Genomic DNA, 53,033 nt, shown 5'->3' with positions numbered 1-53,033 from the left:
GCACTGGCCAGGCGCAGAATCTCGTTGGCTTTGCGCAGCTCGCGATTTTCGCGCTCCAGGGCTTTGATGCGTTCACGCTCGTCAGTGGTCGGCCCAGGACGTTGGCCGGCATCGGTCTGATGGCGACGAATCCAGCCATGCAGGGTTTGCGCTGCACAGCCGATCTTCGGGGCAATGGCCTCAATGGCCGCCCACTCGGAGGGGTAGTCGTTCAGGTGCTCCAGAACCATGCGCACGGCACGTTCACGGACTTCAGGGGAGTAGGTCGCAGTCTTTCTCATGGCCTCATCTTCTCAAGAGTTGAGGCCTCCACGAAACCCGGGGCGATTCACTAGCCATATCTTCCTGGCTTTGGATAGCGCATCCAAATAGCGTTGTACGGCGCTTTTGCGCTCCAGAGCGCTTTGCTCGCGATTGAGCTTGGCATTGCGTATGTCTGTTTCGAGCGCGCTTTGATGAGCAATCATCATTGCAAGCTGATCGGGGTTGCCAACCTCTCTCCAACCTCCAAAGAGTGCCGCAAGACGCTGATATAGGGCGGTGTTGTGCTTGCGGCTAAGCCTGACCAGCGTCGGCATCTCAAAGGGTGTCCTTGGGGGTGTGGAGGGTGCATGAAAGGTGCATCATGCTACAGTGCGAGAGTGCACATGGCGTGCACACGCCTCATCATAACGTCATGATTTATAAAGGGAAAAATTGCCTATCCATCATCGGCGCCACGGAGAAGCGGCGGGAAAGGGCAGGGCGCGTGGTGGGCTGGGGAGCGTTTAGAGCGGTCATCGGAAACGTCTGATTTGAACCTGTTTTGACCCCTTTCCGGCCATCTCGGCAGACCTGGTGCTGATTTTTAGCACTGGGTTCATGGGATTTAGCACTGCAGGAAAGCATGGGCGCGATCACGCGGCGAAGGAACAAGAACGGCGAGGTGAAATACACCGCTCAAATCAGGCTGCGCCGGCAAGGGCGCATAGTCTATCAGGAAACCCAATCCTTCGATTTCAAGCAGACGGCCCGCGTCTGTCTGCTGCGACGTGGGTCCGAACTGGCCGCGCCCGGGGTCTGGAGCGCGCCAAACGCAAGGAGTCCAAGGTGCGGCGAATGATCGGTCAGTCGATCCGCTCGGTCACCCGCCTACAACGCAGGCAATCGATGCGGCGCACTGGCACCTGTAGCAGAGCGCGTTGATCCAACAAACTCCGATCACGCACCCGGCGCAGTCGGCGCCCATGGTTCAATCGATAGCGACTGTATTTGGGCGCTTGGTCAGCTTGGGGCTCGAGTTCAGTCGGCAGAGTGCTGTCGGCGAATGGGCGACATGCATCAACCGCGTCGCTTGGTCAGAGTTGGGCAAGATCAATAGGATGCGCGACGGCAGCGGGGATCGGGGGGGAGTTTGGCGATTGCAAGCTAACCCGCAAATCGATCTTCCTCAAGACTCCGCGAAGAACCAAAAAAGAAGGGGGCACGCTTGTGGCGTGCCCCCTTTGCCGTCAGTGAATGATGGCCAACCGTCGAAGAGAAGAGTGGGCGGGGCCGCCCCGGTAAGGGTGGTCCGCCTGGAGGCAAGGCCTCCGGTGTTGCGACCGGCACCTGCCTTGTGAGCGGGTGCCGGGGTGGAACAATGTCGCTCCCGAGGGCGCGACGGGGTGTCAGCCGATGGTCATCAGGCTGGCGTTGCCGCCAGCAGCGGCGGTGTTGACGCTGATGGCGCGTTCGATCAGCAGGCGCTCCAGCGGGATCGCGGTCTCGCCCTGGGACAGGCCCTGGACGCCGATGATGGGACCCTTGCGGGAAGCGACCTGCTGGCAGATGGCGCTCAGTTGATCGGAGTCACCGTGGTGCAGTACGGCATCGAAGGCGACTTCGGGCTGGCTCCAGTCCGCAACCAGTTGGATGCGTGCCTGCACCGCTTTCGGCAGGGCGCCGCGCAGCTTGCCGGTCAGTTCGCTGGTGGCCCAGAGTGCGCTGCTGCCAACGGCCAGAGCGCCCGCCAGTTGAACGAGCAGGTCGGCTTCGTCGTCCGCCAGGCAGAGTACGGTCTCGCGCGGCAGCAGCACGTAGGTGTTGCGCTCGCCAGTCGGGCCAGGCAGGACGCGGGTCAGGCCGCTCTGGGACTGCTCGGCGAAGCTGTCGCAGAGGCTCGCCAGGCTGTCCTTGCCGTTCTTCGCGGCCCAGGCCTTGAGGGCTTCCAGGGGCTTGCCCTGACGTTCCTGCAGGGTGGTGCGCTGCTGGGTGTCGGCGACGCTTTGGCCATCCAGGCGTTGGAAGGTGCGGCTGACGCCGTCGACCGGGCGGGTGGCCAGCAGGCGGTACATGTACAGCGGGCCGCCGGCTTTCGGGCCGGTACCGGACAGGCCTTCGCCACCGAAGGGCTGCACGCCGACCACGGCGCCGACCATGTTGCGGTTGACGTAAAGGTTACCGGCGTGGGCCTTGTCCACCACCTTGGCGATGGTTTCGTCGATGCGGGTGTGCACGCCCAGGGTCAGGCCGTAACCGGTGCCGTTGATCTGGTCGAGCAGGGCGTCCATGTCCTCGCGCTTGTAACGAAGCAGGTGCAGCACGGGGCCGAAGATTTCGCGTTCCAGGTCGGCGAGGCTGTCCAGTTCGATCAGGGTCGGCATCACGAAGGTGCCGCGCTGCATCACATCACCGTCGGTGCGGGCGATCTGGAACACGCTGCGGCCTTTGCTGCGCATGGCCTGGACGTGCTTGTCGATGTTGGCCTTGGCCTCGGCGTCGATGACCGGGCCGATATCCACGTTCAGGTGCTCGGGGTTGCCGATGCGGCACTCGGCCATGGCGCCCTTGAGCATCTCCACCACGCGGTCGGCCACGTCTTCCTGCACGCACAGCACGCGCAGGGCGGAGCAGCGCTGGCCGGCGCTGTCGAAGGCGGAAGCGATCACGTCGGTCACCACCTGCTCGGCCAGGGCCGAGGAGTCGACGATCATGGCGTTCTGGCCGCCGGTCTCGGCGATCAGCGGGATCGGGCGGCCTTGGGCGTCCAGGCGGCCGGCGACGTTGCGGGCGAGGATGCCAGCCACTTCGGTGGAGCCGGTGAACATCACGCCTTTCACGCGCTCATCGCTCACCAGGGCGGCGCCCACGGTGTGGCCGAGGCCTGGCAGCAGTTGCACCACGCCTTCCGGAATGCCGGCCTGGAGCAGGATGCGCACGGCCTGGGCGGCAATCAGCGGGGTCTGTTCGGCGGGCTTGGCCAGCACGGTGTTGCCGGCGGCCAGGGCAGCGGCCACTTGGCCGGCGAAGATCGCCAGGGGGAAGTTCCACGGGCTGATGCACACCACCGGGCCCAGCGGGCGGTGCGTGTCGTTGGCGAAGTCGTGGCGGGCCTGGGCGGCGTAATAGCGCAGGAAGTCCACGGCCTCGCGCACTTCGGCGATGGCGTTGTTGAAGGTCTTGCCAGCTTCGCGGACGAGAATGCCCATCAGCGGCTGCATCTCGGCTTCCATCAGGTCGGCGGCGCGATCCAGGGCGGCGGCGCGCTCCACCGGCGGGGTGGATTGCCAGATCGGTGCGGCGGTGATGGAGGCCAGCACGGCATTGCCGACGTCAGCGGTGGTGGCGTTCTGCACGTGGCCGACCACGTCGCGGTGATCCGCCGGGTTCAGTACGGGCTCGCTCGGGCCTTCGCTGGTTGGGCAGCCGAGCATCGGCTGGGCGCGCCAGTCGGCGTGGCCGCTGCTCAGCAGGGCGCTGGACAGGGACGCCAGGCGGTGTTCGTTGGCCATGTCGATGCCGCTGGAGTTGACTCGGGCGTCGCCGTACAGGGCCTTGGGCTGCGGGATGCGCGGGTGCGGGAGGCCCAGGGCGCCTTCGACACTGGCCATGGCCTCGGCGCTGGCAACCGGATCTTCCACCAGTTCTTTGATGGAGATGCTGTGGTCGGCGATGCGGTTGACGAACGAGGTGTTGGCGCCGTTTTCCAGCAGGCGGCGGACCAGGTAGGCCAGCAGGGTTTCATGGGTGCCGACCGGTGCGTAGATGCGGCACGGACGGTTCAGCTTGCCGTCGGCGATCTTGCCCACCACTTGCTCGTACAGCGGTTCACCCATGCCGTGCAGGCACTGGAACTCGTACTGGCCCGGGTAGTAGTTCTGGCCGGCGATCTGGTAGATGGCCGACAGGGTGTGGGCGTTGTGGGTGGCGAACTGCGGATAGATGACTTCCGGTACGCCCAGCAGCTTGCGTGCGCAGGCGATGTAGGAAACGTCGGTGTAGACCTTGCGGCTGTAGACCGGGAAGCCTTCCAGGCCATCGACCTGGGCGCGCTTGATCTCGCTGTCCCAGTAGGCGCCTTTCACCAGGCGGATCATCAGGCGGTGCTGGCTGCGGCGGGCGAGATCGATCACGTAGTCGATCACGTACGGGCAGCGCTTCTGGTAGGCCTGGATGACGAAGCCGATGCCGTTCCAGCCCTTCAGGCTCGGCTCGAAGCAGAGGCGCTCGAGCAGGTCGAGGGAGATTTCCAGGCGGTCGGCTTCTTCGGCGTCGATGTTCAGGCCGATGTCGTACTGCTTGGCCAGCAGGGTCAGCGACAGCAGGCGCGGGTACAGCTCGCCCATCATGCGCTCGTACTGGGCGCGGCTGTAGCGCGGGTGCAGCGCGGAGAGCTTGATTGAGATACCCGGGCCTTCGTAGATGCCGCGGCCGTGGGAAGCCTTGCCGATAGCGTGGATGGCCTGCTCGTAAGAGGCGTAGTAGCGCTGGGCATCTTCCTCGGTCAGCGCGGCTTCACCGAGCATGTCGTAGGAGTAGCGGAAGCCCTTGGCTTCGAAATTGGTGGCGTTGGCCAGGGCCTCGGCGATGGTTTCGCCGGTGACGAACTGCTCGCCCATCAGGCGCATGGCCATGTCCACGCCCTTGCGGATCACCGGCTCGCCGCTCTTGCCGATGATGCGGTTCAGCGAGGACGACAGCCCGGCTTCATTGTGGGTGGATACCAGCTTGCCGGTGATCAGCAGGCCCCAGGAGGCCGCGTTGACGAACATAGACGGGCTCTGGCCCAGATGCTGCTGCCAGTTGCCGGTGCTGATCTTGTCGCGGATCAGGGCGTCACGGGTGCCCTTGTCCGGGATGCGCAGCAGGGCTTCGGCCAGGCACATCAGTGCCACGCCTTCCTGGGAGGACAGGGAGAATTCCTGCAGCAGGCCCTGGACGATACCGGCACGGCCGCCAGCGCTCTTCTGGTTGCGCAGTTTCTCGGCGATGCCATAGGCCAGCTTGTAGGCGGCGTCAGCCATCTCGGCGGGCAGGCGGGCCTGCTCCAGCAGCATGGGCACGGCTTCCTGCTCGGGGCGGCGGTAGGCGGCGGTAATGGCCGCGCGCAGCACGGACTGCGGCAGGATGCTTTCGGCGAATTCGAGGAACGGCTGGTGGGTAGGCTCGGGGAGGGCTTCGAGCGCGTCGTGGTCACCTTCGGCCAGGCGCTGGGCAATGCCTTGGAGTTCCGGAAGGGTCATGCCGCTTTCCAGGGCCTCGAGGTAGCTGAAGATCGCTTGCTTGATCAGCCAATGCGGGGTGCGCTCGATCCTGCGCGCAGCTTCCTTGAGACGATCACGGGTAGCCTCGTCCAGTTTCACGCCAAGGGTGGTGCTCGTAGCCATTTCTTGTCCTCTTTTCAGCCGTGGTCGTACGGCAGTAGCGGCGCAAAGATTAGCGATGTCCTACAAGGGGTGCAACCGGGTGCAACCAAAGGTCGTATATCTGGCGACGATCAGCGGATGAAAGGTCGCCTCAATGACTCGAAAAGGTTGCACCTGATTGGTGCGAAGGCTCGAATATACGGGCGTTTCGTGAGGCGTGGCCGGCTTGGTGAGGGAGGGTGCAACCCAGGTGCAGCCGGTTTTGGCCCTACCTGGAAAGCATAGGCCGCCCTCGCTGAATGCCGAGGGCGGCGACGGATGGTGGTGCAGTCAGGCCTTGGCGGCTTGTGCAGCCTCGACCTGGGCGAGGAGGGTTTGGCGGGTGCTGTCGAGGATGCGGTCGGACAGTTCTTCGCTGGCCACGCTGCGGGCCAGCGTCAGCGCACCCACCAGGGTGGCGAGCATTGCCAGACTCTGTTCTGCGCTGCCGGTTTCCTTCTCCATGAGTTCCAGCAGGCCGGTCAGTACGCCATCGGTGATGGGGCTGGCATTGCCGCGCTGGCCCATTTCGGCCGACATGGTCGGCAGCGGGCAACCCTGCTCGGGGTGGGCGCGGTGCTGAGGCGAGAGGTAGCGCTCGAAGAAGGTTTTCAGCGGTTGTTCCTTGGAGAACGCCTTGGCCCATTGGGCATTGGCGTCATTCGCTGCTGCCTGGAGAGCCTCTTCCACCAGGGCATCCTTGGATTTGAAGTGCGCATAGAAGCCGCCATGGGTCAGACCGAGCGCCTTCATCAGCGGTTGCAGGCCGGTAGCGTCGATACCGTCGGCGCGGAAGCGACGAGACGCCTCGGCGACGATGCGTTTGTGGGTTTCTGCCTTGTGGTCTTCGGGGTAGCGCATGGCGGTCACCTCGTGGGGAAGATTGATATTGCGATTGTAATTCACATCCCCTGTCGCGCGAGCGGAAATTGGCCACGGCGCCGAACCGGGTGCCGTGGCTGAACGATCACATGCCATGGCTTCCTGGTCGACGTGGGAGATGGCGCAATAGCCGTACGACAAAGTGGCCAGGGGCGTGATCGATCAGCCGGAAACCTGGGCCTGTTCGGCTTTCACCGCGCTGATGAAGGCTTGCATGGCCGAGGACTTGATGCGGTGGCGGCGGGTGATCAGGCCAAAGGGCGGCAGGCGCGGTTCGAAGGCGATGGGCAGTACCGCCAGCAGATGGCGGCCGGGATAGTCCTCAACCACTGAACGCGGGGTGACACCGATCATGTCGGTCTGCTGCAAGAGGGAGAGCAGGGTCATGATGGAGGTGGTTTCGACAATGCTGCTGGGGATGTCCACGCGGGCGTTGTGGAAGGCCTGGTTGACGATGGCTCGCATCGGGCTGGGGTGTTGCTGGAGCACCCAGGTCATGCCTTGAAGCTCGGTCCAGGACAGGCTCTGTGCGTCGGCGATGGGATTTTGCGCGCCAGCGATCACGCACAGTTCCTCCTCTCCCAGGCTGTCGAACAACAGGTCGTCAGCACGCGCGCCGGTGGGGATGCGTCCCAGGACCACGTCCAACTGATCTTGCTGCAGGGCCTGGACCAGGACGTCGCTGGTGTCCACCTGGATGCTCATGGACAGGCGCGGGTGGCTCTTCTTCAGGGTTGCGATGGTACGGGTCAGCAGGCCCGAGGCCAGGGCCGGAATAGCGCCCACGGTCACTCGTCCCAGGTTGCCGGATTCCAGGGCGGCCAGTTCTTCGCGCATGCCCGACAGCTCGGCGAAGACCATCCGTGAGTAGTAGATCACCGTCTCGCCAAAGGCCGTGGCACGCATGCCGCGGGGCAGGCGCTCGAACAGTTCGACCCCGAGCAGGCCTTCGGCCTCGTGGAGCATCTTGGTCGCTGCTGGTTGGGTCATACCGATCTCGTCGGCGGCGCGGCGCAGCGAGCCAAACTCTTCCAGGGCCAGCATCAGGCGCATTTGCCGCAGGCGCAGACGGCTGTGGATGAGGGCAGCTTCGGGGATGCGCGACATGGGCAGTGCTCGGCAGTGAAAGAGGGGCAAGCCTGACAAGAAACGCCAGGCCTTGCCAAGGGGAGAAGGTTGTACCGAATCGATGGAGGGACCGTAGGAGCCAGCTTGCTGGCGAAAAGCGTTTCGCGAGCAAGCTGGCTCCTACGGAGCGGCTGGGACTACGGCATGGATCGCCGCACCTTGGCGCATTTCAGCCCGGCCAGGGCCTTTGCACCGCGTGCCAGCAAAGGCCAGAACAGCATCAGCAAGGCCGCCGTGGTCAGGCTGCCCACCAGCGGGTTGGACCAGAAGATGGAAAGCTCGCCGTTCGAGAACAGCATGGACTGGCGGAAGGCATCCTCGGCCTTGTCCCCCAGCACGGCCGCCAGGACCAGCGGCGCGATGGGGTAGCCGAGCTTCTTGAACAGATAGCCCAGAGCGCCGAAGCCGAGCATCAGGACCACATCGAACATCGAGTTGTGCACCGAGTAGGCGCCGATGGCACAGACCATGACGATGATGGAGGCGATGATCGAGAAGGGGATGCGCAGGATCGAGGCGAACAGCGGCACGGTGGCCAGCACCACGATCAGGCTGACGATGTTGCCCAGGTACATGCTGGCGATCAGGCCCCAGACGAAGTCGTGCTGCTCGACGAACAGCGTCGGTCCGGGATGCAGGCCCCAGATCATCAGGCCGCCCAGCATCACCGCAGCGGTGGCCGAACCAGGAATTCCCAAGGTCAGCATGGGCAGCAGGGCGCTGGTGCCGGCGGAATGGTCGGCGGTTTCCGGCGCGATCACACCTTCGATCTCGCCCTTGCCAAAGTTCTCGCGGTTCTTCGAGAAACGTCGGGCCAGGCTGTAGCTCATGAAGGAGGCCGCAGTTGGTCCACCGGGGGTAATGCCCATCCAGCAGCCCACCAGGGCACTGCGCAGCCAGGTCAACCAGTAGCGCGGCAGCTTGGCCCAGGTGCGGAAAATCACCATGGGCGTGATGCGTGCTCGCTCGCCACGGAAGACCAGGCCTTCCTCCACCGTGCAGAGGATTTCGCCGATACCGAACAGCCCGATCACCGCCACCTCGAAGCTGATGCCCGACAGCAGCCAGGGTTGGTCGAAGGTCAGGCGCAGATCACCGGACACGGTGTCCATGCCGACCGCGGCCATGGCGAAGCCGATCATCATTGCCACCAGCGTTTTCAGCGGCGGGTTCTTGCTCATGCCGATGAAGGTGCAGAACGCCAGCAGGTACACCGCGAAGAACTCCGGCGAGCTGAACGCCATGGCGAACTCGGCGATGCGTGTGGAGAGGAAGGTCAGCAGCAGCACGCCGACCAGCGCACCCAGCAGCGCCGAGGTGAAGGCGGCAGTCAATGCCTCGGCGGCCTTGCCCTGGCGGGCCATGGGGTAGCCGTCGAAGGTGGTTGCCACGGATGAGGGCTCGCCCGGGATGTTGAACAGGATCGAGGTGATCGAGCCGCCAAACAGCGCCCCCCAGTACATGCAGGAGAGCAGGATGATCGCTGACACCGGCTCCATGGTGAAGGTCAGTGGGAGCAGCAGGGCAACCCCGTTCGGTGCGCCGAGGCCGGGCAGGACGCCGACCAGAATGCCCAGCAGCACGCCCACCACCATCAGGCCGATATGGCCGGGGGTCAGGATCAGGTTCATGCCCTGCATCAGGGAGTCGAACTCGCTCATTTCAGCAGCCCTCCCAGCATGGCCAGAGGGCCTGCCTGCAGTGGCACCTTGAACCAGAGCGCGAAGACCAGGTAGCTGGCAAGCGCCGCGCCACAGGAAACCGCTGCGATGGTCAGGAAGCCATAGGGCTTCTCGCGTTGGCGGTCGCGCCACATGAACCAGGCGATGAAACCGGCTGAGGCCAGGTAAATGCCGGTGAAGGGCATGCAGGCGACGTAGAGGACGATAGGGAGGAACACCGCCAGCACTTGGCGGAACGCACCGCGGCTGACGAAGGCCTCGGCCAGGGAGCGCCAGCGCGCGATTGCCAGCATCAGGTTGGCCAGGCTGGCGGCGCTCAGTAGCAGGCCGATGTAGAAGGGGAAGTAGCCCGGCTCGGGGCCGGCATCACCCCAGCCGATGCCGCCGGCATGGCTGCCGTACATGACCACGGCGCCGACCAGGGCTGTAAAGAGCGCAAGACCGGCTTCCACCCAGCGGGTGCCGACGAGCGCGGACGAATCAAGGTTTCTGGACATGGTTTCACCCCACTGGCGGGCGCCGCACAGGACGGCGCCCGCGCTGGATCACTTGCGCAGCCAGCCGGCTTCCTGGAAGACCGGGGTCACCCGGGCAGTGTCCTTCTCGATGTAGGCGGCCAGTTCATCGCCGGCGAGGAAGGTCGGCACCAGCGCATTGCGCTCGACGTACGACTTGAACTCCGGGGTCTGGCTGACCTTGCGCAGCAGTTCGACATAGAAGGCGCGCTGCTCGGGGGTGACATCCCCTGCCATGAATACCGTGCGCGGGAAGCGATACTGGTCGACGCCCAGGCCCTGTTCCTTGCAGGTGGGCACATCGGCCCAGGATTTCTCACCGGCGACTTTCTCGGTGTAGGCCATGCGCGTCTGGCTGAACACGCAGAGCGGCTGCACCTGATCGCCGCGCCACTGGCTGAGGCTCTCGCTGGGATTGTTGACGTTGGATGTGATGTGCTTGCCGGCCAGTTGGGTGGCCGCTTCGCTACCGCTCTTGAAGGGGATGTAAGTGAGCCTGGTACCGGTGGTCTGGTTCAGCAGCAGGGTCAGGGTCTGGTCCACGTCCTTGGATTGGCTGCCGCCCATGCGCATGTTCGCCGGGTCCGTCTTGATCTGTTCGTAGTAACCCTTGGCGTCCTGCCAGGGCGCGTCTTTGTAGGTCCAGAGGATGAAGTCGTCCTCGGCCACCGCAGCCACCGGGGTCAGGTCGGTCCACTGGTAGCCCAGCTTGGCCACCAGCGGCAGCAGGTAAATGTTGTTGGTGCCGATCACCAGGCGCTCGGCCTCTCCCTTGGACAGCTTCATGTCGAGGAAGGCTTCGGCGCCGTTGCCGCCGCCCTTGTTCATTACCACGGTGTTCACGTCCAGCAGCTTGTGCTGGCTGATGATCGACTGGATCAGGCGACCCAACTGGTCGGTGCCGCCGCCGGGGCCGCCAGCGACCAGGATTTCTACGTTCTTCTCGGGCTGCCAGGTGGCAGCGAAGGCGGGGAGGGTGCTGGCGCAGACCAGGGCGCAGCCGGCGAGCAGGCGAGCGATATGACGAACGGGAACAGTTCGCATGGTGGACCTCTTCTTGTGTTTGTTATGGGTGGGGCCGAGTGTGTGAAGCGGGCGCTAGCGCGTCTACTCAATTAATCGCATACAGCGATAGCCAGGGGTTATCGCTAAGCGCGCCATCGCTCTAGGCTGGCATATCAGGCTTTCGAGAAGCCTTCACGCTTGCGAGTTCGAACTTGCGATATCCCCAGGGAATAGGTCTATGAGGACTTTTGATTAGACGGTTATTGATCCGGGTTGGGATAGTTCGTCCACACCCTCAGCGCCCAAGGACTGCAGGGATGCCTAACAAGAACGATAAGAACGAGGTCAGAGCCATGAGCGCAGTGCACCGACTGCCCCCTTTACCTGTCTCCACCGATCAAACGGTGGCAATGCGTCCGTCCCGTGTCCGCTGGCGCATCTTCGCGATCATCTTTGCCCTCACGGTGATCAACCTGATCGACCGCGTTTCCCTGTCCATCGCCATGCCCACCATCGGCAAGGAGTTCGACCTGTCGCCCAGCATGCAGGGGCTGATCCTCAGCAGCTTCTTCTGGGCCTATGCGCTGCTGCAGATTCCTGGCGGCTGGCTGATCGACCGCTACGGCCCGCGCCGGGTGATCGGCTGGTCCACCGGTCTCTGGGGGCTGTTCCAGACCCTCGCGGCCTTCGCCACCGGTGGCTTGTCGCTGCTGTTCGCCCGGGTCGCCCTGGGCGCCGCCGAAGCGCCGCTGTTCCCGTCCGGCGGCAAGCTCAACTCGCTCTGGCTGGCGCCCAGCGAGCGCAGCCGCGGCGCGGTACTGATGGATTGCGGTGGTCCGTTGGGCGTCGCCCTGGGAGGCTTGATCATCGCTTACCTGATTGCCGTGCTCGGGTCCTGGCGCATCGCTTTCTTCGTCGCCGGTATCGCCACCCTGGCCATGGCCTGGCTGGCCTGGCACTACCTGCGCGACGATCCGGCACAGCACCCGGACGTCAACGAGGCGGAGCTGGAGCGCATCAACGCCGGTCGCGTGACTTCCATCGCCGAGGCGGCACGGGCGCCGGTGAAGGGCCTGGGCATCGCCGCCCGCTCGCTGACCGGCATGCTGCTGGGGCGCGCCAGCTGGGCCATGGTGTTCTTCGGCCTGCTGACCTGGGGGCCCAGCTACCTGGCCCAGGCCCGGGGCTTCGACATCAAGGGCATCGGCGCTGCCACCTTCATCATCTTCCTCTGTGGCGCACTCGGCTCGCTGTGCGGCGGTTTCCTCTGCGACACCCTGATCCGCAAGGGCGTGCGCCGTGGCCTGGCGGCCAAGGGCCTGCTGGCGGTAGCCGGCCTGGTGGCACTGGTGGCCTTCCTGCTGCTGCCGACCCTGCACGATGCCTACGCCGCCGTGGCGCTGCTCTGCCTGACCGCCTTCTTCCTCATGTGGGGCAGCCTCTACTGGAGCTTCCCGGCGCTGCTCGCCGCCCCGGCGCGGGTCGGCCTGATCGGCGGGGTGATGAACCTGGCCGGCAGCCTCGGCGGCATCCTGGTGCCGATCCTGGTCGGGGTGATCCTCCAATACTTCGGCGGCTATGCCGGCGTGCTCAGCTTCTTCGCCGGCTGCTCGGCCCTGTTCGTCGCCGGCACCCTGCTCATCGGCCTGGACAACGACGAGGTGAAAGATGCCTGAGCAAAGGCTCTACGACGGCCCGATCATCGATGCCCACCACCACTTCTGGGACCCGCAACTGAACTTCCATCCCTGGTTGTCCGGCGGTGAGGCCATCCCGTTCCGCTATGGGGACTACAGCGCCATCCGGCGCCGCTACTTCCCGGAGGACTATCTCGCCGATGCCGGTGAGCACCAGGTGGTCGCCACCGTCTACGTGGAAACCGAGTGGGACCCGCGCGACCCCGTCGGCGAAACCCGCTTCATCCACGAGGTGGCGGCCCGCTACGGCGCGCCGAATGCGGTGGTTGCCCAGGCCTGGCTGGATGCCCCGGACGCCGCCCAGGTGCTCGCCGCCCAGGCCGCCTTCGAGCGGGTACGCAGCGTGCGCCACAAGCCGGGCGGCCCGGCGCGCCCCGAAGAGGTCGGCCAGTGCCGCTGCCTGATGAGTGACGAGGCCTGGCGCCGGGGTTATGCCGAACTGGGTCGACACGGCTTGCACTTCGACCTGCAGACCCCCTGGTGGAACCTGCCGGAGGCCGAGGCGCTGGCGCGGGACTTCCCCGCTACCCGGCTGATCCTCAACCACGCCGGCCTGCCGTCGGACCGCAGCGAGGCCGGGCTGGCCGGCTGGCATGCGGCCATGGCGCGCTTCGCCGAGCTGCCCAACGTCGCGGTGAAGATCTCCGGCATCGGCCTTGCCGGGCGCCCCTGGTGCGCCGAGGACAACGCCTGGATCGTCCGCGAGACCGTCGCCATGTTCGGACCGGAGCGGGCCATGTTCGCCAGCAATTTCCCCGTCGATGGCCTGTGCGGCTCGTTCGACACCATCTACAGCGGCTTCAAGCGCATCGTCGCCGACCTGCCGTATGCCGACCAGGAGCAGCTGTTCTGCGGCACCGCGCGGCGCATCTACCGTACCCAGCCCACGGCCTTCCGCCTGCCGCAGGGCATCACCGACATGAGGACTTCCGCATGAACCAACCCCGTCTTCCCCGCATCGCCATGGTCCTGGGCGACCCCGCCGGCATCGGCCCGGAACTGATCGCCCGGCTGCTGGCCGAGCCCGAGGTACGGCGGCAGGCCCATGTGCTGCTGATCGCCGACGAGGCAGAGATGCTCAAGGGCATGCAGATCGCCGGGTGCGAGTTCCCGTACCGGCCGGTCGCCTCCCTGGATGAGCTGGCATTCACGGATGAGGTGCCGCTGTTCTATCACTACCGTGGCGCGGCTAAAGGCCCGTTTCCGCGCAGCGAGGCCAGCGTGGTGGGGGGGCGCTACAGCCTGGACACCCTCGAAGTGGCCCTGCGCCTGACGGCCGACAAGACCACCGACGCCATCCTCTTCGGTCCCCTGAACAAGACCTCCCTGCACATGGCCGGCATGGCCCACAGCGACGAGCTGCACTGGTTCGCCGAGTACCTCGACTTCCAGGGGCCGTTCTGCGAGTTCAACGTGCTGGACAACCTCTGGACCTCGCGGGTGACCTCCCACGTGGCCCTGGCCGACGTGCCGGGGCTGATGAATCAGGACCGGGTGGTGGAAGCCATTCGCCTGATCGATACCGCACTCAAGCGCAGCGGGCTGGAAAAGCCGCGCATCGGTGTCTGCGGCCTCAACCCGCACAACGGCGACAACGGCAGCTTCGGCCGCGAGGAACTGGACATCATCGGCCCGGCGGTGGCCCGCGCGCAGGAGCAGGGCATCGACGCCCAGGGACCGTTCCCGGCCGACACCATCTTCCTCAAGGTGCAGGGCGATGCGCGGGCCTTCGACGCGGTGGTGACCATGTACCACGACCAGGGGCAGATCGCGATCAAGCTGATGGGCTTTTCCCGCGGGGTGACGGTGCAGGGCGGCCTGCCCATCCCCATCACCACCCCGGCCCATGGCACCGCCTTCGACATCGCCGGCCAGGGCAAGGCCAACGTCGGCGCCACCCGCCAGGCCTTCGAGATCGCCTGTCGCATGGGGCGCACCCGGGGCTGAGTCCCTAGCTAACCCTCAGGCCCTCCCTCGCTTTCACCGCGCCACCCAATGGGTGAGCGCGGTTTTTGTGCTGCATGCTCGACAGTGGATCGATAACCACCTCGGCGTCGCGTGGCTTAGACGTATTTCCTGTGGTTATCACCGAATGAATACAAGTGATTATTCGCCAAGCCACCCGCTGGCTAGAGTCGGCCTCAACGAACGCGCCTCGCGTCTCGTTGAAATACCTACAAGAAGCCCGCCTTGTTGCCTCGCAAGGCAATTACCGGCAACAGAAGGACCTCACAATGACAACTACGATTTCCCTGCCCGAGGCACTTGCCTCCGCCATCTCCAGAAGTCGCCTGCGGCTGCTGCCATTCCTCATCCTGATGTACGTGCTGGCCTTCATCGACCGGGCCAATGTGGGGTATGCGCGCACCTTCCTGCAGGCCGATACCGGTCTCAGTGACGCCGCATTCGCCTTCGGTGCGAGCATTTTCTTCATCGGTTATGCCTGCTTCGAAGTGCCCAGCAACCTGATGCTGCACCGCCTCGGCGCCCGCGTGTGGCTGTGCCGGATCATGGTCACCTGGGGCCTCGTCTCGGCTGCCATGATGTTTGCCGACAGCGCTACCGCCTTCTACGTACTGCGCTTCATGTTGGGCGTGGCGGAAGCCGGCTTTTTCCCCGGCATCATCCTGTACCTCACTTACTGGTTCCCGGCGCAGAGCCGCGGCCAGGCGTTGGGAATGTTCTACTTCGGCCTGCCGCTGGCGCTGGTGCTGGGTGGGCCGCTGTCGGGCTGGCTGCTGGAGTTCCACGGCATCTTCGGCATGACCAACTGGCAATGGCTGTTCGTGGTCGAGGGCCTGATGGCGTCGGTGGTGGGGATCGCCGCCTACTTCTACCTGGTGGACCGCCCGCGTGATGCCCGCTGGCTGAGTGCGGAGGAGAAGGCCGCGCTGGAGGACAAGCTGGCCGAGGAGGACGCGCAGAAGCGCGGCCACAGCCCCCATGGCTTCCTCAGCGCGCTGCGCAGTGGCCAGGTGCTGAAGTTCTGCCTGGTCTACTTCACCGTGCAGATGAGTGTGTACGGCGTGGTCTTCTACCTGCCCACCCGCATCGCGGGCTTCCTTGACGGCCATGTCGGCTTGAGCGTCGGTCTGCTGACCGCCATTCCCTGGGCCTGCGCCCTGGTGGTGACCCGTCTGGTCACCCGTCACGCCGACCGCACCGGGCAACACCGTAACCTTGCCGCCCTGATGTTGGCGATGGCGGCCGCAGGTATCGCCGCATCGGCGCTCAGCCCAAACCTGACCTTCGCGGTGATCGCCTTCTGTTTCGCCGCCTCCGGATTCGTTTCGGTTCAGCCGTTGTTCTGGACGATTCCCACCAGCTACCTGAGCGGTGCGGCGGCGGCCAGCGGCATTGCCCTGATCAACTCCCTGGGCAACCTCGGCGGCTTCGTCGCGCCGAATCTCAAGACCTTGATGGAAACCCTCTTCGGTGACCCCCGCGCGGGCATGTTCGCCCTCGCGGTAGTCGCCGTGATCGGCGCCCTGCTGATCCTCCGCCTGAACACCCGCAAAACCGCTGCCGAGCAGGCCCTGGAGCCTGCCCGCGCGAACTGACTGCAGCCATAGGAGCCATGCACATGAAGATCAAATCCGTCCGTACCCGCGTATTCGAGTGGAAAGGCAAGGTGGTGCCGCCCCAGGCGCACTTCTGCACCAATGCCACCGACATCCTCTACGAGCGTGGCGATGCCATGGGCTCGTTCCGCTTTCACGGCTGGCTGGTGGTGGAGGTGGAGACCGACACGGGCATCGTCGGCATTGGTAACTGCGCCCTGGCGCCACGCGTGGCCAAGGAGATCATCGACCTCTACCTGGCCCCCATTGCAATCGGCGAAGACCCCTTCGACTACGAATACATCTGGCAGAAGATGTACCGCCGCAGCCACGCTTGGGGCCGCAAGGGCATCGGCATGGCCGCCATCTCGGCGGTGGACCTGGCCATCTGGGACATCATGGGCAAAGCCGTGAACAAGCCGGTGTTCAAGCTGCTGGGCGGACGTACCAAGGAAAAGATCTGGACCTACGCGTCCAAGCTCTACGCCAACGACAACCTCGACCAGTTCCTGGAGGAGGCCCAGGGCTACCTGAACCAGGGCTTCACCGCGCTGAAGATGCGCTTCGGCTACGGTCCCAAGGACGGCCCGGCGGGCATGCGCAAGAACATCGAGCAGGTCCGCGCCTTGCGTGAACTGGCCGGCCCGGATGTAGACATCATGCTCGAGTGCTACATGGGCTGGACCCTGGAATACGCCCGCCGCATGTTGCCCAAACTGGCGGAGTTCGAGCCGCGCTGGCTGGAAGAACCGGTGATTGCCGACGACATCGAAGGCTACGTGGAGCTGAAGAAGATGGGCATCATGCCGATCTCCGGCGGTGAGCATGAGTTCACGTCCTACGGCTTCAAGGACCTGCTGGAACGCCGCGCTGTCGACGTGATCCAGTACGACACCAACCGCGTTGGCGGCATCACCGCCGCACGCAAGATCAACGCCATGGCCGAAGCCTGGTCGGTGCCGGTGATTCCCCACGCCGGGCAGATGCACAACTACCACCTGACCATGGCCAGCACCGCATCGCCCATGGCCGAGTTCTTCCCGGTGTTCGACGTCGAGGTCGGCAACGAGCTCTTCTACTACGTATTCAAGGGCGAGCCGCAGCCGGTCAACGGTTACATCCAGCTGGATGACAACCTGCCGGGCCTGGGCCTGGAAATCTCCGAGGAGTACCTCAAGGACTTCAACATCATCGAGTGATGGGCGTGGGCGCTGCCCTCGCGGCGGCGCCGTGCAAGGCCAACAGGAGGCCCAGACATGCGGTTGATTCAATTCGAGAACGGCGTCGGCGAACGCCAGGTTGGTGTGGTCGAGGGCAACCAGGTCCAGGTGCTGTGCAATACCCGTAGCACCCGCGAGTTGGCCCTGGCGGCCATTCGCGCAGGGCGTTCGCTGCGGGATGAGGTCCTCAAGCGCGGCTGTGAGCCGGGACCGGACTATTCACAGCTGCTGGAGGCTCACCGTGTCCTGCCGCCCCTGGACCATGAGGACCCAGCCCATTGCCTGGTCAGCGGCACCGGCCTGACCCATCTGGGCAGCGCGTCCACCCGCGACAAGATGCATCAGCAGGCCGGCCAGGCGGAGTCCGCCATGACCGATACCATGCGCATCTTCAAGTGGGGTGTGGAAGGCGGCAAGCCAGCAGCGGGGCAGGCGGGCGCTCAGCCGGAGTGGTTCTACAAGGGGGATGGCAGCATCGTCGTGCGGCCGGGCGCGGCGTTCCCGGTGCCGCCCTTTGCCGAGGATGCGGGCGAAGAGCCGGAACTGACCGGGCTCTATGTCATCGGTGACGATGGCCAGCCCTACCGGCTGGGCTTTGCCTTGGGCAACGAGTTTTCCGACCACGTCATGGAGCGGCGCAACTACCTCTACCTGGCGCATTCCAAACTGCGATTCTGCGCTTATGGTCCGGAGCTTCGAGTTGGTGAGCTGCCGCGCCACCTGGCGGGTACCAGCCGCATCCTGCGTGACGGCGAAGTGCTCTGGGAGCGGGAGTTCCTCTCCGGCGAGGACAACATGTGCCACAGCCTGGAGAACCTGGAATACCACCACTTCAAGTACGCCCAGTTCCTGCGTCCTGGCGATGTGCATATCCACTACTTCGGCACCGCCACCCTGTCGTTCGCCGACGGGATCCGGACGCGTCCCGGCGATACCTTCGAGATCAGCCTGGCGGAGTTTGGCGAGCCGCTGCGCAATGGCATCGGCGAAGCGTCGCAGCCGCTGCCGGCAGGCGCCGTGCAGGCCCTCTGAGCTGTACCTCGCGCCTCAGTCGCCCGTTCACGAGACGGGCGCTGCGCGGGTTTCCCTTCTTTCCAGGGCCGCTTGGCCCACATCCTCAACCCACGAGGTCAAGGAGTCATAGATGTCAGCGTTACTGGGTCTGAATTACATCGGCGGCACCCGCAGCGGCGCGGGCGAGGTGCTGCTGCACAGCCTCGACGCCACGACGGGCGAGGCGCTGCCCGGCGCCTTCCGCCAGGCTACCGCTGCCGAGGTGGACGCCGCCGCGCGCGCCGCCGAAGCGGCCTATCCGTCCTATCGGCAGCTGTCGGCCCTGCGCCGCGCGGAGTTCCTCGACGCCATCGCCGCTGAACTGGACGCGCTGGGCGAGGACTTCATCGCGACTGTCTGCCGCGAAACCGCGCTGCCGGCCGCACGCATCCAGGGTGAGCGTGGCCGTACCAGCGGCCAGCTGCGGTTGTTCGCCCAGGTGCTGCGCCGGGGCGATTTCCACGGTGCGCGCATCGACCGCGCACAGCCCCAGCGCCAGCCGCTGCCGCGCCCGGACCTGCGCCAGTGCCAGCTGGGCCTTGGCCCGGTGGCGGTGTTCGGTGCCAGCAACTTCCCATTGGCTTTCTCCACCGCCGGCGGCGATACCGCTGCGGCCCTGGCGGCTGGCTGCACGGTGGTGTTCAAGGCCCACAGCGGCCACATGGCCACCTCGGAATGGGTGGCGGACGCCATTCTCCGTGCGGCAGAGCAGACCGGCATGCCGCAAGGCGTGTTCAACATGGTCTACGGCGGTGGCGTTGGTGAGTGGCTGGTCAAGCACCCGGCGATCCAGGCGGTGGGCTTCACCGGTTCATTGAAGGGCGGCCGCGCCCTCTGCGACATGGCAGCGGCGCGACCGCAGCCGATCCCGGTGTTCGCCGAGATGAGCAGCATCAATCCGGTGATCCTGCTGCCCGAGGCCCTCGCGACCCGTGGCGAGCAGGTGGCGGGCGAGTTGGCCGCCTCAGTGGTGCTCGGCTGTGGCCAGTTTTGCACCAACCCGGGCTTGGTCATTGGCATGCGTTCACCAGCCTTCAGCGCCTTCATCGAGCAATTCGCCGCGCGCATGGCCGACCAGCCGACGCAGACCATGCTCAATGCCGGCACCCTGAAGAGCTATGTCGCCGGTCTCACCCGGTTGCACGCCCATCCGGGTATCCGCCACCTGGCCGGCCAGCCACAGCAAGGTAACCAGGCGCAACCGCAGCTGTTCCAGGCCGACGTCGGGCTGTTGCTGGAGGGGGATGAACTGTTGCAGGAGGAAGTCTTCGGCCCGACCACGGTGTTGGTGGAGGTGGCCGACCTGGCGCAACTGCGGCAAGCGCTGAACAGCCTGCATGGCCAGCTCACGGCGACCCTTATCGCCGAGCCGGGCGACCTGGCCAGCGCTACCACGCTGCTGCCACTGCTGGAACAGAAGGTCGGGCGATTGCTGCTCAACGGTTACCCGACCGGGGTGGAAGTCTGCGATGCGATGGTCCACGGTGGCCCCTATCCGGCGACTTCGGATGCTCGCGGCACGTCCGTCGGCAGCCTGGCCATCGCCCGATTCCAGCGTCCGGTGTGCTACCAGAACCTGCCGGACGCCCTGCTGCCAGCGGCGCTGCAGAACGCCAACCCACTGGGGATCCAGCGTCTGGTGGATGGGGTGAATACGCGGGAGGCGTTGGACTGAGCGGGAGGACATCCCGATTCGCCCGGGCAGTGCCGGGACTCTGTCCGGGTTGAGCTTGTGGCGCGGGGGCAGGCTGAAGCGTGAGCCTGATCGGCCAGAACGCCGATCAGGGTTCCGCGTAAAGGGTTGGAGCCCGAATCCCTTGCAGGAGCCCGGCGTAGATGTGACTGGACCGGATCAGCGTCAGCTACATGTCCTGGACCTGCTCGTCGGCAGGCCGATTGTTGAAGATCGACTACAGGCCATGCGCGGACCCGACCGTGCATATCTGCTCTAGCCTGCCCCTTGAGTCACGCCAGGTAAGCCGATATCTTGAGCCGCCTAATCATTAGTCTGCTACCTAGGCTCTGTGCGAAATGTGCCTGCACTCAACGACGTTTCGTGCACAACCTGGCCCTCCCTGGCAGACCTTCCGGACCTTTCCATGAGTGCCCAGAGCCACTTGCCGCAGCGCATCGACCAGCCCCTGAAAGGCATTGTGCTGGTCTGTCTGGCTACCTTTCTGTTTTCCAGCCACGACGCCATCTCCAAGTACCTGTCGGCCTTCTATCCCATCGTGATGGTGGTGTGGGTGCGCTACCTGGTGCACACCTTGCTGATGGCGGGGTATCTGCTGCCGCGCGAAGGTGGGCGTGTACTGCGGACCAAGCGGCCGCTGCTGCAGGTAGTGCGGGCCCTGTGTCTGATAGGCGTCAGCCTGTTGTTCACCACCGGGCTGCGCTACATCCCGCTGGCGGAGGCGACGTCGGTGATCTTCCTGGCACCGCTGCTGGTCACGGCGCTGTCGGTGCCCTTGCTGCGTGAGCGGGTGTCGCGTGGGCAGTGGGCGGCTGTACTGGTGGGGTTCGGAGGCGTGCTGTTGATTGTGCGGCCGGGCGGTGCGCTGTTCACCCCGGCCATCCTTCTGCCGCTGGCGGCGGCTGTTTGCTTCGCCTTCTATCAGCTGACCACGCGCATCCTCAGCCGCAGCGATAGCGCCGCGACCACCAACTTCATCACCGGCCTGACCAACACGCTGATTATGAGTGCTCTGGTGCCGTTCTTCTGGCATCTGCCCGACAGCCTCGGACACAGCCTGCTGATGCTGGCCCTGGGCGCCTGCGGCATGGGTGGGCACATGCTGCTGACCCAGGCCTTTCGCCATGCGTCGCCACCGTTGCTGGCGCCTTTCGGTTATGGCCAGATCGTTTTCGCCGGCCTGCTCGGGTTGTTGCTGTTCAACCACGCGCCGGACCAGGTTGGCCTGTTGGGCATCGCCATCATCGTCGGTAGTGGGCTGTTCATGGCTTATGCGCAGAAGCGTTGAGACGCTAGGGCTTTCCATCTCGAGCGCTAGTCCCCGTTCACGCTTGCCGGTGGGCTGAAGCCCACCCTACGCGCTTTCCACCTCGCGCGAATCCACATACTCCTTCAGCCACCTCAGCACCTGCACCGGCTCCCAACGGGACGGATCGAACAGGGCATAGGCCTGGCCCTGATAACCCACCACGTCCAATTGCCGGTGATAGCCGGCGCGCTGGAACAGGGCCTCGATCTCTGCCAGGCAGGTATTGAAATGCAGGCGCCCGAACGGCGTCTTGCCGTCAGTCACCAGGCCTTCCAGGCGCAGTTCTTCAACCGCTTCACGGATTTCTTCCGGGGCCATGCGGCTCACCGTGTACTTCAACTGGCGTACATCCAGCATCTTGGGCGTCCTCGGGCGGTTCAATGCAGCTGCCGGCCGGCGAGCAGGGGCTGCACCTGGCCACGGGGCGGGAAGGGCAGTGGCAGCTGGTAAGGCAAGGGAACGTTCGGTGGAACAGGTTGCTCGGGCATCGGCAAGCGGATAGGTGCTGATACAGGCATAGGACTTTTCCTGAATTACTGTATATTTATACAGATAGCAGTTGCCGCGGTCTGATGGCAACCAAACCAAAGGAAAAATCTGCTGTCAGTCATTTCCCCTTGACGCAGTACCGGGAATTAGAAGCCTGATGATTCGCTCTATCTTGCTGTTTTGCCTGCTGTTCTCCGCCGCCACCGAAGCCGCTGCACCCCGCACCTTCAATGAAGCCAAGAAGGTTGCCTGGAAGCTCTATGCCACTCACCCGGTGGAGTTTTATTGCGGCTGCCGTTACGAGGGTAACCGCGTGGACCTGAAGAGCTGCGGCTATGTGCCGAGGAAAGCGCCGCAACGGGCCAAGCGCATCGAGTGGGAGCACATAGTGCCGGCCTGGGTGATTGGCCATCAGCGCCAGTGCTGGCAGAAAGGCGGGCGCAAGAACTGCACGGAGAACGACCCGACCTATCAGCGCGCCGAGGCTGACCTGCATAACCTGGTGCCGAGCATCGGCGAGGTGAATGGCGACCGCAGCAACTACAGCTTCGCGTGGCTACCACAGAAGCCCAGTCAATACGGAGCCTGCCCCATGGTGGTGGACTTCAAGGCGCGCAAGGCGATGCCGCGTCAGCAGATCCGCGGGATGATCGCGCGGACCTATTTCTACATGAGCGACCGCTACGGCCTGCGTATTTCCAGCCAGGACCGCAAGCTCTACAACGCCTGGAACCGCCAGTACCCGGTGGAAGCCTGGGAGCGCAACCGCAACCAGCGCGTGGCTTGTGTGATGGGCTATGGCAACCCGTTCGTGGGGAAGGTGGATATGGGCGCCTGCAGGCGATAGGGCAGGGCCGGCGGCGCGTCGAAGCGCGCTTCGCCGCTGCAGGCTATGCGCTATCGACGGACCACCAGCTGGGTAGCAGCCGCTGCACGTCCGGTCGGGCGAAGCGGTCGTCGATCAGGTGGACCACGCCCCTGTCTTCGGTCGTACGGATGACCCGTCCGGCCGCCTGCACCACTTTCTGCAGACCGGGATAGAGATAGGCGTAGTCGTAACCGGCGCCGAACAGTGCGGCCATGCGCCGCTTCAGTTGCTCGTTCACGGGGTTCAGTTGCGGCAGCCCAAGGGTGGCGATGAAGGCGCCGATCAGTCGCTCGCCGGGGAGGTCGATCCCTTCACCGAAGGCGCCGCCGAGCACGGCGAAGCCAATGCCCTGGCCGCCGACTTCGAAGCGCTGCATGAAGGCGTGGCGCTCGGCCTCGTCCATCTGCCGGCCTTGTAGCCAGATGGGTACGTGCGGCTGTTGACGGGCGAACAGGCTGGCTACCTGGTTGAGGTAGTCATAGCTGCTGAAGAAGGCCAGGTAGTTGCCGGGGCGTTCTGCGAACTGCCGGGCCATCAGGTCGGCGATGGGGGCAATTGACGCGCTGCGGTGCTGGTAGCGCGTGGAAACGTCGGCAGTTACCCGCACCTGGAGTTGTTCGGCGCTGAAGGGGGAGTCCACTTCCAGCCAGGGTGTATTGGGGGCCAGGCCCAGCAGGTCGCAGTAGTAATGGCGCGGGTTTAGGGTGGCCGAGAACAGCACTGTGGAGCGGCTGGCCGCGAAGCGTGGGCCGAGGAACGGCGCCGGCACCAGGTTGCGCAGACACAGGCGGGACAGGCTGCTCGAGCCTTTTCCGGGGCGCTTGCTGAGGTCGAATAGCGAGTGACTGTCGAACTGCTCGGCCATGCGGCTGAATTGCATGGCCTCGAAATAGAAGTCCTGCAGGGCGGCGTCCATGGCCGTGGGATTGTCGGTGAGGTAATCGGTAATGGCTGTGACTACCGCCTGGAGCGCATTCAGCAGTTTTGCAGGGGGCGCATCGTAGGCGCGATAGTCCTCGACCTGTTCCTTGTTCAATTCGCTCCAGGTGCGGCCGACCCGCTCCAGGGATTTCTTCAGTACCGCAGGAGCGTGCTTGCGCAGGGCCTTGAGGCTCGCCTGGTCGAGTTCGGCCGAGTACATCTTGCGGGCTCGCTCCACCAGGTTGTGGGCTTCGTCCACCAGCACCGACACGCGCCACTGGTTGGCAGTGGCCAGGCCATGAAGCAGGGCACTCGAGTCGAAGTAGTAGTTGTAGTCGCCTACCACCACGTCGCTCCAGCGCGCCATTTCCTGGGCCAGGTAGTAGGGACAGACCTGGCGGGCGAGGGCGACGTCGCGAAGGGCGTTTCGGTCCAGCCAACGCCGTTGTGCTGCTGCTTCGCGTGCGGCTGGCAGGCGGTCGTAGAAACCTTGGGCGAGGGGGCAGGATTCGCCATGACAGGCGTTTTCCGGGTACTCGCAGGCCTTGTCTCGGGCGACCAGTTCCAGCACCCGCAGCGGGCCACTGTCGAGTTGCTGCAAGGCGTCCAGGGCCAGTTGGCGGCCTGGAGTCTTGGCGGCGAGGAAGAACACTTTGTCCAGGCCCTGGCGCGCAAAGGCCTTGAGCAAGGGGAACAGGGTGCCCAGGGTCTTGCCGATTCCGGTGGGGGCCTGGGCCATCAGGCAGCAGCCGGTGCTCACGGCCTTGTAGACGGCTTCGGCAAGTTGGCGCTGGCCATGGCGAAACCGGGTATGGGGAAAGGCGAGCGCTTCCAGCGCAGTATTGCGCGCCTGCCCATGGATCAGCTCCTGCTCGGCCCAGGCGATGAATCGCTGGCATTGCTCTTCGAAGAAGGCGCGTAGGTCCTCGGCCCGATAGTGTTCGGTAAGCAGGGTTTCCTTCTGGCTGCCGATGTCGAAGTAGACCAGCGCCAGTTCGATCTCCTGCAGTTCCTGCTGCTGACAGAGCAACCAGCCATAGACCTTGACCTGTGCCCAGTGCAGGTGGCGGTGGTTGGCCGGCATGCGCTGAAGGTCGCCGCGGTAGGTTTTTACTTCTTCCAGTCGGTTGAGATGCGGGTCGTACCCGTCGGCGCGACCACGCACCCGCAAAGGGCCGAACTCGCCATTGAGGCAGAGTTCGGCCTGGTAGTCCGCGCCTCGTCGGCTGGTGACCAGCGAGTGGCCGGCGATGCCTTCCAGGGCGGTGGGGGCCGGGGTGAAACGCAGGTCGAGGTCGCCACCCTTGGCGGTGAACTCGCAGAGCGCGCGCACGGCGACGCTATAGCTCATGGTCAGTCCTGCGCCCACTGCACGTAGCAGACTTCTACCGGGATCTCGTGTGTGGCGCAGAACTCCAGCCAGCGCAGTTGGTTGTCTTGGAGGCGGTCACCGGGGCCCTTCACTTCGATCAGGCGGTAGCGACGTTCTTCCGGCCAGAACTGGATCAGGTCCGGCAAACCGGCGCGGTTGGCCTTGATATCGGCCAGGATTCGCTGGAAGCAGGCTTTGAGCTGCGTTGCCGGCAGGCAGGTCAGCGCCTGGTCCAGCAGCGCTTCATCGAGGTTGCCCCAGTAAACGAAGGGCGACAGCAGCCCTTGCTTGGCGGCGTAGGTGCGACGAATGCTGGTTCGGTACTCGTCGCCATCCAGTTGCGCCAGGCAGGCGTCGAACAGCGTCGCGCGGCGCACATGGAAATCCGGGCTGAGCAGGTCCGCTGGGCCGTTGTGGAAGGGATGAAAGAAGGCGCCCGGCAAGGCGGCGAAGATGGCATCCCAGCAGAGCAGGCCGAACAGCGAGTTGAGCAGGGTGTTTTCCACGTAATGCACAGGGGCGTCGTCCTCGTGCAGATGCAGTTGCACCGCGTGCTCCACCGATAGCGGTTCTGGCGGCTGCGGCAGGACCAGGTCGATACGCCGCACTGGCGTGCTGGCGGCGGGAGGCACTTTGGGCAGACCGAGTTTGCGGCGCAGGCGAGGCAGAATGCGTGCCAGGTGCTGTTGCTCTTCCTCGCTGTCTGGTGCGGAGCTGGCTGTCTGGGCCAGATCGAACGCGTCGTCGTGGGCACCGAGACGCTCCAGAATACGGATGCGCCGCACGCGCGCTCCCGCGTAGTCGCTGAGGCCATACAGGCCAAGCGCCGCGTCCAGCAGTCCGCCGCGTTCGCAGTGCTGGCCGACCTGGAACAACAGCTTGCGCCGACGTGCGTCCAGCCACGGGTTGCCATGGGTTTCCAGGGGGAGTTCGGGCAGCAACTGATCCAGTGCTTCGCCCGCATCGAAGCGTTCGCGCCAGCGATGCAGCAGCAGGTAGAACTCGAGATCGGCACGGTCGCGAAAGCCTCGCGCAGAGGCATCGATCTCGATTTTTTCGTACTGGTAGATGCCGAGGTCGGCGAGCACGAACTCCGACCAGTCCTGATAAAGATTGCCGAAGAACATCAGTCGAAGACGGTCGCATATCTCCATCAGGCCGACGGCGTAGATGCAATCGTCGCTGGTCGGGTACCAGTCGGAGAACGGACGAGGTTCGGGGTTCTCGACGAGCAGGGCCGCCAGGCGCTCGGTTTTCCGCCCGGGTGAGCGGCCGAAACAGGCGTCCACCTCGGCCAGGGTGAGCAGGCCGAAGAGCTGCGCGAGGTCCAGTTCCGGCGTTGCATCAACCCAGCCAAGGGCAATCAGGGGCGCCGCCGCTTCCTGTGTATTGCCGATCTCGGCGTAGTTCAGCTTGCTGGCGCGGAACAGATTGCCCTTGCGCATCACCATGCGTACCAGCAGCGCCCTGGAGGCGCGGGGCAGGGCGCGGAAGTCGTCGATGAAGTCCCGCTCTTCGGTATCCAACAGGTCGCTGTAGCGCTCGCTGATCCAGTCGATCAGCGTGTGGAAGTTGTGCAGGTAGTAAAACGGATCTTCGAGGGCGGCGGGCATGGAGAGGGAACTGGGTTGGGCTTGTACTGTGGATTTATACAGATATCAGGCGCGGCTGGTGTGCGGCAAATGGATTTCGATCAGTGGGGCTCAGTCGGCTCCGGCCAGCACCCGACTTCGCAGCCAGGCGAGCGCGGGGTCGCCGGTGCCACGTTGACGCCACGCCGATTCCGCGGGCGCCGTAAACGTCGAGAAGCCATTTAATTTGTCGCGTCTGAAACTAAAAAACCTATAGCCAAAGCCTTATGCCACGCGGGCCGCGCACTTTCAGTGCAGGCAGCTTTTTCCTAGCCAGCGACTACAAAAATCATAATTTCGCGAATCCCTCGCTCTGAACAGAATGCGGCCAACCCCCAACAGATAGCCGCAACAGCAGAACAACAATGATCAGAATCAGAGGAGGCAAGCTATGACCGACCTGAACCAACCTGCGTTTCAGAAGTGCGCGGACAGGCCAGTTGAGAACATTGAAATCGATACGCTTGTCGTTGGCGCCGGTCAGGCCGGCGTGGCCATGAGTGAGCACCTGAGCAAGCTTGGGGTGCCGCACCTTGTCCTGGAGCGCAATCGCATCGCCGAAGCCTGGCGCACGGGGCGCTGGGATTCGCTGGTTGCCAATGGCCCGGCCTGGCACGATCGCTTCCCGGGACTGGAGTTCGACCTCGATCCCGATGCCTTCGCCCCGAAAGAACAGGTTGCGGATTACTTCGAAGCCTATGCCAAGCAGTTCGATGCCCCCATCCGCACCGGCGTGGAAGTGAAGTCGGTAGTACGCAATACCGACCGTCCGGGTTTCACCATTGAAACGTCCGAGGGCGTGATCCAGGCAAACCGTGTGGTGGCCGCTACCGGACCTTTCCAGCGCCCGATCATCCCGCCGATCGCACCCACCAATGCGAAGGTCACGCAGATCCACTCCGCCCAGTACCGCAATCCGCAGCAACTGCCAGAGGGCGGCGTGCTGGTGGTGGGGGCCGGATCGTCGGGCGTGCAGATTGCTGATGAGCTGCAGCGCGCCGGCAAGCAGGTCTATCTGTCAGTTGGCCCGCATGATCGTCCGCCGCGTGCCTACCGCAACCGCGATTTCTGCTGGTGGCTCGGCGTGCTTGGCCTGTGGGATGCGGAAGCCGCGCAGCCGGGCAAAGAACACGTGACCATTGCTGTAAGCGGTGCCCGTGGCGGCCATACGGTCGACTTCCGTGGCCTGGCCCATCAGGGCGTGACGCTCGTTGGTCTGACCAAGTCGTTCGATGGCGACCTGGTGGCATTCCAACAGGACCTGGCGGACAACATCGCCCGCGGTGACGAGAACTATCTGTCCTTGCTGGATGCCGCAGATGCCTATATCGCGCGCAATGGTCTCGATCTCCCGGAGGAGCCCGAAGCCCGCGTTACCTACCCGGATCCGGAATGCGTGAGCAACCCGATTCTCGAGCTGGACCTCGCCAAGGCCGGCGTCACTTCGATCATCTGGGCGACCGGTTATGCAGTTGATTACAGCTGGTTGAAGGTCAACGCCTTCGACGCCAAGGGCAAGCCGCAGCATCAGCGCGGTGTTTCTAGCGAGCCGGGTATCTATTTCGTCGGCCTGCCGTGGCTGTCGCGTCGTGGCTCCACATTCATCTGGGGCGTTTGGCACGATGCGAAGCACATTGCTGACCATATCGCCACGCAGCGCAAATACCTCGCTTACCGCGACCCCTCGCAGCGCCAGGCAGAAGACTGATCGATAGAAAAGTCCTGATGGCACGCGCCCTGATTCGCAGGTTCAAACAGTCAGATTAATGGAAGTAAATCGATGCCTACTCATACCCGCATCCGCATGTTCAACACCAAAGATACGTATCCGAACCAGTCGCTGGACAATGACCTCTGCCAGGCCGTGCGCGCCGGCAATACCGTCTATGTCCGCGGACAGGTCGGGACCGATTTCGAAGGTCGCCTGGTAGGGCTCGGCGACCCGCGTGCTCAGACCGAGCAGGCGATGAAGAACGTCAAGCAACTGCTGGAGGAGGCGGGCAGCGACCTGTCTCATATCGTCAAGACCACCACCTATCTGATCGACCCGCGTTACCGCGAGCCGGTCTATCAGGAGGTGGGCAAATGGCTGAAGGGCGTGTTCCCCATTTCCACCGGCCTGGTGGTGTCGGCCCTGGGCCAACCCCAGTGGCTGATGGAGATCGACGTGATCGCGGTGATTCCGGATGACTGGCAGCCGGCGAAGGCATAAGGAGCAAGGCTATGACGTTCTCCATCATTGGGCGCTGCTCTGAGACGGGCCAGCTCGGAATTGCCATCAGCTCATCGAGCATCGCCGTTGGCGCCCGTTGTCCGTGGGTTCGTGCCGGCGTGGGAGCGGTGGCGACGCAGAACGTCACGCTGCCGGCCCTGGGGCCGCAGATTCTCGATCTGCTGGATGGTCAGCTGGAGCCGGCGGCGGCCCTGGATCGCGCGCTGAGCAGCAATGGCTGGAGCCAGTACCGGCAGGTGACGGTGATCGATAGCCAGGGCCGCGTCGCGCTGTTCAGCGGCAGCGAAGCCTTGGGCGTGCACAACGCCGAGGCAGGCGAGCAATGCGCTGCAGCGGGTAACCTGCTGTCCGGTCGTCATGTCATAGAAGCCATGGTGCAGGCCTTTGAGTCTGCACCGGGGATGCTGGCCGACCGGCTACTGGCGGCGATGCATGCCGCGATGTCGGCGGGCGGTGAGGCTGGGCCTGTTCATTCGGCGGCGCTCAAGGTGGTGGGGGATCTCACTTGGCCGATCGTCGACCTGCGAGTGGACTGGGCTGATGAGGACCCCATCGGGCAGTTGGACGGGCTATGGCAGGCCTATCGGCCGCAGATGCAGGACTACCTGACTCGGGCGCTGGACCCTACCGCCGCACCCAGCTACGGGGTGCCGGGTGATGAGTGAGTCGGGCAGTCGCGCATTGCTGGAGCGGCTGGTCGGATTTGCGACCGTCAGTCGGGATTCCAATCTGGAGCTCATCGCCTTCATCAGGGATTACCTGGCGGAGTTGGGGGTGGAGAGCGAGCTCTTCTACAACGCGGAGCGGACCAAGGCCAATCTGTTTGCCACCATCGGTCCCCGGGATCGGAGTGGCGTCGTGCTTTCCGGGCATACCGACGTGGTGCCGGTGGACGGGCAGGCCTGGACGGTCGACCCATTCCGCCTGACCGACAGGGAAGGGCGGCTGTATGGGCGCGGCACGGCGGATATGAAGGGGTTTATCGCCTCCGTGTTGGCGGCGGTGCCCGGCTTTCTTGAGCGGCCGCTGCAGATGCCGGTGCATCTGGCTTTCTCTTATGACGAGGAAGTCGGTTGCCTGGGTGTGCGGCCGATGCTCGCTGAGCTGGAGAGCAGACCGCACAAGCCGTGGCTTTGTCTGATTGGCGAACCTACTGAACTGAAGCCTGTGCTCGGGCACAAGGGCAAGCTGGCGATGCGCTGCCAGGTGCAGGGTGCCGCCTGTCATTCGGCTTATGCGCCTCAAGGTGTCAACGCCATCGAATACGCAGCAAGGTTGATCGGCAAACTTGGAGAGATCGGTGCCGAACTGGCGCGACCGGAGCGCCATGATGAGCGTTTCGACCCCCCGTTCTCTACCGTGCAGACTGGCACCATCAAGGGCGGGCGGGCGCTGAACATCGTGCCGGCGGAGTGCGAGTTCGATTTCGAAGTGCGGGCGCTGCCGAATTTCGATGCAAGGCAAGTAGCCGACGAGCTGCAGTCTTTCGCTGAAACGGAGCTGGTGCCGAAAATGCGCGTCGTTCAACCTGACACTGGCATTCGCCTCCAGCCGTTGAGTGCTTATCCAGGGCTGGCGACATCGCCTGATAGTGAAGCAGCACAGTTGTTGGCATTAATCAGTGGTTCGGCGGAATTCGGAACCGTTGCCTTCGGTACCGAAGGCGGGCTGTACGATCAAAGCGGTATTCCCACTGTGGTCTGCGGCCCCGGCAGCATGGATCAGGGCCACAAGCCGGACGAATTCATCAGCCTCGAACAGTTGGCTGCCTGTGACGCCATGCTGCACCGTCTGGCGCTTTATCTACAGGGCGCGGGCGCTCTGCTGTAGACTGCCGCACCCTTACGAAATGCCTGAGGGCCTGGAATTGACGGGCGTCAGCCCCGTTGCTACCATTCCAGCCCTTATATCGGCTCGATTCCTCCGTTTTGAGGTCGAAAAAGCCGGTGTCAACCCCTAGGATTTGCGTCACTACCAGCTTCGGTTGGAAAGGGCGCCACTGGGGCAGCGCGGGATACCAGCTTCGATCCCCGCTGCCTCTATTGATGACTTGACCGCATTGGCTGGAGTGCGGAATAGGGCCTTTCCTGGCCTTTGACTACAGGTATGAACATGAGCGAAAGCTTTGCAGAACTTTTTGAAGAAAGCCTGAAATCCCTCGACATGCAGCCGGGTGCAATCATCACCGGCATCGTGGTCGACATCGATGGTGACTGGGTCACCGTCCATGCTGGCCTGAAATCCGAGGGCGTCATCCCGGTCGAGCAGTTCTACAACGAACAAGGCGAGCTGACCATCAAGGTGGGTGACGAGGTCCACGTTGCGCTTGACGCTGTGGAAGATGGCTTCGGTGAAACCAAGCTGTCCCGCGAGAAAGCCAAGCGTGCCGAGTCCTGGCTGGTTCTGGAAGCAGCCTTCAACGCCGAGGAAGTGGTCAAAGGCGTTATCAACGGCAAGGTCAAAGGCGGTTTCACCGTCGACGTCAGCGGCATCCGCGCGTTCCTGCCGGGCTCCCTGGTGGATGTGCGCCCTGTGCGCGACACCGCCCACCTGGAAGGCAAAGAGCTCGAATTCAAGGTCATCAAGCTCGACCAGAAGCGCAACAACGTTGTCGTTTCCCGTCGCAGCGTCCTGGAAGCCGAGAACAGCGCCGAGCGCGAAGCTCTGCTGGAATCCCTGCAGGAAGGCCAGCAAGTCAAAGGTATCGTCAAGAACCTCACCGATTACGGTGCGTTCGTTGACCTGGGCGGCGTAGATGGTCTGCTGCACATCACCGACATGGCCTGGAAGCGCATCAAGCATCCGTCCGAGATCGTCAACGTTGGTGACGAGATCGACGTCAAGGTCCTGAAGTTCGATCGCGAGCGCAATCGCGTTTCCCTGGGTCTGAAGCAGCTGGGCGAAGACCCATGGGTCGCCATCAAGGCGCGCTACCCGGAAGGTACTCGCGTTACTGCTCGCGTTACCAATCTCACCGACTACGGCTGCTTCGCCGAGCTGGAAGAGGGTGTGGAAGGCCTGGTGCACGTTTCCGAAATGGACTGGACCAACAAAAACATCCACCCGTCGAAAGTCGTTCAGGTTGGCGACGAAGTGGAAGTTCAGGTTCTGGACATCGACGAAGAGCGTCGTCGTATCTCCCTGGGCATCAAGCAGTGCAAGTCCAACCCGTGGGAAGACTTCTCCAGCCGCTTCAACAAGGGCGATAAGATCTCCGGCACCATCAAGTCGATCACCGATTTCGGTATCTTCATCGGCTTGGAAGGCGGCATCGACGGTCTGGTTCACCTGTCCGACATCTCCTGGAACGAAGTTGGCGAAGAAGCCGTTCGCCGCTTCAAGAAGGGCGACGAGCTGGAAACCGTCATCCTCTCCGTTGATCCGGAGCGCGAGCGCATCTCCCTGGGCATCAAGCAACTGGAAGACGATCCGTTCTCCAGCTACGCCTCCATGCACGAGAAAGGCAGCATCGTTCGCGGTACCGTGAAAGAAGTTGACGCCAAGGGCGCTGTTATCAGCCTCGGTGGCGAGATCGAAGGCGTTCTGAAAGCTTCCGAAATCAGCCGTGACCGCGTTGAAGACGCGCGCAACGTGCTGAAGGAAGGCGAAGAAGTTGAAGCCAAGATCATCAGCATCGACCGTAAGAGCCGCGTAATCAGCCTCTCCATCAAGTCCAAGGACGTTGATGACGAGAAGGACGCCATGAAGGAACTGCGCAAGCAGGAAGTCGAGTCTACCGGCCCGACCACCATTGGTGACCTGATTCGTGCTCAGATGGAGAACCAGGGCTAATCACCCTCTCCATTAGCAAAAAGGGCGGCCTAGGCCGCCCTTTTTGTTATCTGCGTTTTCCCTTCTGGCGTTTGGGCTGTTCAAAGCTCCGTCGGCGTGCTAAAAACTCAGTGAGCTGATCTAGCCGCTTGAATTAGAAGGGAAAACCATGACCAAGTCGGAGTTGATCGAACGAATTGTCACCCATCAGGGCCAGCTGTCGTCCAAGGATGTCGAGCTTGCTATCAAGACCATGCTGGAGCAGATGTCCCAGGCCTTGGCGACAGGGGATCGGATAGAGATTCGTGGCTTCGGCAGCTTTTCCCTTCACTTCCGCGCGCCGCGAGTTGGGCGAAACCCCAAGACCGGCGAGTCTGTGCGTCTGGATGGCAAGTTCGTGCCGCATTTCAAGCCGGGCAAGGAATTGCGCGATCGAGTCAATGAAGAGGGTTAAAAGGGAGTCTTGAGGTCCCTGTGTGATAGAACGAGCCTTTCCTTAAGGAGGGCTGCGTTGCTCCTTCTATCCATACTGCTCTTTACAGTCGTGGGGCATGAGCGAATCGTTCTTAATTGTTCTCGAATAGCCTTGATAGCAGTGCTGTGGCGCAGAGCGCTTTCTTGTGGTGGCTAATGTTGCTTATCACCTGCTCTGCTCAATGGTTTCAGGTAAGGCGGCCCGTGCGGCTTCGATTTAAAGTCTCGAGTTGCGTTCTTAGGCGTCTGGGGTGGCCATTAGTAGAAGTTACCGGAAAGTTACGCTGCACCTTCTGATGTCGGGGAGTTTAGTTGATACCCTGAAGCTTTAATTTTTATTGATTGGTCTGTGCTGCGGGATGTGGTGAGATCAGTTCTGTTTATCTCGAGTGGCATCGTTGGAGAGGTAAATGGATTTATGAAAAGTATCTAACGTATGAAGATTTTGATCGTTTCTCAGTATTTTTGGCCGGAGAACTTCCTGATAAATGATTTCTCGAGGAAGTTGGTTGAGAATGGGCACGAAGTAGTTGTTGCAACAGGTAAGCCAAATTACCCAGACGGTGAGATTTTTAGTGGCTATGAAAGGTCAGGTGTTCAGGTCGAAAGCTACTTGGATAAAATCGAGGTGGTTCGGGTGCCTCTGCGTCCGCGCGGAAAAGGCGGCGCATTAAATCTCGCTCTGAATTATCTTTCTTTTGTTGCTTCGGGTGTCTGGTATCTGCCGCGATTGCTTAGAGGGAGAGACTTTGACTTTATCCTGGTATTTGCAGTTTCGCCAATAACGCAAGCAATCCCGGCAATTCTATTGAAGTGGATAAAAGGAGCACATTTGGCGGTCTGGGTTCAGGATCTTTGGCCTGAAAGCCTCTCCGCTACGGGGTTTGTCAAGAAAGGCGTTGCACTGAAGCTTGTTGGGAAGGTAGTTCGTATCATCTACTCCTGCTGCAATACTGTTCTGATTCAATCGCGTGCTTTTTTTGAGCCCGTAAAAGCATATACCTCTGCTTCAAAAATAATCTATTTCCCAAACTCCATTGATCCAGAGTCCATTACTGGAGCGGGTGGAGCGATTCCGCTAGAGCTCTCCAGGGAGCTTGAGGGATGCTTCGGGGTTGTTTTTGCCGGGAACGTTGGAAGTGCTCAGGCAATAGAAACGATCGTTGATGCAGCTGCTCTTTTGCAAGACTGTAAAGACATAAAAATATTTGTGGTCGGCAGTGGTAGTATGTCCGGTTGGCTCAAGGCCCAGAAGGAATTGCTGGGCCTGAGCAATCTTGTGATACCAGGACGGTTTGCAATGGAGTCCATGCCTCATATCTTCAAGGTTTCCTCCGCATTGCTGGTTTCTCTGAAAGACCAGAAGATATTCTCCTCGACCATTCCAAGTAAGGTACAGGCCTATTTAGCCGCCGGAAGACCGATAGTTGCCTCGCTTGATGGTGAAGGGGCGCGGGTAGTGGCAGAGTCTGGCGCGGGAGTTGTATGTCCTCCCGAGGATGCGCACTCGTTAGCTGGCTGCATTAGGATTCTCTACAATATGACTCCAGAGGACCGAGAGTCTATGGGGGTTTCAGGTCGTAGGTATTTCGAGGAGAACTTCGATATGAATAGTCAAGTTGAAAGGCTGATCGAGATACTGGCCTCTCGCGCAGGTTGACTTAGTATATAAAATACTTTATTTAATTTATTTTATAATGATTTTATATTCAGGGATGGTTCTAGTGGTTAAGATTAATAAGAACTTGATTCTTAGCAAGGTAATAGTGCATTGCGCAGGGAATAGGCGTGGCTAGATTGGATTCACTAGTTGTAAAGTTGCTCAAGGGAGGTATGTGGGCATTCGTTTTTCGCCTGCTGGCGTCCTTGTCTGGATTCATTACTAGCGTACTATTGACAAGGATTCTAGATCCCGCAGAAGTTGGGGCGTACTTCCTGATTCTAAGTGCGGTTTCAGTTGCTTCCGCTCTCTCCTTGTTTGGTCTAAATTTTTCTCTGGTCAGATTGATTTCTGAGTTTCTGGGTAGGGGGGAGCAAGATCAGGCCAAGAGAGTCATTGGGGAAGGGCTCTGTATTTCATTGTTTTTTTCGTTCTTTGTTGCTGTCCTGGCTTTTTTTATATATAGAGAGGGTTTTTGGGGGGTGGGTGGGGCGGCTTCCTCATCTGGCTATCTACCGGTGCTAGTTGGTGGGTGGATATTTTCTGCTGCGATTTTGATGGTGCTCTCCGAAATTTTCAGAGGTCTCCAGGACCTTTTTAAGGCATCTGTGTTCAGTGGGTTTCTGGCAAGCTTTTTATCGGTTACTGGCCTTGCGGCCTATTTGGTATGTATCGGTCGTGGTGGTCTTTCAGAGGTTGTCGGGGTAGTAGTTCTTTCCACTGTGGTCTCGTGTTCAGTCGCATTCTTGGGGGTGGCACGTAACTTCAGAGGGGGCTGGATTACCGTCGGCTATGGGTGGAAGAAGTTGCTTTTCATTTCCGCCCCGCTCTGGGTCACCAACTTAATGTTGATTGTCTTGATGCAGGTAGATGTTTGGATATTGGTATATAAAACTGATAGCGCTACAGTCGGATTGTATGGGGCTGCTTCCAGAATGATTCAGTTTTTAACTTTTCCTATGCTGGTCATTAACTCAGCGTTAATGCCTGTTATAAGTGAGCTTTTTGCCAAGGGTGAGCATGCTAGGCTTGAGAAAATTTTGCGGGGTGCGGCTATGCTTGGGTTTGTTCCCGCAGTCCTGGTTTTCATGTGTTTTCTATTTTTTGGTGAAGTGTTGCTTGGGTATATTTATGGGGAAGAATATTCCCGCGCTCACGTCGTTCTGGTTTTCTTGGCGGCTGGACAGTTGGTTAGTATGGTGTGTGGAGCCGCTGGATACACGTTGATGATGACTGGGAGACAAAAGGCAATGATGTGGATTACCGTAAGTGCGGGTCTAGTCTCGGTAATCTTGAGTCTGGCTCTTGTTTCCCGGTATGGCGCACTTGGGGTTGCTGCGGCTACTTCGGCAGGGCTGTCTCTGCAGTGTATCGTAATGTGGTCATGGGTCTATCGTGCCAACGGAATATGGACTCATCCATCTTTTGATCTTCTGCTGCATCCGTATGCTTATCTGAAGAGCTTGAAATGAATTTTGAAAGTAATAAATTTGAGTTTTCTGATTTGAGTGATCCGTTAGTATCGCTGGTTGTACCTGCCTATAATGCTGAGCTTTATCTGGCGGAGACTATTGAAAGTATTCTTGCTCAGAGCTATGAAAATATTGAACTGATCGTGATTAATGATGGTTCGACAGATGGTACTCAAAGCATTATGTCTGCCTATGCGGACCGTTGTAAGGTGGTCAGCCACGAGAATTGTGGCCAGGCAGCAACCCTGAATGTTGGTTGGCAGATAAGCAGCGGAGTGATACTGGGTTATTTGAGCGCTGATGATAAGCTTGAACCAACGGCTGTTGAATGCCTGGTTTCTGCTCTAAAACGGAGCAAAAGCGCTTTGCTAGTCTATCCGGACTACCGTTTGATCGATGAGCAGTCACGACACATTCGAGACGTTATTGCGCCTGAATTTGATCATCGTGACGTGGTGTTGCAAGGAGCGTGTCCGGTTGGGCCAGGCGCATTGTTCAGGCGGGAACTCTTGTCGTGTGCTGGTGGTTGGGACGTCTCGTTGAGGCAAATACCTGATTACGATTTCCTGTTGCGCGTGGGATTGTTTGGTGAGGTAGTAAAAGTCTCAGGTGTCTTGGCATGTTTTAGGGTCCATGGGGGGTCTCAGACATTTGCTCCTTCGGATGAGCGGAAGACCGATGAGTATCGATACGTACTGAAAAAATTCTTTGACCGATCTGATATTCCTGATTATTTGCGCGCGGCGCGTCCTGAGGCAGAGGCCAATGCCAGTGTGTTGATGGCTCGACTTCATTTGCGAGCTGGTAGATATCTTGCTGCGTTGCGTTGCTTGAAAAATTCAATCGAACTCAGTGCGTCATCCGTTTTTAGTGTTCAAACTCTTCGACTTTTATTGAATGGGCTATTTGGTCGTTATCGCCACTGGCTTATGATGAAAATAAAATAATGAATGATGTTGGCTGTCCAAGGAGCTCTCAGATGGGACAGATTTTGATGCCTGGATTTAGTGGTAATCCCCTTCTTGGGTTGATTTTGCGTTGCGCTCTGTTTCTTCTAGCTGGTGTTCTGTGTTATTTGGTGAGTTGGTCGTTCATCCAGCACTCGGGTGATGTGGCTGTATTGGCGATTTTTCATTCTTCTTTCTTTTTCCTTCTTGTCGTTTCCTTGCTAAGACCGCGTTTTGATACATATTTCTTTTTAACGCTATTCTTGGTCTTGGGGTTCTGGGTAAAGTGGCTTTCACATCGGTTTTTCGACTATCCATTTGTTGAGCCAGTAGGCCAGTTTTCCGGAGATCCCGGGCAGGTGGATCTGGCTCTTAAGGTTGCTTCGGTTGCGGCGTTAGGGGTTGCTTCGTGCAGGCTGTTGATCTTTTTTGTCGGGCGATTCAAATTCGTTAATTTTTCAGTGAATGATTGCTCTGGCTATCCCCGCGTGTACTCAAGATTTCTGCCATACGTGTGGGGCGCGATTATATTTTTTGCACTGCTGATCTACTTGGCTAACTATAATTTTGCCTTCTTTCAGGTCGGGGTGAATGCGAAGCTGAAGCTGCAGTTTGGGTTAGGGGCATTGCTAGCGTGGTTGGTGTATTGCGGCGCGCCGATGGCTTTTATTCTTGCCTTGGATTGGGAGATTGCTCGTCGATCAGATAGGTATTGGCCGGTCATTTTTGGGGTCTGTTTGTTCGCTCTTGTCATGTCCGTATCTATGGCTAGTCGCGCTATGTTGCCATTCCTGTATTTGGCTGTTGGGGTGAGTTTGTATTTTCACAAGCCTGCCTATCTTTCTCGGATGGTGTCTTCTTGGCGTTGGCTTTTACCTATTGTCATGATCTCGTTTTTTGTCTCGACTATGTTTCTTGTCTCCGCCTTTAGGGTTAACACGTATCGAGTTGAGGAGGTTCCGCAGCCACCCCAAGAGTATCAGGCCCCCCAAGAGTATCAGGCCCCCCAAGAGTATCAAGGAGGGGGAGTGCTGCAGCCTCCACCGACTGTTGATTCGCAAGCGCTGTATAAAGGTATGTTTTTTCAGGTCATGCAGTTGGCTGTGGACCGCTGGATCGGAATGGAAGGCGTTTTAGCTGTTGCGTCAAGTGACAAACGAGATTCCTCGCTTCTGTTTTCAGGAGTAATAGAGGATCCGGGGAAAGGTGTTGACGCCATTTATCAGCGCTTGGCAGGTTCGTTTTATAAGCATCAGGATGATGTGACTTTTTTGACTTTGCCTGGTGTTGTTGCAGTGCTTTTTTATAGTGGCTCGCTTCTTGTGGTATTTCTCGGGATGATGATTTTGACCGCCATCCTGATCGCCATCGAGAAGCTATCATTATTAATGACGAGAAGTAGGCTTCTGACGTCCTGGGTTGCGATTCTGATGGCTAACTCTATTTGTCAGATGAATTTTCCGTATCTGTGGGGTGTGTTCGTTTTGGAGTGTTGCGTGGCGTTAATTGCAGTCGGAATTTTTCGAATGATTTTCTCTCGAGAGTTCTCTCATGCCTGATACTTTTTCGTCTGCCGGTCAGAAAGTAATCTGCGTTACGGGGGCGTCAGGGTTCATAGGTTCTTTCCTCGTATCCGCATTCGCTAGTAGCGACGATGTGGTGGTGAGAACGCTGCGGCGAAAGGCTTCTGCTTACCAATTACAGGCAGGTGTTGCTTTTTCTGGAGACCTGCATGACCCCGAAACGCTTGTCCCCTTCCTGGACGGGGCCGATGTCGTCATCCACTTGGCGCAGCCCTCATCGGGCTCAGATGCTAACAAGGTCAATCTAGACATCATCGGGTTTGCAAGAGCATGTCGCCTCGCCAAGGTCAAGCGACTTATCTATATCAGCACCGCTACCGTGGTCGGAAAGACGTCTGAAGTTCGTGTCGACGAAGAAACCCCCTGCCACCCAGCTAACGAGTATGAGCGGCAGAAATATTATTCGGAGCTGGCACTGCGATCGGAGCTTGGTAATGAGGTCGACTTAGGGATTTTGAGACCTACGGCCGTATTCGGTCCGCACGGAAAAAATCTTCGCAAGTTGGCGTCGACGATTCTTGGCTCTTCGCAGTGGCGCCGTGGATTTTTTCGCTTCCTGCACGGTCAGCGTCGAATGCACTTGGTGAGTGTTGATAACGTGGTTGCCTCGATTATGTTCCTTGCCCGTTGTGATCGCCCGTTGGCAGGTAATGTTTTCATCATTAGTGACGATGACAATGTGAATAATCAGTACCAGGCGGTCGACGATATTCTAGGAAAAGTTGCATGCAAGAAGTTTTCGGTGAATGGGAAATCAATTCCTGTATGGCTTTTGCGTGTGCTTCTGGTTGTCGCTGGGCGCTCACAGTCAAACCCTGAATTGAGGTACGACTGTAGCAAGATCGCATCGTGGGGTTTTCTCCGTTCAGCAAATTTTGAACGCTCGCTTGAGTCGTTCATGTGTTGGTACATGGAAAGTAAGGGTGGCGAGAAGTGAAGGTTCTGCATGTTTGTGATGCTATTGATCCTTCTGTTGGAGGGGGGGTAGCAGAAAGAACGTTTCAACTCGCCAAGGCGCTTGTTAGGGCTAACGTGTCCTGCATGGTTCTTGCTACGGATGCGGGTGTTAGCAAAACTCGAATTGATGAGTTGAGAGGGGTGGAACTGGTTCTGGTTGGCAGTCTATTCCGCCGCTTTTATGTGCCACGTATTTCCCTTTCGAAGATGCAGGATTTAGTTTCTCGAGTTGACGTTGTTCATATTACGGGTCATTGGAGTCTGCTAGGGACAGTGGTGGCGAGAGTTTCCCGTAAACTTGGTAAGCCTTATGTTTATTGTCCAGCCGGGTCCTTGAGGATATTTGGGAGATCTGCTTTCCTGAAAAAAATATTCAATCAAGTGATTGGTTACGAAACGGTTGCCAAGGCTGCACGATGTCTTGCTGTTACAGCTTTGGAGCGTGAGCACTTCCATGAGTATGGGATTGACGACTCACGAATTGTTCTTGTCCCCAACGGTGTCAACCCTGTGGAGGCTAAAGAGGCTGATGCTTCTCGCTTCCTTGAGCGCCATGGATTCGATAGAGACGCCATGGTGCTTTTGTTTCTCGGCCGGTTAAGCCCGATCAAGGGTCCTGATATTCTGTTGGAAGCATTTTCCAGGATAGCGAATAGATTCCCGGAGGCACATTTGGTCTTTGCAGGGAGCGACGATGAACTTGGTTGTGGGCTCAAGGCGGAGGTCAAGGGAGGTGCTCTAGCTCAGCGTATCCATTTTGTTGGTTTCTTGAGCGGTCTGGACAAGCAGGATGCGTTGAGCGCTGCTGACTTGCTTATCGTGCCGTCCAGGCAGGAGGCCATGTCGCTGGTTGCACTGGAGGCCGGATTGGTTGGCACGCCGGTATTGCTTACCGACCAATGCGGCTTCAACGAGGTTCAGGAGATTGGTGGTGGTCATGTATCGAGCGTTGATGCTGACTCGTTGGCGAGGTCCTTGGCAGAGTTAATAGCAGACAGGAATGAGCTTCAAAAGATGGGGCAGCGCCTGCGGAACCTGGTTCTTGAGAGATATACTTGGGACGGTCTTACGAAAGATTGCTTAGATCTTTACGATGAGATTGTTGTGGCGCACAAGTAAGCGTTAATTGTCGCTTGATTTGTATTTTTAATTTGTACTGCTAGGCGGAGGCTGGGCATGCGAGTTTTGGTGTTGGGCGTAACTGGAATGCTTGGTGGTGCCGTGTTCAGGGTTTTCAGTCAGGATCCGGAATATGATGTCTGGGGTACGTTACGAAGTTCAAGAGACAAAAACCACTTTTCGGTTGCATCTCATGACCACTTGATTGCAGGAATCGACGTACTGGACCAGGATGCACTAGCCAAGGTTCTCCAAAAGGTTAGGCCTCAAGTGGTGATCAATTGTGTTGGCTTGATTAAGCAGTTGGCTGACTCGAAAGACCCGTTAAGCGCTTTGCCTATCAATTCTATGCTGCCGCATCGCCTGGCAAACTTATGCAGCCTGATTGAGGCTCGCCTTTTTCATGTTAGTACTGACTGTGTTTTTTCCGGTCAGAAAGGCGGTTATACTGAAGATGATTTGTCGGACGCGCAGGATCTCTACGGTAGGTCGAAGTATATAGGGGAGTTGCATAATTATTCAAATGCTATCACCCTTAGAACTTCAATTATTGGGCATGAATTGTCTTCAAATTATGCATTGATTGACTGGTTCCTGTCTCAAAGTGGTGTTGTTAAAGGTTTCTCCAAGGCGATATTTTCTGGACTTCCGACTGTAGAGCTAGCGCGAGTGATGAAAGAGTTCGTAGTTCCCAGTGAGGGGCTGTGCGGACTATTCCACGTCGCAGCGCAACCTATTTCGAAGTTCGATCTTTTGCAGTTGGTTGCTCAGCAATATGGCAAGGATATTGAGATAAAGCCAGATGATTCGCTGGTCATAGATCGCTCTCTTGATGGTGAGCGCTTCAGACAAGCTACTGGGTATGTGGCGCCAGATTGGTCGCGCCTTATTTCCATGATGCATGCAGCCCGCTAACGCGTTCGAAAGGTTGAGTTATATGTTTGATAATAAAGTACTAATGATAACCGGTGGTACAGGATCATTTGGTCACACGGTCCTCAAGCGTTTTCTCGATACTGCAGTGAGAGAGATTCGTATCTTCAGTCGAGATGAAAAGAAGCAGGAGGATATGCGGATTGCTTTGGCTAATGACAAGGTAAAATTTTACATAGGCGACGTACGGGATTACGACAGCGTTGCTCAGGCGATGGTTGGTGTGGATTATGTTTTTCATGCCGCTGCGCTAAAGCAAGTACCCTCCTGCGAGTTCTATCCCATGGAGGCGGTGCGGACCAACGTGATGGGAACGGAGAATGTTCTGAACGCCGCTATAGCCAAGGGGGTTCAGAGAGTAGTCGTGCTAAGTACTGACAAGGCGGTTTATCCAATCAATGCCATGGGTATTTCCAAGGCCATGGCGGAGAAATTGATGGTAGCCAAGTCGCGAATGATTCCTGCTGCCGGGCCTGTGATATGTGCAACTCGCTACGGCAATGTGATGGCATCGCGCGGCTCTGTGATTCCGCTTTTCGTTGATCAGTTGAAAGCGGGTGAGTCCCTCACACTGACCGACCCCAATATGACTCGGTTTCTCATGTCTCTCGAAGATTCGGTGGATCTGGTTCTTCATGCATTTGAACATGGAATGCAGGGGGATATATTTGTACAAAAGGCTCCCGCATCCACCGTTGGTGATCTGGCGCAGGCGCTTAAGGAACTATTCTCCAAGGATAGTTCGCTCAAGGTGATCGGCACTCGTCATGGCGAGAAACTTTACGAGTCCCTGGTTTCCCGAGAGGAAATGGCAAAAGCTGAGGATATGGGGCGGTACTATCGCATTCCAGCGGACAACCGTGATCTGAACTATAAGAAGTACTTCGTCGAAGGTGAAGAAAAAATCGCCGAGCTTGATGATTACACTTCGCACAACACTGATAGGTTGGATGTTCAAGGTGTCAAGGATGTGCTCCTCAAGCTCGACTATATCCGGGAGGCTATGAATGCTTAAGGTCATGACGTTGGTCGGGACCCGCCCGGAGCTTATCAAGATGAGCCGTGTGATTGCTGAGTTGGACAGCCAGCTCAAGCACGTATTGGTTCACTCGGGACAGAATTACGATTACGAGTTGAACCAGGTTTTCTTTGAAGATTTGGGGATACGCAAACCCGATCACTTCCTTGGTGCAGCTGGGGAGACAGCAGCCAAGACTATTGCTGAGGTAATCGCCAAGGCAGACGAGGTGCTGGAACTGGAGAGGCCGGATGCGTTGCTGCTCTACGGCGACACCAATACCTGCCTCGCGGTGATTGCTGCGAAACGCCGAAAGATTCCCGTATTTCACATGGAAGCTGGGAATCGATGCTTCGATCAGCGGGTTCCTGAAGAACTTAACCGTAAGGTGCTGGATCACCTCAGCGACATCAATATGGTGCTTACAGAGCATGCTCGCCGCTACCTGATTGCAGAGGGAATTCGTCCTGAGACTATCATCAAGACGGGCTCGCATATGGCGGAGGTGCTCGAGTACTACATGCCAAAGATCATGCAGTCGGATGTACTACAGCGGATCGGCCTAGAGCAGGACAAGTTCTTTGTCGTAAGCGCGCATCGGGAGGAAAACGTTGATACCGCGGAGAATCTGCGAGATCTCCTGGGTACCCTGCGGGCTCTTGCCGATGAGTACGGATTTCCCTTGATCGTCTCGACCCATCCGCGTACGCGTAAGCGGTTGGAAGCTTTGGGCGAGTCTTTGGATCATCCGCTCATAAGGTTCGTCAAGCCGTTTGGCTTGCTGGATTACATCAAGCTCCAGATGTCCGCTTTCTGTGTGCTCTCTGACAGTGGAACCATTACTGAGGAGGCTTCCCTACTAAATCTCCCCGCGATCACGATTCGCAATGCTCATGAGCGGCCCGAGGGGATGGATGAGGGGACTCTCATCATGAGTGGATTAAAGCGAGAAGCGGTACTGCAGTCCGTAAGAGTTATTACTAGTCAGCACTGCCGCGACCAGCGGGTAATTCCTGTTGTTGATGACTATCACGGTGGTCCTGTTTCCAAGCAGGTGGTCAGGGTTGTTCTCAGCTACACCGATTACATCAATCGCACCGTGTGGCGGAAATCCTGAAGCTGAATAATGCGAATTCTATTGACCGGTGCCAGCGGTTTTGTCGGGCGTGCAGTCCTGGGGCGGTTATTGGCTGATGGCCGCTACCAACTACGCAGCTCCTATCGCTCGATTCCAAAAGATGTTCCACAGGATGTTGAGGTTTGCGTGGTCCCTGAAATCGGGGGGGATACCGATTGGAGTGGGGTCGTGCGCGGCGTGACGGCGATTGTTCATTGCGCTGCTCGGGTGCATGTGATGAATGAGAGCGAGACGGACCCGCTTTCGGCCTTCCGACGGGTCAACGTCCAGGGGACGCTTCAGCTTGCAAGGCAGGCGGCGAACTCTGGCGTTCGGCGTTTCATTTTCATCAGTTCGATCAAGGTCAACGGCGAGGCCACTCTGCCGAATGCACCGTTTGCGGCTACAGACAGACCCGCTCCAATCGACCCATATGGCGTATCCAAGATGGAGGCCGAGCAGCAATTACGTGAGCTGTCTTCGGCAACCGGCATGGAGGTGGTGATTATCCGCCCGACGCTGGTTTATGGCCCTGGGGTCAAGGCCAACTTCCTGAGCATGATGCGCTGGCTCGACAAGGGGGTTCCTTTGCCTCTCGGCTCGATCGACAATCGACGTAGCTTGGTAGCGCTCGATAACTTGGTCTCTCTCATCCTGACCTGCGTTGACCATCCGGCTGCAGCTAACGAGACCTTTCTCGTGAGTGATGGCGAAGACTTGTCGACGAGCGAATTGCTGCGCCGCATGGCACTTGCCTTGGACAAACCTGCGCGCTTGCTTCCAGTTCCTGTCTGGCTGCTTGAAGCGACCGCAGCGTTGCTCGGCAAGCGTGCCCTCTCGAAACGGTTGTGCGGATCTCTCCAGGTGGATATCGGCAAGACCCGTAGCCTATTGAATTGGAACCCACCTCTTGGTGTTGACGAGGCATTGAGCAAGGTTGCCAAGCACTACATGGAAACCCAAGCGAAATGATCATCTGGTGGTTTTTTCCGGTCCTGGTTCTCAGCTCTTTTGCCTTGACCGGTGGAGTGCGTCGCTATGCGTTAGCACGACAACTCTTGGATGTGCCTAACGCACGTAGCTCACATTCCATTCCCACTCCTAGGGGCGGCGGCGGGGCAATCGTGGTCAGTTTCCTGGTTGCGTTGCCGTTGCTTTTCCTGGGTGGCGTGTTGAGCTCATCGGTGATGTGGGCTCTATTTGGTGCAGGTGCTTGGATCGCCGCTGTCGGGTTTTTGGATGATCATGGGCATATCGCCGCACGCTGGCGGTTATTGGCCCATTTCATTGGGGCTGGATGGGTGCTCTGGTTGGTTGGTGGCTTACCCGAACTTAGTCTTTTCGGGGCAAGTCTTGATCTTGGTGCATTCGGTTATGTGTTCGGCAGCCTCTATCTGGTCTGGCTCTTGAATCTTTACAACTTCATGGATGGGATTGATGGAATCGCCAGCGTCGAGGCTGTTTGTGTTTGCCTGGGCGGTGCGCTGCTTTACTACTTGCTCGGGGAGCAGCAGGTCATGGTGGTTCCGTTGTTTCTGGCAGCGGCAGTGAGTGGATTTCTGTTCTGGAACTTCCCGCCCGCCAAGATCTTCATGGGAGATGCCGGTAGCGGTTTTCTTGGCATCATTCTTGGGACCCTTTCCTTGCACGCGGCCTGGATCAACCCTTTGTTGCTCTGGTGCTGGTTGATATTGCTGGGAGTGTTCATTGTCGACGCCACCTGGACGTTGTTGCGCCGCCTTCTCAGGGGTGACAAGGTCTATGAAGCCCACCGTAGTCATGCTTATCAGTACGCCTCCAGATCGTTTGGACGGCATCTGCCGGTGACGTTGGCTATAGGGGCGATCAATTTGTTCTGGCTGCTGCCCTGGGCTTGCGTCGTTGCTTTGGGCAAGGTTGATGGTTTCTCGGCGCTGGTATTTTCCTACCTGCCGCTCGTCGGGCTGGCCATCCGCTTCAATGCAGGTAAGAAAGAAGTCGGGGCTTAAGGCTCACCAGAAGGGTGTGCTATTACTTCGTGGCCCAAGCGCTTGCCTTTTGGCGAGGGATAGATTGCTAGGATCAATGCAAAACGCCGCGTTTTTCGCAGCTTTTGTAAAGCTTGCTCCCTTGGTCGGACCAAGATGGGATAAGGAACCCTGAAGATGTTGCGCGAATGGTTGTTGCGGTTACCTCGCCGCTATAAGCGTCTGTTGCAGGTTAGCGTCGACGTACTCCTAGTATGGGGGGCACTGTGGTTTGCTTTTGTCGTGCGACTGGGAACCGACGAACTTGTGCACCCGTTAGGTGGACACGCCTGGTTGTTCGCCTTGGCACCTGTACTCGCAATACCGCTCTTCATACGGTTCGGGATGTATCGGGCCGTGATGCGGTATTTCGGCAACGATGCGCTTATCGCGATCGCAAAGGCTGTCAGCCTATCGGCTCTGCTTCTGGCGCTGGCGATTTACTGGTATCGGGACGCCCCCGAGTTGATTCCCCGATCGCTGGTTTTCAACTACTGGTGGTTGAGCCTGGTGTTGGTGGGTGGCTTGCGCTTGTTCATGCGCCAGTATTTTTTGGGGGATTGGTTCTCTGCTGCGCGACAAGTTCCTTTCGTTAATTCGGTGGATGGTCTTCCTAAAGTCGCGATTTATGGTGCAGGTGCTGCCGGCAACCAACTGGTGGCTGCCCTGCGCATGGGACGAGCAATGCGTCCTGTTGCATTTATCGACGATGACGACAGTATCGCGACCAGGGTGATCGCCGGTTTACAGGTCTACAAGCCAAAACACGTCCAGCAGATGATTGAGCAGACGGGGGCTGAGGAGGTTCTGCTTGCGATTCCCTCTACATCTCGTGCCCGGCGGCGAGAGATTCTGGCCACTCTAGAGGCTTTCCCTCTACATGTACGCAGTATCCCCGGTTTCATGGATCTTGCGAGCGGGCGGGTTAAGGTCGATGACATTCAGGAAGTAGATATTGCCGATCTGTTGGGGCGTGATTCTGTACCTCCGCGTAAAGAGCTGTTCGAGCGTTGCATCCGTGGAAAAGTCGTCATGGTCACTGGAGCGGGCGGCTCAATTGGCTCGGAACTCTGCCGGCAGATTTTGGGTTGCGGTCCAAGGGCGCTGCTTCTGTTCGAGCATAGCGAGTTCAATCTCTACAACATCCAGATTGAGCTTGAACAGCGTGTTCTTCGCGAGTCACTGAGCGTTAGCTTGATACCTATTCTGGGGTCAGTGCGCAATCTGGATCGGCTTTCGGACATCATGCGAACCTGGAGAGTCGACACTGTCTATCATGCTGCTGCCTACAAGCATGTGCCCATGGTTGAGCACAACGTGGCTGAGGGCGTGCTCAACAACGTGATGGGTACCTTGTATACCGCCCAGGCTGCGGTTCAAGGTGGTGTCGAGAATTTCGTGCTGATTTCCACGGACAAGGCGGTACGGCCGACCAACGTGATGGGTAGCACCAAGCGTTTGTCCGAGATGACCCTGCAGGCGCTGAGTCGAGAAACCGCACCAGTGCTATTTGGCGACAGCGACGCGGTTCATCGGGTCAACAAGACCCGTTTCACCATGGTCCGTTTTGGCAACGTCCTGGGTTCTTCCGGCTCGGTTATTCCTCTGTTCCGCGAGCAAATCAAGCGCGGTGGTCCGGTAACCGTAACCCATCCCAACATCACGCGTTACTTCATGACGATTCCGGAAGCAGCGCAGTTGGTGATCCAGGCTGGTTCGATGGGGCAGGGGGGGGATGTCTTTGTGCTGGACATGGGGCAGCCGGTGAAAATCGCCGAGCTTGCCGAGAAGATGATTCACCTGTCTGGTCTGACGGTCCGCTCCGATAAGAATTCCACGGGTGATATCGCCATCGAGTTCAGTGGTCTTAGGCCGGGTGAGAAACTCTATGAAGAGCTCCTCATCGGCGACAACGTCAGCCCCACTGAGCACCCGATGATCATGCGCGCCAATGAAGAGCATCTCCCTTGGGATGCGTTCAAACGTGTGTTGTCCGAGCTGTTCGCGGCCGTCGAGAGCGATGATTACGTCCGCGTGCGTCAGCTCCTACGCGAAACAGTCAATGGTTACACCCCAGAAGAGGAAATTGTTGACTGGATCCATCAACAACGACGAATTGAGCCCAATAGCTCGAGGCATTAGTTTGTGTGGGGCGGTTTAGGAAGTACCGCGTCCCCTTACTGATGACAAGGAGTGTTCACGATGTTTCGTGTTCGATTCGCCTCGCTGTTTTTTGTGATCTGTTCGCTTTTCTTCGGCTATACCCAGTCTGCGGTTGCCGCGAAGGTGGAGGCTACAGCTGCTGTGGCAGGCGCTGCACAGCAGTCTGGCAAGCTCAATATCAATTCCGCCGATGCGGCGGCCTTCCAGGATCAAATGATCGGCATCGGTGAGGCAAAGGCCAATGCCATAGTCCAGTATCGAGAGGAGAACGGTCCGTTCTCTTCAATAGACGATCTGCTGGAGGTCAAGGGCATTGGCGTGAAGACGCTTGATAGGAATCGTGACAAGCTGAGTGTGGAGTAGTAGCGCAGAGTGTCAGAAAGCCGGCCTAACGAGCCGGCTTTTTTAGTGCTGGATAACCCGGAGTGCAGACCTTGGTTCGAATTCGGCCCATAAAGAAAAAGCCCTCGGCATGTGCCGAGGGCTTTTCAATTTGGCTCCGCGACCTGGACTCGAACCAGGGACCCAATGATTAACAGTCATTTGCTCTACCGACTGAGCTATCGCGGATCGGATGCGTCGTATCTTACTGATTAGAAAGGAGAAGTCAAGCATCTGCTTGAGCTTCTCCGATTTCTTTTCAGAGAACTTGGGTGATGGCGCGTGTGATGCTTTCCAGGTTGCTGTTGTTCAGCGCGGCAACGCAGATACGGCCGGTGCTGACGGCGTAGATACCGAACTCGTTCTTCAGGCGTTCAACCTGCTCGGCGGTCAGGCCGGAGTAGGAGAACATGCCGCGCTGGCGGGCAACGAAGCTGAAGTCGCGCTTGGCGCCTTGGTTGGTCAGTTGCTCAACCATGGCCAGGCGCATGCTGTGGATGCGGGTGCGCATTTCGCCCAGTTCCGCTTCCCACATGGCGCGGAGTTCGGGGCTGTTGAGTACCGAGGCAACCACGGTGGCGCCATGAGTCGGCGGGTTGGAGTAGTTGGTGCGGATCACGCGCTTGACCTGGGACAGCACGCGGCCGGCTTCTTCCTTCGAGTTGGTCACTACGGAGAGGGCGCCGACGCGCTCGCCATAGAGCGAGAAAGACTTGGAGAAGGAGCTGGACACGAAGAACTGCAGACCCGACTCGGCGAACAGGCGCACTGCGAATGCATCCTGGTCGATGCCTTCGCCGAAGCCCTGGTAGGCGATATCGAGGAAGGGCACGTGCTCGCGTTCGCGCAGGACTTCCAGGACGGCTTTCCAGTCATCCAGGCCAAGGTCGACGCCGGTGGGATTGTGGCAGCAGGCGTGCAGGACCACGATGGAGCGGGCAGGCAGAGCCTTGAGATCTTCCAGTAGGCCGGCACGATTCACGCCGTTGGTGGCGGCATCGTAGTAACGGTAGTTCTGCACCGGGAAGCCGGCCGACTCGAACAGCGCGCGGTGGTTTTCCCAGCTCGGGTCGCTGATGGCGACGACGGCATTGGGTAGCAGGCGCTTGAGGAAGTCGGCACCAGTCTTCAGGGCGCCGGTGCCCCCCACGGCCTGGGTAGTGACTACACGGCCTTGAGCCAGCAGTTCGGAATCAGCACCGAACAGCAGTTTCTGCACAGCCTGATCGTAGGCGGCGATACCCTCGATCGGCAGGTAACCACGCGGAGCGTGGGCTTCGATGCGGGCCTTTTCCGCTTCAGCTACAGCACGCAGGAGCGGGATGCGGCCTTCCTCGTTGTAGTAGACGCCCACGCCCAGGTTGATCTTGTTGGCACGGGTATCGGCGTTGAACGCTTCGTTGAGACCTAGAATAGGGTCGCGCGGAGCCATTTCGACGGCAGAAAACAGACTCATGATGCGGCAGCTCGGAGGAGGAAGGTGAGGAGGAAATGCAACCCCGAACGATGTGCGCTAGGGGTTGCGCAATCGGGCCGGTATTATAGCGGCCCAGACAGTTTGCGGCGACATCGCGCGCAAGCTTTCCGCCAGGTATGACGCCCGTTCTGCGCACGTGTCACATCCAAATTCGAGGTCAGCATGTCGGAGTTCCAGCTTGTCACCCGCTTCCAGCCCGCCGGCGACCAGCCGGAGGCCATTCGCCAGATGGTGGAAGGGCTGGAAGCCGGCCTGTCGCACCAGACACTGTTGGGGGTAACCGGGTCGGGGAAGACGTTCAGTATTGCCAACGTCATTTCCCAGGTTCAGCGCCCGACACTGGTGCTGGCGCCAAACAAGACTCTGGCGGCACAGCTTTACGGTGAGTTCCGGGCTTTTTTTCCGAACAATTCGGTCGAGTACTTCGTTTCCTATTACGACTACTACCAGCCGGAAGCCTACGTTCCGTCGTCGGACACCTATATCGAGAAGGACGCCTCGATCAACGACCATATTGAGCAGATGCGCCTGTCGGCGACCAAGGCCCTGCTGGAGCGGCCGGATGCCATCATCGTTGCCACGGTGTCCTCCATCTACGGTCTGGGTGATCCGGCGTCCTACCTGAGGATGGTCCTCCACATCGACCGCGGCGACCGTATCGATCAGCGCACCCTGTTGCGTCGCCTGGCGGAGCTGCAGTACACGCGCAATGACATGGACTTCGCCCGTGCCACCTTCCGGGTTCGCGGCGATGTCATCGACATCTTCCCGGCGGAATCCGATCTTGAAGCCATCCGGGTCGAGCTCTTCGACGATGAAGTGGAGAGCCTGGCGGCCTTCGATCCGCTGACCGGCGAGGTTATCCGCAAGTTGCCGCGCTTCACCTTCTACCCGAAGAGCCACTACGTGACGCCTCGCGAAGTGCTGCTGGAGGCGGTGGACAAGATCAAGGAAGAGCTGAAAGAACGTCTGGAACAGCTGCGTTCTGCCAACAAACTGGTGGAAGCGCAGCGCCTTGAGCAGCGCACTCGCTTCGATCTGGAGATGATCCTTGAGCTGGGCTACTGCAATGGTATCGAGAACTATTCCCGTTATCTCTCCGGCCGTGCTCCCGGTGAGCCGCCGCCCACGCTGTACGATTACCTGCCAGCCAATGCCCTGCTGGTGATTGACGAATCTCACGTCACGGTGCCCCAGGTCGGCGCCATGTTCAAAGGCGACCGTTCGCGCAAGGAAACCCTGGTGGAGTACGGATTCCGCTTGCCGTCCGCGCTGGACAACCGTCCGCTGCGTTTCGACGAGTGGGAGGCCATCAGCCCTCAAGCCATCTTCGTCTCGGCGACCCCGGGGCCCTATGAAGGTGAGCATGCGGGGCGGGTAGTCGAGCAGGTGGTACGACCCACGGGCTTGGTCGACCCGGAGGTCGAAGTGCGGCCAGCCAGGACGCAGGTGGACGATCTGCTCTCGGAGATCCGCAAGCGGGTTGCAGTGGAGGAGCGGGTGCTGGTCACCACGCTGACCAAGCGCATGGCGGAGGACCTGACCGACTACCTGGCCGACCACGATGTGAAAGTGCGCTACCTGCACTCGGACATCGATACCGTGGAGCGTGTGGAAATCATCCGGGATCTGCGTACTGGTGCTTTCGATGTGTTGGTGGGGATCAACCTGCTGCGTGAAGGCCTGGACATGCCGGAGGTGGCGCTGGTGGCCATTCTGGATGCGGACAAGGAGGGCTTCCTGCGTTCCGAGCGCTCACTGATTCAGACCATTGGTCGCGCGGCACGGAACCTCAACGGCAGGGCGATTCTTTACGCCGATAATGTCACCGGTTCCATGCAGCGTGCGCTGGACGAGACTGACCGGCGCCGGAGTAAGCAGGTGGCTTTCAACGAAGCCCACGGCATCGTGCCGAAGGGTGTGAAGAAGGACATCCAGGACATCCTCGAAGGTGCCACAGTGCCGGGTTCGCGCAGCAACAAGCGCAAGGCCATGGCGAAGGCGGCGGAGGAGAGCGCCCGGTACGAGGCGGAGCTGCGCTCGCCCAGCGAGATCACCAAGCGCATCCGTCAGATGGAGGAAAAGATGTTCCAGCTTGCCCGCGACTTGGAGTTCGAGGCCGCGGCGCAATTGCGCGACGAGATCCAGAAGTTGCGAGAGCGGCTGTTGAAAGTCTGAACAGAAATGGGCGCCGATACAGGCCGTGTGAAAACTCCCTGAGTGCAGGCCAAGCCAACGCCCCGACTGGTTCGGGGCGTTGGTGTTTCTGGGTAATCGAGAGCGAGGAGCGGGATTTATCCCATCAGCTCGATCAACCGACGGGCGCCGAGCACGTTGAGGGCCCGTTTCAGGTTGTAGGCGTTTACCGCCAGGGCCATTTCCGTGCGTGCGCCCTGCAACTGGCGGAGCAGGAAGCGGCCGTTGCCCAGGATCCACTGCTTCAGGTTGCCGAAGGGGTGTTCGACGATGGATCGGCGCCTGACCATCATCTCCGGATGCGCCTGCATCCGCTGCTGCATCCGCGCAAACGCCGCTTCATGGGCATGCCGGGTCACGTGTCGGCGCCGGGCATTGGTGCACTGCGGCTTCAACGGGCAGTCACTGCAGTCGCTGCGTACGGCATAGGTGCGCTGGGTGCCCCTGAGCTGTTTGAGCGGTAGCCACTGGCCCGCCGGACACTGGTACTGGTCGGTTTCCGCGTCGTAGCTAAAGGCACTGCGGTCGAACAGCGGTGTGTCACCCCCTTGGTTGTTGATTCCTCGATTCTCCGGCACATAGGCGGTGATTCCGGCATCGTCGCAGGCCTGGAACTGCTCGCCATTGGAGTAGCCGGCATCCGCGGTGACCGTCAATTGCGCCTGCCCCAGGACCGCCTGGGCAGCCTTGGCCATCGGCTCCAGCTGCTGATTGTCGCTGCCATCCTGAGTGACCGCATGGTGCAGGATCAGGCCATGCTCACCATCCACCGCGCTCTGCACGTTGAAGGCCACCTTGGCCCCTTGGTGGGTGCGCATCAGGCGGGCCTCGTCCTCGCCGACGACGAACTGCTCCA

General features: G+C 59.8%; 42 protein-coding genes and 1 tRNA gene. 29 read left to right on the top strand and 14 right to left on the bottom strand.

Going from position 1 to position 53,033, the window contains the following annotated elements; translation table 11 throughout:
• The 8 genes from G559_RS0121670 to G559_RS0121635 all read right to left on the bottom strand — a co-directional run.
• On the bottom strand, positions 1–281 hold a 281-nt coding region (locus G559_RS0121670), incomplete at its 3' end, for a transposase (protein ID WP_036997706.1).
• A gap of 12 nt (positions 282–293) precedes the next feature.
• Positions 294–578, bottom strand: a complete 285-nt coding sequence (locus tag G559_RS0121665) for a hypothetical protein (protein ID WP_028630258.1) — start codon at positions 576–578, stop codon at positions 294–296.
• A 1,071-nt stretch (positions 579–1,649) separates the two neighbouring features.
• Positions 1,650–5,627, bottom strand: coding sequence for a trifunctional transcriptional regulator/proline dehydrogenase/L-glutamate gamma-semialdehyde dehydrogenase (gene putA, locus G559_RS0121660; protein ID WP_028630257.1), 3,978 nt, complete (start codon positions 5,625–5,627; stop codon positions 1,650–1,652).
• A gap of 309 nt (positions 5,628–5,936) precedes the next feature.
• Positions 5,937–6,506 (bottom strand): TetR/AcrR family transcriptional regulator, encoded by a 570-nt coding sequence (locus G559_RS0121655; protein WP_036997703.1) that lies wholly within the window; start codon positions 6,504–6,506, stop codon positions 5,937–5,939.
• 183 nt (positions 6,507–6,689) lie between these two features.
• The gene (locus G559_RS0121650) at positions 6,690–7,634 is read right to left on the bottom strand and encodes a LysR family transcriptional regulator (RefSeq protein WP_028630255.1); all 945 of its coding nucleotides are present in this window, start codon (positions 7,632–7,634) and stop codon (positions 6,690–6,692) included.
• Positions 7,635–7,792: 158 nt separating this feature from the next.
• Positions 7,793–9,316, bottom strand: a complete 1,524-nt coding sequence (locus G559_RS0121645; RefSeq protein WP_028630254.1) for a tripartite tricarboxylate transporter permease — start codon at positions 9,314–9,316, stop codon at positions 7,793–7,795.
• Complete coding sequence (locus G559_RS0121640; protein WP_028630253.1) at positions 9,313–9,834, bottom strand: tripartite tricarboxylate transporter TctB family protein; 522 nt, start codon at positions 9,832–9,834, stop codon at positions 9,313–9,315. Before G559_RS0121640 ends, G559_RS0121645 begins: the two co-directional genes overlap by 4 nt.
• Positions 9,835–9,882: 48 nt before the next feature.
• On the bottom strand, positions 9,883–10,896 hold the full coding sequence (locus tag G559_RS0121635) for a Bug family tripartite tricarboxylate transporter substrate binding protein (RefSeq protein WP_028630252.1): 1,014 nt from the start codon (positions 10,894–10,896) through the stop codon (positions 9,883–9,885).
• A gap of 314 nt (positions 10,897–11,210) precedes the next feature.
• Between G559_RS0121635 and G559_RS0121630 the strand changes: the two genes are divergently transcribed.
• From G559_RS0121630 to G559_RS0121595, 8 genes are all read left to right on the top strand, one after another.
• Positions 11,211–12,533, top strand: a complete 1,323-nt coding sequence (locus G559_RS0121630) for an MFS transporter (protein ID WP_028630251.1) — start codon at positions 11,211–11,213, stop codon at positions 12,531–12,533.
• Positions 12,526–13,491, top strand: coding sequence for an amidohydrolase family protein (locus G559_RS0121625; protein ID WP_028630250.1), 966 nt, complete (start codon positions 12,526–12,528; stop codon positions 13,489–13,491). Before G559_RS0121630 ends, G559_RS0121625 begins: the two co-directional genes overlap by 8 nt.
• Complete coding sequence (locus tag G559_RS0121620) at positions 13,488–14,501, top strand: 4-hydroxythreonine-4-phosphate dehydrogenase PdxA (protein ID WP_028630249.1); 1,014 nt, start codon at positions 13,488–13,490, stop codon at positions 14,499–14,501. The genes G559_RS0121625 and G559_RS0121620 overlap by 4 nt, the downstream gene beginning before the upstream one ends.
• A gap of 287 nt (positions 14,502–14,788) precedes the next feature.
• Complete coding sequence (locus G559_RS0121615) at positions 14,789–16,114, top strand: MFS transporter (RefSeq protein ID WP_036997700.1); 1,326 nt, start codon at positions 14,789–14,791, stop codon at positions 16,112–16,114.
• 23 nt (positions 16,115–16,137) lie between these two features.
• Positions 16,138–17,313 carry an L-lyxonate dehydratase gene (locus tag G559_RS0121610; protein WP_028630247.1) on the top strand — a complete coding sequence of 392 codons (1,176 nt, stop codon included), beginning with the start codon at positions 16,138–16,140 and terminating at the stop codon, positions 17,311–17,313.
• Between the two features lie 57 nt (positions 17,314–17,370).
• Positions 17,371–18,366 (top strand): AraD1 family protein, encoded by a 996-nt coding sequence (gene araD1, locus G559_RS0121605; protein ID WP_028630246.1) that lies wholly within the window; start codon positions 17,371–17,373, stop codon positions 18,364–18,366.
• A gap of 112 nt (positions 18,367–18,478) precedes the next feature.
• Positions 18,479–20,062: an aldehyde dehydrogenase (NADP(+)) gene (locus G559_RS0121600; RefSeq protein ID WP_028630245.1), complete on the top strand. Its 1,584-nt coding sequence runs from the start codon at positions 18,479–18,481 to the stop codon at positions 20,060–20,062.
• Positions 20,063–20,486: 424 nt separating this feature from the next.
• Entirely contained in the window at positions 20,487–21,368 is an 882-nt protein-coding gene (locus tag G559_RS0121595) for a DMT family transporter (protein ID WP_028630244.1), read from the top strand.
• Between the two features lie 66 nt (positions 21,369–21,434).
• Here G559_RS0121595 and G559_RS0121590 read toward each other — a convergent pair whose 3' ends face one another.
• Positions 21,435–21,746 (bottom strand): hypothetical protein, encoded by a 312-nt coding sequence (locus G559_RS0121590; protein ID WP_028630243.1) that lies wholly within the window; start codon positions 21,744–21,746, stop codon positions 21,435–21,437.
• A gap of 289 nt (positions 21,747–22,035) precedes the next feature.
• On the opposite strand from G559_RS0121590, the gene G559_RS0121585 reads away from it, so the two are divergent.
• Positions 22,036–22,725, top strand: coding sequence for an endonuclease (locus G559_RS0121585; RefSeq protein WP_036997698.1), 690 nt, complete (start codon positions 22,036–22,038; stop codon positions 22,723–22,725).
• Between the two features lie 43 nt (positions 22,726–22,768).
• Here G559_RS0121585 and G559_RS0121580 read toward each other — a convergent pair whose 3' ends face one another.
• Complete coding sequence (locus G559_RS0121580) at positions 22,769–25,018, bottom strand: ATP-dependent DNA helicase (RefSeq protein WP_028630241.1); 2,250 nt, start codon at positions 25,016–25,018, stop codon at positions 22,769–22,771.
• A 2-nt stretch (positions 25,019–25,020) separates the two neighbouring features.
• Positions 25,021–26,652: a VRR-NUC domain-containing protein gene (locus tag G559_RS0121575; RefSeq protein ID WP_028630240.1), complete on the bottom strand. Its 1,632-nt coding sequence runs from the start codon at positions 26,650–26,652 to the stop codon at positions 25,021–25,023.
• Between the two features lie 409 nt (positions 26,653–27,061).
• On the opposite strand from G559_RS0121575, the gene G559_RS0121570 reads away from it, so the two are divergent.
• From G559_RS0121570 to G559_RS0121485, 19 genes are all read left to right on the top strand, one after another.
• Positions 27,062–28,378: a flavin-containing monooxygenase gene (locus tag G559_RS0121570; RefSeq protein ID WP_028630239.1), complete on the top strand. Its 1,317-nt coding sequence runs from the start codon at positions 27,062–27,064 to the stop codon at positions 28,376–28,378.
• Positions 28,379–28,450: 72 nt separating this feature from the next.
• Complete coding sequence (locus G559_RS0121565; protein ID WP_028630238.1) at positions 28,451–28,882, top strand: RidA family protein; 432 nt, start codon at positions 28,451–28,453, stop codon at positions 28,880–28,882.
• 11 nt (positions 28,883–28,893) lie between these two features.
• The gene (locus G559_RS0121560) at positions 28,894–29,568 is read left to right on the top strand and encodes a DUF1028 domain-containing protein (RefSeq protein ID WP_028630237.1); all 675 of its coding nucleotides are present in this window, start codon (positions 28,894–28,896) and stop codon (positions 29,566–29,568) included.
• Complete coding sequence (gene argE, locus G559_RS0121555; protein ID WP_028630236.1) at positions 29,561–30,733, top strand: acetylornithine deacetylase; 1,173 nt, start codon at positions 29,561–29,563, stop codon at positions 30,731–30,733. The genes G559_RS0121560 and argE overlap by 8 nt, the downstream gene beginning before the upstream one ends.
• Positions 30,734–31,015: 282 nt before the next feature.
• Positions 31,016–32,695 carry a 30S ribosomal protein S1 gene (gene rpsA, locus G559_RS0121550; protein ID WP_028630235.1) on the top strand — a complete coding sequence of 560 codons (1,680 nt, stop codon included), beginning with the start codon at positions 31,016–31,018 and terminating at the stop codon, positions 32,693–32,695.
• A gap of 148 nt (positions 32,696–32,843) precedes the next feature.
• Entirely contained in the window at positions 32,844–33,128 is a 285-nt protein-coding gene (ihfB, locus tag G559_RS0121545; protein ID WP_028630234.1) for an integration host factor subunit beta, read from the top strand.
• Between the two features lie 456 nt (positions 33,129–33,584).
• Entirely contained in the window at positions 33,585–34,808 is a 1,224-nt protein-coding gene (locus G559_RS0121540) for a glycosyltransferase family 4 protein (RefSeq protein ID WP_028630233.1), read from the top strand.
• Between the two features lie 128 nt (positions 34,809–34,936).
• On the top strand, positions 34,937–36,280 hold the full coding sequence (locus tag G559_RS0121535; RefSeq protein ID WP_155945750.1) for a flippase: 1,344 nt from the start codon (positions 34,937–34,939) through the stop codon (positions 36,278–36,280).
• Positions 36,277–37,227: a glycosyltransferase gene (locus tag G559_RS30075; RefSeq protein WP_081668135.1), complete on the top strand. Its 951-nt coding sequence runs from the start codon at positions 36,277–36,279 to the stop codon at positions 37,225–37,227. The genes G559_RS0121535 and G559_RS30075 overlap by 4 nt, the downstream gene beginning before the upstream one ends.
• 32 nt (positions 37,228–37,259) lie before the next feature.
• Positions 37,260–38,786 (top strand): hypothetical protein, encoded by a 1,527-nt coding sequence (locus G559_RS0121530; RefSeq protein WP_028630231.1) that lies wholly within the window; start codon positions 37,260–37,262, stop codon positions 38,784–38,786.
• Positions 38,779–39,747, top strand: a complete 969-nt coding sequence (locus tag G559_RS0121525) for an NAD-dependent epimerase/dehydratase family protein (RefSeq protein ID WP_028630230.1) — start codon at positions 38,779–38,781, stop codon at positions 39,745–39,747. Before G559_RS0121530 ends, G559_RS0121525 begins: the two co-directional genes overlap by 8 nt.
• A complete protein-coding gene (locus G559_RS30070; protein ID WP_028630229.1) occupies positions 39,744–40,886 on the top strand; it encodes a glycosyltransferase in 1,143 nt (380 codons plus the stop codon). Before G559_RS0121525 ends, G559_RS30070 begins: the two co-directional genes overlap by 4 nt.
• A gap of 57 nt (positions 40,887–40,943) precedes the next feature.
• Positions 40,944–41,801: a dTDP-4-dehydrorhamnose reductase family protein gene (locus G559_RS0121515; RefSeq protein ID WP_028630228.1), complete on the top strand. Its 858-nt coding sequence runs from the start codon at positions 40,944–40,946 to the stop codon at positions 41,799–41,801.
• Positions 41,802–41,823: 22 nt separating this feature from the next.
• Complete coding sequence (locus tag G559_RS0121510; RefSeq protein ID WP_028630227.1) at positions 41,824–42,834, top strand: polysaccharide biosynthesis protein; 1,011 nt, start codon at positions 41,824–41,826, stop codon at positions 42,832–42,834.
• Complete coding sequence (wecB, locus tag G559_RS0121505; protein ID WP_028630226.1) at positions 42,827–43,954, top strand: non-hydrolyzing UDP-N-acetylglucosamine 2-epimerase; 1,128 nt, start codon at positions 42,827–42,829, stop codon at positions 43,952–43,954. The genes G559_RS0121510 and wecB overlap by 8 nt, the downstream gene beginning before the upstream one ends.
• Before the next feature lie 9 nt (positions 43,955–43,963).
• Positions 43,964–44,926: a UDP-glucose 4-epimerase family protein gene (locus G559_RS0121500; protein ID WP_028630225.1), complete on the top strand. Its 963-nt coding sequence runs from the start codon at positions 43,964–43,966 to the stop codon at positions 44,924–44,926.
• Positions 44,923–45,942, top strand: a complete 1,020-nt coding sequence (locus tag G559_RS0121495; RefSeq protein ID WP_028630224.1) for an MraY family glycosyltransferase — start codon at positions 44,923–44,925, stop codon at positions 45,940–45,942. The genes G559_RS0121500 and G559_RS0121495 overlap by 4 nt, the downstream gene beginning before the upstream one ends.
• 156 nt (positions 45,943–46,098) lie before the next feature.
• Positions 46,099–48,102, top strand: a complete 2,004-nt coding sequence (locus G559_RS0121490) for a polysaccharide biosynthesis protein (protein ID WP_028630223.1) — start codon at positions 46,099–46,101, stop codon at positions 48,100–48,102.
• Between the two features lie 60 nt (positions 48,103–48,162).
• Entirely contained in the window at positions 48,163–48,486 is a 324-nt protein-coding gene (locus G559_RS0121485) for a ComEA family DNA-binding protein (RefSeq protein WP_028630222.1), read from the top strand.
• Between the two features lie 131 nt (positions 48,487–48,617).
• Here G559_RS0121485 and G559_RS0121480 read toward each other — a convergent pair.
• Positions 48,618–48,693: transfer RNA gene (locus G559_RS0121480), tRNA-Asn, on the bottom strand.
• A gap of 70 nt (positions 48,694–48,763) precedes the next feature.
• On the bottom strand, positions 48,764–49,960 hold the full coding sequence (locus G559_RS0121475; protein WP_028630221.1) for an amino acid aminotransferase: 1,197 nt from the start codon (positions 49,958–49,960) through the stop codon (positions 48,764–48,766).
• A 183-nt stretch (positions 49,961–50,143) separates the two neighbouring features.
• Here G559_RS0121475 and uvrB point away from each other — a divergent pair, with 183 nt between their 5' ends.
• Entirely contained in the window at positions 50,144–52,159 is a 2,016-nt protein-coding gene (uvrB, locus tag G559_RS0121470) for an excinuclease ABC subunit UvrB (RefSeq protein ID WP_028630220.1), read from the top strand.
• Positions 52,160–52,275: 116 nt separating this feature from the next.
• Here uvrB and G559_RS0121465 read toward each other — a convergent pair.
• The coding region (locus tag G559_RS0121465; protein ID WP_028630219.1) for a transposase at positions 52,276–53,033 on the bottom strand (758 nt) is incomplete at its 5' end.

The organism is Metapseudomonas resinovorans DSM 21078, assembly GCF_000423545.1.
Taxonomy (GTDB): Bacteria; Pseudomonadota; Gammaproteobacteria; order Pseudomonadales; family Pseudomonadaceae; genus Metapseudomonas; species Metapseudomonas resinovorans.
This window is presented reverse-complemented; position numbering and strand designations above follow the sequence as displayed.

Excerpts from the sequence above, each read along its gene's own strand:
- G559_RS0121495 (WP_028630224.1), top strand. The coding sequence starts at position 44,923 with ATGATCATCTGGTGGTTTTTTCCGGTCCTGGTTCTCAGCTCTTTTGCC.
- G559_RS0121565 (WP_028630238.1), top strand. The coding sequence starts at position 28,451 with ATGCCTACTCATACCCGCATCCGCATGTTCAACACCAAAGATACGTAT.
- argE (WP_028630236.1), top strand. The coding sequence starts at position 29,561 with ATGAGTGAGTCGGGCAGTCGCGCATTGCTGGAGCGGCTGGTCGGATTT.
- G559_RS0121530 (WP_028630231.1), top strand. The coding sequence starts at position 37,260 with ATGGGACAGATTTTGATGCCTGGATTTAGTGGTAATCCCCTTCTTGGG.
- araD1 (WP_028630246.1), top strand. The coding sequence starts at position 17,371 with ATGCGGTTGATTCAATTCGAGAACGGCGTCGGCGAACGCCAGGTTGGT.
- G559_RS0121540 (WP_028630233.1), top strand. The coding sequence starts at position 33,585 with ATGAAGATTTTGATCGTTTCTCAGTATTTTTGGCCGGAGAACTTCCTG.
- G559_RS0121500 (WP_028630225.1), top strand. The coding sequence starts at position 43,964 with ATGCGAATTCTATTGACCGGTGCCAGCGGTTTTGTCGGGCGTGCAGTC.
- G559_RS0121585 (WP_036997698.1), top strand. The coding sequence starts at position 22,036 with ATGATTCGCTCTATCTTGCTGTTTTGCCTGCTGTTCTCCGCCGCCACC.
- G559_RS0121525 (WP_028630230.1), top strand. The coding sequence starts at position 38,779 with ATGCCTGATACTTTTTCGTCTGCCGGTCAGAAAGTAATCTGCGTTACG.
- G559_RS0121510 (WP_028630227.1), top strand. The coding sequence starts at position 41,824 with ATGTTTGATAATAAAGTACTAATGATAACCGGTGGTACAGGATCATTT.
- G559_RS0121635 (WP_028630252.1), bottom strand. The coding sequence starts at position 10,896 with ATGCGAACTGTTCCCGTTCGTCATATCGCTCGCCTGCTCGCCGGCTGC.
- ihfB (WP_028630234.1), top strand. The coding sequence starts at position 32,844 with ATGACCAAGTCGGAGTTGATCGAACGAATTGTCACCCATCAGGGCCAG.
- G559_RS0121590 (WP_028630243.1), bottom strand. The coding sequence starts at position 21,746 with ATGCTGGATGTACGCCAGTTGAAGTACACGGTGAGCCGCATGGCCCCG.
- G559_RS0121610 (WP_028630247.1), top strand. The coding sequence starts at position 16,138 with ATGAAGATCAAATCCGTCCGTACCCGCGTATTCGAGTGGAAAGGCAAG.
- G559_RS0121490 (WP_028630223.1), top strand. The coding sequence starts at position 46,099 with ATGTTGCGCGAATGGTTGTTGCGGTTACCTCGCCGCTATAAGCGTCTG.
- G559_RS0121620 (WP_028630249.1), top strand. The coding sequence starts at position 13,488 with ATGAACCAACCCCGTCTTCCCCGCATCGCCATGGTCCTGGGCGACCCC.
- G559_RS0121615 (WP_036997700.1), top strand. The coding sequence starts at position 14,789 with ATGACAACTACGATTTCCCTGCCCGAGGCACTTGCCTCCGCCATCTCC.
- G559_RS0121580 (WP_028630241.1), bottom strand. The coding sequence starts at position 25,018 with ATGAGCTATAGCGTCGCCGTGCGCGCGCTCTGCGAGTTCACCGCCAAG.
- uvrB (WP_028630220.1), top strand. The coding sequence starts at position 50,144 with ATGTCGGAGTTCCAGCTTGTCACCCGCTTCCAGCCCGCCGGCGACCAG.
- G559_RS0121665 (WP_028630258.1), bottom strand. The coding sequence starts at position 578 with ATGCCGACGCTGGTCAGGCTTAGCCGCAAGCACAACACCGCCCTATAT.
- G559_RS0121600 (WP_028630245.1), top strand. The coding sequence starts at position 18,479 with ATGTCAGCGTTACTGGGTCTGAATTACATCGGCGGCACCCGCAGCGGC.
- wecB (WP_028630226.1), top strand. The coding sequence starts at position 42,827 with ATGCTTAAGGTCATGACGTTGGTCGGGACCCGCCCGGAGCTTATCAAG.
- G559_RS0121570 (WP_028630239.1), top strand. The coding sequence starts at position 27,062 with ATGACCGACCTGAACCAACCTGCGTTTCAGAAGTGCGCGGACAGGCCA.
- G559_RS30075 (WP_081668135.1), top strand. The coding sequence starts at position 36,277 with ATGAATTTTGAAAGTAATAAATTTGAGTTTTCTGATTTGAGTGATCCG.
- G559_RS0121640 (WP_028630253.1), bottom strand. The coding sequence starts at position 9,834 with ATGTCCAGAAACCTTGATTCGTCCGCGCTCGTCGGCACCCGCTGGGTG.
- G559_RS0121655 (WP_036997703.1), bottom strand. The coding sequence starts at position 6,506 with ATGCGCTACCCCGAAGACCACAAGGCAGAAACCCACAAACGCATCGTC.
- G559_RS0121515 (WP_028630228.1), top strand. The coding sequence starts at position 40,944 with ATGCGAGTTTTGGTGTTGGGCGTAACTGGAATGCTTGGTGGTGCCGTG.
- G559_RS0121475 (WP_028630221.1), bottom strand. The coding sequence starts at position 49,960 with ATGAGTCTGTTTTCTGCCGTCGAAATGGCTCCGCGCGACCCTATTCTA.
- G559_RS0121645 (WP_028630254.1), bottom strand. The coding sequence starts at position 9,316 with ATGAGCGAGTTCGACTCCCTGATGCAGGGCATGAACCTGATCCTGACC.
- rpsA (WP_028630235.1), top strand. The coding sequence starts at position 31,016 with ATGAGCGAAAGCTTTGCAGAACTTTTTGAAGAAAGCCTGAAATCCCTC.
- G559_RS0121625 (WP_028630250.1), top strand. The coding sequence starts at position 12,526 with ATGCCTGAGCAAAGGCTCTACGACGGCCCGATCATCGATGCCCACCAC.
- G559_RS0121650 (WP_028630255.1), bottom strand. The coding sequence starts at position 7,634 with ATGTCGCGCATCCCCGAAGCTGCCCTCATCCACAGCCGTCTGCGCCTG.
- G559_RS0121560 (WP_028630237.1), top strand. The coding sequence starts at position 28,894 with ATGACGTTCTCCATCATTGGGCGCTGCTCTGAGACGGGCCAGCTCGGA.
- G559_RS0121485 (WP_028630222.1), top strand. The coding sequence starts at position 48,163 with ATGTTTCGTGTTCGATTCGCCTCGCTGTTTTTTGTGATCTGTTCGCTT.
- G559_RS0121595 (WP_028630244.1), top strand. The coding sequence starts at position 20,487 with ATGAGTGCCCAGAGCCACTTGCCGCAGCGCATCGACCAGCCCCTGAAA.
- G559_RS0121575 (WP_028630240.1), bottom strand. The coding sequence starts at position 26,652 with ATGCCCGCCGCCCTCGAAGATCCGTTTTACTACCTGCACAACTTCCAC.
- G559_RS0121630 (WP_028630251.1), top strand. The coding sequence starts at position 11,211 with ATGAGCGCAGTGCACCGACTGCCCCCTTTACCTGTCTCCACCGATCAA.
- putA (WP_028630257.1), bottom strand. The coding sequence starts at position 5,627 with ATGGCTACGAGCACCACCCTTGGCGTGAAACTGGACGAGGCTACCCGT.